46 protein-coding genes and 6 pseudogenes (2 of these 52 only partly in view) are annotated in these 57,671 nt (G+C 72.9%); 21 read left to right on the top strand and 31 right to left on the bottom strand.

Going from position 1 to position 57,671, the window contains the following annotated elements; translation table 11 throughout:
• On the bottom strand, positions 1–1,163 hold the 5' portion of the coding sequence (locus OTB16_RS12615) for a class I adenylate-forming enzyme family protein (RefSeq protein WP_267720209.1). 421 nt of this gene lie to the left of the window's left edge; only the first 1,163 of its 1,584 coding nucleotides appear in the window; its start codon is at positions 1,161–1,163; its stop codon lies off the left edge, out of view.
• 269 nt (positions 1,164–1,432) lie between these two features.
• Here OTB16_RS12615 and OTB16_RS12610 point away from each other — a divergent pair, with 269 nt between their 5' ends.
• The gene (locus OTB16_RS12610; RefSeq protein WP_267720208.1) at positions 1,433–1,678 is read left to right on the top strand and encodes a hypothetical protein; all 246 of its coding nucleotides are present in this window, start codon (positions 1,433–1,435) and stop codon (positions 1,676–1,678) included.
• Between the two features lie 340 nt (positions 1,679–2,018).
• Here OTB16_RS12610 and OTB16_RS12605 read toward each other — a convergent pair whose 3' ends face one another.
• The 4 genes and pseudogenes from OTB16_RS12605 to OTB16_RS12590 form a co-directional block, all read right to left on the bottom strand.
• On the bottom strand, positions 2,019–2,711 hold the full coding sequence (locus OTB16_RS12605; RefSeq protein WP_267720207.1) for a 4'-phosphopantetheinyl transferase family protein: 693 nt from the start codon (positions 2,709–2,711) through the stop codon (positions 2,019–2,021).
• On the bottom strand, positions 2,708–3,340 hold the full coding sequence (locus OTB16_RS12600; RefSeq protein WP_267720206.1) for a metallophosphoesterase family protein: 633 nt from the start codon (positions 3,338–3,340) through the stop codon (positions 2,708–2,710). Before OTB16_RS12600 ends, OTB16_RS12605 begins: the two co-directional genes overlap by 4 nt.
• 3 nt (positions 3,341–3,343) lie before the next feature.
• Positions 3,344–4,126: a thioesterase II family protein gene (locus OTB16_RS12595; protein WP_267720258.1), complete on the bottom strand. Its 783-nt coding sequence runs from the start codon at positions 4,124–4,126 to the stop codon at positions 3,344–3,346.
• A gap of 201 nt (positions 4,127–4,327) precedes the next feature.
• Positions 4,328–4,501: pseudogene (locus OTB16_RS12590) on the bottom strand (methylmalonyl-CoA carboxyltransferase); the annotation flags it as partial.
• Between the two features lie 209 nt (positions 4,502–4,710).
• Between OTB16_RS12590 and OTB16_RS12585 the strand changes: the two are divergent.
• The 3 genes from OTB16_RS12585 to OTB16_RS12575 all read left to right on the top strand — a co-directional run bounded on the left by OTB16_RS12585 (position 4,711) and on the right by OTB16_RS12575 (position 5,435).
• On the top strand, positions 4,711–4,842 hold the full coding sequence (locus tag OTB16_RS12585; RefSeq protein WP_267720205.1) for a hypothetical protein: 132 nt from the start codon (positions 4,711–4,713) through the stop codon (positions 4,840–4,842).
• Between the two features lie 155 nt (positions 4,843–4,997).
• The gene (locus tag OTB16_RS12580; RefSeq protein ID WP_267720204.1) at positions 4,998–5,147 is read left to right on the top strand and encodes a hypothetical protein; all 150 of its coding nucleotides are present in this window, start codon (positions 4,998–5,000) and stop codon (positions 5,145–5,147) included.
• 48 nt (positions 5,148–5,195) lie between these two features.
• Positions 5,196–5,435 (top strand): hypothetical protein, encoded by a 240-nt coding sequence (locus OTB16_RS12575; RefSeq protein WP_267720203.1) that lies wholly within the window; start codon positions 5,196–5,198, stop codon positions 5,433–5,435.
• A 23-nt stretch (positions 5,436–5,458) separates the two neighbouring features.
• Here OTB16_RS12575 and OTB16_RS12570 read toward each other — a convergent pair whose 3' ends face one another.
• Both OTB16_RS12570 and OTB16_RS12565 read right to left on the bottom strand, forming a co-directional pair.
• Complete coding sequence (locus OTB16_RS12570) at positions 5,459–5,683, bottom strand: hypothetical protein (RefSeq protein WP_267720202.1); 225 nt, start codon at positions 5,681–5,683, stop codon at positions 5,459–5,461.
• 40 nt (positions 5,684–5,723) lie between these two features.
• Positions 5,724–6,002, bottom strand: a pseudogene (locus OTB16_RS12565) (integrase core domain-containing protein); the annotation flags it as partial.
• Positions 6,003–6,102: 100 nt separating this feature from the next.
• On the opposite strand from OTB16_RS12565, the gene OTB16_RS12560 reads away from it, so the two are divergent.
• Together OTB16_RS12560 and OTB16_RS12555 are read left to right on the top strand one after the other, a co-directional pair.
• Positions 6,103–6,444, top strand: a complete 342-nt coding sequence (locus tag OTB16_RS12560; protein WP_267720201.1) for a hypothetical protein — start codon at positions 6,103–6,105, stop codon at positions 6,442–6,444.
• 224 nt (positions 6,445–6,668) lie between these two features.
• Positions 6,669–6,855 (top strand): annotated as a pseudogene (locus tag OTB16_RS12555) (CorA family divalent cation transporter); the annotation flags it as partial.
• A 158-nt stretch (positions 6,856–7,013) separates the two neighbouring features.
• Here OTB16_RS12555 and OTB16_RS12550 read toward each other — a convergent pair.
• On the bottom strand, positions 7,014–7,370 hold the full coding sequence (locus OTB16_RS12550) for a VOC family protein (RefSeq protein WP_267720200.1): 357 nt from the start codon (positions 7,368–7,370) through the stop codon (positions 7,014–7,016).
• Positions 7,371–8,291: 921 nt separating this feature from the next.
• Between OTB16_RS12550 and OTB16_RS12545 the strand changes: the two genes are divergently transcribed.
• The 4 genes from OTB16_RS12545 to OTB16_RS12530 all read left to right on the top strand — a co-directional run bounded on the left by OTB16_RS12545 (position 8,292) and on the right by OTB16_RS12530 (position 11,516).
• Positions 8,292–8,804: an uS11 family ribosomal protein gene (locus OTB16_RS12545; RefSeq protein WP_267720199.1), complete on the top strand. Its 513-nt coding sequence runs from the start codon at positions 8,292–8,294 to the stop codon at positions 8,802–8,804.
• Positions 8,805–9,008: 204 nt separating this feature from the next.
• Positions 9,009–9,749 (top strand): hypothetical protein, encoded by a 741-nt coding sequence (locus OTB16_RS12540; protein WP_267720198.1) that lies wholly within the window; start codon positions 9,009–9,011, stop codon positions 9,747–9,749.
• The gene (locus OTB16_RS12535) at positions 9,709–10,923 is read left to right on the top strand and encodes an MAB_1171c family putative transporter (RefSeq protein WP_324290285.1); all 1,215 of its coding nucleotides are present in this window, start codon (positions 9,709–9,711) and stop codon (positions 10,921–10,923) included. The genes OTB16_RS12540 and OTB16_RS12535 overlap by 41 nt, the downstream gene beginning before the upstream one ends.
• Positions 10,920–11,516, top strand: coding sequence for a hypothetical protein (locus OTB16_RS12530; protein ID WP_267720196.1), 597 nt, complete (start codon positions 10,920–10,922; stop codon positions 11,514–11,516). The genes OTB16_RS12535 and OTB16_RS12530 overlap by 4 nt, the downstream gene beginning before the upstream one ends.
• A gap of 99 nt (positions 11,517–11,615) precedes the next feature.
• Here the strand turns inward: OTB16_RS12530 and OTB16_RS12525 are convergent, their stop codons facing one another.
• The 7 genes and pseudogenes from OTB16_RS12525 to OTB16_RS12500 all read right to left on the bottom strand — a co-directional run bounded on the left by OTB16_RS12525 (position 11,616) and on the right by OTB16_RS12500 (position 22,491).
• The gene (locus OTB16_RS12525) at positions 11,616–13,238 is read right to left on the bottom strand and encodes an ABC-F family ATP-binding cassette domain-containing protein (protein WP_267720195.1); all 1,623 of its coding nucleotides are present in this window, start codon (positions 13,236–13,238) and stop codon (positions 11,616–11,618) included.
• Between the two features lie 75 nt (positions 13,239–13,313).
• The gene (locus OTB16_RS12520) at positions 13,314–15,965 is read right to left on the bottom strand and encodes a SpoIIE family protein phosphatase (RefSeq protein ID WP_267720194.1); all 2,652 of its coding nucleotides are present in this window, start codon (positions 15,963–15,965) and stop codon (positions 13,314–13,316) included.
• Positions 15,966–16,280: 315 nt separating this feature from the next.
• Positions 16,281–18,182: a VanW family protein gene (locus OTB16_RS12515; RefSeq protein WP_267720193.1), complete on the bottom strand. Its 1,902-nt coding sequence runs from the start codon at positions 18,180–18,182 to the stop codon at positions 16,281–16,283.
• A gap of 239 nt (positions 18,183–18,421) precedes the next feature.
• Positions 18,422–19,435, bottom strand: coding sequence for a TolB family protein (locus OTB16_RS12510; RefSeq protein ID WP_267720192.1), 1,014 nt, complete (start codon positions 19,433–19,435; stop codon positions 18,422–18,424).
• A gap of 260 nt (positions 19,436–19,695) precedes the next feature.
• Positions 19,696–20,322: pseudogene (locus OTB16_RS39530) on the bottom strand (MFS transporter); the annotation flags it as partial.
• A 399-nt stretch (positions 20,323–20,721) separates the two neighbouring features.
• Positions 20,722–21,369 (bottom strand): annotated as a pseudogene (locus tag OTB16_RS39525) (MFS transporter); the annotation flags it as partial.
• Positions 21,370–21,555: 186 nt separating this feature from the next.
• Positions 21,556–22,491 (bottom strand): glycosyltransferase family 2 protein, encoded by a 936-nt coding sequence (locus tag OTB16_RS12500; RefSeq protein ID WP_267720188.1) that lies wholly within the window; start codon positions 22,489–22,491, stop codon positions 21,556–21,558.
• 405 nt (positions 22,492–22,896) lie between these two features.
• On the opposite strand from OTB16_RS12500, the gene OTB16_RS12495 reads away from it, so the two are divergent.
• The 7 genes from OTB16_RS12495 to OTB16_RS12465 all read left to right on the top strand — a co-directional run bounded on the left by OTB16_RS12495 (position 22,897) and on the right by OTB16_RS12465 (position 32,599).
• On the top strand, positions 22,897–23,997 hold the full coding sequence (locus tag OTB16_RS12495) for a Gfo/Idh/MocA family protein (RefSeq protein ID WP_267720187.1): 1,101 nt from the start codon (positions 22,897–22,899) through the stop codon (positions 23,995–23,997).
• A gap of 150 nt (positions 23,998–24,147) precedes the next feature.
• On the top strand, positions 24,148–25,182 hold the full coding sequence (locus OTB16_RS12490; RefSeq protein ID WP_267720186.1) for an NAD-dependent epimerase/dehydratase family protein: 1,035 nt from the start codon (positions 24,148–24,150) through the stop codon (positions 25,180–25,182).
• Positions 25,179–26,354 carry a DegT/DnrJ/EryC1/StrS family aminotransferase gene (locus OTB16_RS12485; RefSeq protein WP_267720185.1) on the top strand — a complete coding sequence of 392 codons (1,176 nt, stop codon included), beginning with the start codon at positions 25,179–25,181 and terminating at the stop codon, positions 26,352–26,354. The genes OTB16_RS12490 and OTB16_RS12485 overlap by 4 nt, the downstream gene beginning before the upstream one ends.
• Positions 26,351–27,118, top strand: a complete 768-nt coding sequence (locus tag OTB16_RS12480; RefSeq protein ID WP_267720184.1) for a NeuD/PglB/VioB family sugar acetyltransferase — start codon at positions 26,351–26,353, stop codon at positions 27,116–27,118. Before OTB16_RS12485 ends, OTB16_RS12480 begins: the two co-directional genes overlap by 4 nt.
• Positions 27,115–28,230: a DegT/DnrJ/EryC1/StrS family aminotransferase gene (locus tag OTB16_RS12475; RefSeq protein WP_267720183.1), complete on the top strand. Its 1,116-nt coding sequence runs from the start codon at positions 27,115–27,117 to the stop codon at positions 28,228–28,230. Before OTB16_RS12480 ends, OTB16_RS12475 begins: the two co-directional genes overlap by 4 nt.
• A gap of 26 nt (positions 28,231–28,256) precedes the next feature.
• The gene (locus OTB16_RS12470; RefSeq protein ID WP_267720182.1) at positions 28,257–31,556 is read left to right on the top strand and encodes a DUF4082 domain-containing protein; all 3,300 of its coding nucleotides are present in this window, start codon (positions 28,257–28,259) and stop codon (positions 31,554–31,556) included.
• Positions 31,553–32,599, top strand: a complete 1,047-nt coding sequence (locus OTB16_RS12465) for a glycosyltransferase (RefSeq protein WP_267720181.1) — start codon at positions 31,553–31,555, stop codon at positions 32,597–32,599. Before OTB16_RS12470 ends, OTB16_RS12465 begins: the two co-directional genes overlap by 4 nt.
• A 59-nt stretch (positions 32,600–32,658) precedes the next feature.
• Here OTB16_RS12465 and OTB16_RS12460 read toward each other — a convergent pair whose 3' ends face one another.
• Positions 32,659–33,357, bottom strand: a complete 699-nt coding sequence (locus tag OTB16_RS12460) for a hypothetical protein (protein ID WP_267720180.1) — start codon at positions 33,355–33,357, stop codon at positions 32,659–32,661.
• A 65-nt stretch (positions 33,358–33,422) separates the two neighbouring features.
• On the opposite strand from OTB16_RS12460, the gene OTB16_RS12455 reads away from it, so the two are divergent.
• A complete protein-coding gene (locus OTB16_RS12455; protein WP_267720179.1) occupies positions 33,423–35,516 on the top strand; it encodes an O-antigen ligase family protein in 2,094 nt (697 codons plus the stop codon).
• Positions 35,429–36,433, top strand: coding sequence for a glycosyltransferase (locus OTB16_RS12450; RefSeq protein WP_267720178.1), 1,005 nt, complete (start codon positions 35,429–35,431; stop codon positions 36,431–36,433). Before OTB16_RS12455 ends, OTB16_RS12450 begins: the two co-directional genes overlap by 88 nt.
• A 30-nt stretch (positions 36,434–36,463) precedes the next feature.
• Here OTB16_RS12450 and OTB16_RS12445 read toward each other — a convergent pair whose 3' ends face one another.
• The 9 genes from OTB16_RS12445 to OTB16_RS12405 form a co-directional block, all read right to left on the bottom strand.
• Positions 36,464–37,270, bottom strand: a complete 807-nt coding sequence (locus OTB16_RS12445) for a glycosyltransferase family 2 protein (RefSeq protein WP_267720177.1) — start codon at positions 37,268–37,270, stop codon at positions 36,464–36,466.
• Positions 37,271–37,350: 80 nt separating this feature from the next.
• Positions 37,351–38,478: a hypothetical protein gene (locus tag OTB16_RS12440; RefSeq protein WP_267720176.1), complete on the bottom strand. Its 1,128-nt coding sequence runs from the start codon at positions 38,476–38,478 to the stop codon at positions 37,351–37,353.
• Positions 38,479–38,484: 6 nt separating this feature from the next.
• Positions 38,485–40,140, bottom strand: a complete 1,656-nt coding sequence (locus OTB16_RS12435; RefSeq protein WP_267720175.1) for an oligosaccharide flippase family protein — start codon at positions 40,138–40,140, stop codon at positions 38,485–38,487.
• Positions 40,137–40,877, bottom strand: coding sequence for a YveK family protein (locus OTB16_RS12430; RefSeq protein WP_267720174.1), 741 nt, complete (start codon positions 40,875–40,877; stop codon positions 40,137–40,139). Before OTB16_RS12430 ends, OTB16_RS12435 begins: the two co-directional genes overlap by 4 nt.
• An 82-nt stretch (positions 40,878–40,959) precedes the next feature.
• Positions 40,960–42,099 carry a non-hydrolyzing UDP-N-acetylglucosamine 2-epimerase gene (gene wecB, locus OTB16_RS12425; protein ID WP_267720173.1) on the bottom strand — a complete coding sequence of 380 codons (1,140 nt, stop codon included), beginning with the start codon at positions 42,097–42,099 and terminating at the stop codon, positions 40,960–40,962.
• 4 nt (positions 42,100–42,103) lie between these two features.
• Complete coding sequence (locus OTB16_RS12420; RefSeq protein WP_267720172.1) at positions 42,104–43,360, bottom strand: nucleotide sugar dehydrogenase; 1,257 nt, start codon at positions 43,358–43,360, stop codon at positions 42,104–42,106.
• Positions 43,360–44,130 (bottom strand): WecB/TagA/CpsF family glycosyltransferase, encoded by a 771-nt coding sequence (locus OTB16_RS12415; protein WP_267720171.1) that lies wholly within the window; start codon positions 44,128–44,130, stop codon positions 43,360–43,362. Before OTB16_RS12415 ends, OTB16_RS12420 begins: the two co-directional genes overlap by 1 nt.
• Positions 44,127–45,296, bottom strand: a complete 1,170-nt coding sequence (locus OTB16_RS12410) for a hypothetical protein (protein ID WP_267720170.1) — start codon at positions 45,294–45,296, stop codon at positions 44,127–44,129. Before OTB16_RS12410 ends, OTB16_RS12415 begins: the two co-directional genes overlap by 4 nt.
• A 431-nt stretch (positions 45,297–45,727) precedes the next feature.
• Entirely contained in the window at positions 45,728–46,327 is a 600-nt protein-coding gene (locus OTB16_RS12405; protein WP_267720168.1) for an acyltransferase, read from the bottom strand.
• A 315-nt stretch (positions 46,328–46,642) separates the two neighbouring features.
• On the opposite strand from OTB16_RS12405, the gene OTB16_RS12400 reads away from it, so the two are divergent.
• Both OTB16_RS12400 and OTB16_RS12395 read left to right on the top strand, forming a co-directional pair.
• Positions 46,643–47,545 carry an ion transporter gene (locus OTB16_RS12400; protein WP_267720167.1) on the top strand — a complete coding sequence of 301 codons (903 nt, stop codon included), beginning with the start codon at positions 46,643–46,645 and terminating at the stop codon, positions 47,543–47,545.
• A gap of 59 nt (positions 47,546–47,604) precedes the next feature.
• Positions 47,605–48,072 (top strand): hypothetical protein, encoded by a 468-nt coding sequence (locus OTB16_RS12395; RefSeq protein WP_267720166.1) that lies wholly within the window; start codon positions 47,605–47,607, stop codon positions 48,070–48,072.
• A gap of 27 nt (positions 48,073–48,099) precedes the next feature.
• On the opposite strand, the gene OTB16_RS12390 is transcribed toward OTB16_RS12395, so the two are convergent.
• The 6 genes and pseudogenes from OTB16_RS12390 to OTB16_RS12365 form a co-directional block, all read right to left on the bottom strand.
• A complete protein-coding gene (locus tag OTB16_RS12390; RefSeq protein ID WP_267720165.1) occupies positions 48,100–51,903 on the bottom strand; it encodes a pentapeptide repeat-containing protein in 3,804 nt (1,267 codons plus the stop codon).
• The gene (locus tag OTB16_RS12385; RefSeq protein ID WP_267720164.1) at positions 51,900–53,057 is read right to left on the bottom strand and encodes an AAA family ATPase; all 1,158 of its coding nucleotides are present in this window, start codon (positions 53,055–53,057) and stop codon (positions 51,900–51,902) included. The genes OTB16_RS12390 and OTB16_RS12385 overlap by 4 nt, the downstream gene beginning before the upstream one ends.
• A 30-nt stretch (positions 53,058–53,087) precedes the next feature.
• On the bottom strand, positions 53,088–55,256 hold the full coding sequence (locus OTB16_RS12380) for a VMAP-C domain-containing protein (protein ID WP_267720163.1): 2,169 nt from the start codon (positions 55,254–55,256) through the stop codon (positions 53,088–53,090).
• Positions 55,253–56,632 carry an alpha/beta fold hydrolase gene (locus OTB16_RS12375; protein ID WP_267720162.1) on the bottom strand — a complete coding sequence of 460 codons (1,380 nt, stop codon included), beginning with the start codon at positions 56,630–56,632 and terminating at the stop codon, positions 55,253–55,255. Before OTB16_RS12375 ends, OTB16_RS12380 begins: the two co-directional genes overlap by 4 nt.
• An 82-nt stretch (positions 56,633–56,714) precedes the next feature.
• Entirely contained in the window at positions 56,715–57,383 is a 669-nt protein-coding gene (locus tag OTB16_RS12370) for an O-methyltransferase (RefSeq protein ID WP_267720161.1), read from the bottom strand.
• A gap of 176 nt (positions 57,384–57,559) precedes the next feature.
• Positions 57,560–57,671, bottom strand: a pseudogene (locus OTB16_RS12365) (tRNA (adenosine(37)-N6)-threonylcarbamoyltransferase complex transferase subunit TsaD) (its annotated part continues 556 nt past the right edge of the window); the annotation flags it as partial.

Raw genomic sequence — 57,671 nt, 5'->3', positions numbered from 1 at the left:
TCCATCATCTGAGGCGAGCGGACACGAACCTCGCCGATTTCCCCCGCCGCCAACTGCGCGCCCGAATTCGAATTGCAGACGACGACCTCCACCTCAGGGAAGGGCCGACCGACAGTGCCCGCGAGTTCCGGGTTGCCGTGCTCCTGAGGCGTCAGGATCGTGATCCGACCGCTCTCGCTCGTGGCATACCCCTGCGCCAGAGCAGGGCCGAAAATCCGAAAAGCCTGCGCAATTCTAGCGGGCGCCGCGGGGCTGCCACCGTAGACAATCCGCTTCAGCGAGGACAGGCCCGCCGCTTCCAGAGCGTCTCTGTCGCGGATTCCTCGCTCGAGCAGATGGTCGATGACTTGGAACACGTGATTTGTCGCCATGAACGTCCACGAGACCTCCTTCTCCTCGGAGACGGTGTCCACGAATTTCTCGGCATCGAAGGTCTCATGGAGATAGAGCGCTCCGCCCAAGGCGAAGACTGCGTCTGCCATCGCGGCGACGCCATGACTCAGAGGGGTCGATACCAGGATCGACGCACAGTCGTATTCACGACCGACCTCCATCCATGCACGCACCGTTGCTTCCCACGCGCGGCCCGACAACCGGATTCCCTTGGGCCGTCCCGTGCTGCCACTCGTGAAGCCGATGAAGACTAGCGCATTCGGGTCCCACGAAACGGCGTCCGGGGTATCGGTAGCATCGGCCCGGCCGACCTCATTTCGTTCCCCATGCTGAAGTCGCGTTACCGGGATCCCACTGGCATCAGCAAGCTCTGCCGCGCGCTCCGAACCTTCGGCATCGGCATAGATGGCCACGGCTTCGGTTTCGCGCAGGATCTGAATCTGGTGATCCAGCGGAAGGACCGTTGCCCTGGTACCAGGATTAGTGGTTCGCAAATGGCACACGGCGCCGCCGAGCAGATGTGTCGCGTACCGCACGGTGAGCATCTCAGGGCTGTTGGGTGCGACCAGAATCGCTACCACATCTCCCTTACCCACTCCGCGGTTGCGCAGCGCAAGGAACGTTTCAGTCACGGACCGAATAAGGTCACGACCAGAGAAGGCTTCACCACGCCAATAAACGACATCGCGATCCGGCGCGGCTGCGAGCAGTGACAGTATCTCCGAGACGTAACTTTGACTTGCACTCCACCAATGCCGGGGCAGACTCATGGGACTTTCCTTTGATTACGCCAACAGCGATGTCATCCGATTGGGCGGTTCAATCTTCGTCAGGCAATTGAAGTAAGCGGTAGAGCGTTCGAGCAGCTATAACGGGGTCCCGGAAGGCGCCCCGATCGGGGTGGCCGTTCGGGGCACGCGCCGTACGGCCACCCAGGGTGTCGGCGTTCCGGATTGGGTGCGGCTTGTTCCGCGTGATGTTCCGACCCTGGGGAGATGTTGATCGGTGTGTGGGTGGAGGCCGTGATCCGGGAGAGACAGTGCGGGAGACGCCGCCGGCGGCGGAAGAGATGTCGCCGTTCGCGGGGGCGGAGCGGCGGGTCGTCGGAGTTCTGGCGGTGCCGAAGTGGCGGCCGGGCCTGGAGCCGGGTGTGCTGCCACGGGTCTACCAGGACATCCTGGAGGTCGCGGGGGACGCCCCGGGGCCCGTGCGGGCCAATCAGATCGTGCCGAGGATCGGCCTCGCGGCCGAGACCGCGAAGATCGAGGGGCACGCGCGAAGCTGAAGCGTCTGGTCGAACGGGGCTGGCTGGACGAGGACTCGCCCGACCTGTTCACTCCGCACCGCACCAGGACTACCGGTTCGCCCGACTCGCCCTGAACATGGACTGGTACGAGGAGATCTACGAGCGCCGGCGCAAGGCGCATTCCTCACGCCGTATCCGGGTCGAGCATGGCATCGCACACCTCAGGAACTGGCCGGCACTCGCCCGCCACCACGGCCGCCGCGACCACATGAGCGCTACGATCCGAGCCATCGCTGGGCTGCTTTCACACCAGCAGACCGCCACCCGCAGACCCGGTCAGCCACGGTGACCTCCGGCCTGACCGGCACCTTTCGACACGTCACCGCCAACCACGCACGAGCTCGTCAGGCACGACCACCGCCTTCGGTACGGCAATGGCGGAGACCAGAAGATTTTGCCGGGCCAGCCAACGGCCCTTCAGAAGGCCCTCCTCTCCCCTGTTCTGGGGCCGGGAAGGGATGATGCGTGCCGTGAAGAAGGCTGCCTCAACGTCCACTTCGATGTCGGCGTCCTCGAAATCGAGTCGGCGCCCCGTGGCCGGATACCAGGCCTTGTAGACCGCTTCCTTCATGCTGAACAGCAGGCGGTCCCAGCACACGCCGGGTTCGCTCGCCCGGAGTCTGCGCAGCCGCGCGATTTCACCGGGCAGGGCAATGCTCTCCAACACGCCTTCGGGCAGCGGCTGATCGGGTTCCGCGTCGATCCCCATCATGGCGACATCGGACGTACGGGCCAGGGCCGCGACGCGATAGCCGGTGCAGTGCGAAATGCTGCCCGTCACGGATTCCGGCCAGCGCGGCGCTCCGTGCAGGCCGGGCAGCAGGGGCCCGGGCGGCAGGCCGAGCTGGGCGAGGCAGCGTCGCGCGCACAGCCGTGCCGTGGCGAACTCACGCCGCCGACCGTCCACGGAATTCGCGACGACCCTGGCCTCCTCCGGATACAGCTCGGCCGGTGCGGAGTCGTCGTACGCCTCGGCCACCACGACGTACGGCGGGAGTATCTCTTCGATCACGGAGTTCTCGTCTCGGGCAGCACACGACGGGAGACGTTGCGCGGGTGGCCGGGGCGGCGCCACTCGCGCGGATAGCCAACGGACACCTCCTCGAAGCACACGCCGTCGTGCCAGGTCGTCCGGGGGATACGCAGATGGCCGTAGACCACCGACCGGGCGCGGAACCGGCGGTGCCAGTCGGCCGTCCGCGCGGTGCCGCACCACTGCGCGAACTCAGGGTGATACAGGATGCGGGTCGGATGGCGCACCAGCGGATAGTGGTTGACCAGCACCGTGGGCAGATCGGGGTCGCACGCGGCGAGGCGCCGTTCGCTCTCCCGCACCCGGGCGTCGCACCAGGCCTCACGGCTGGGACAGGGGTCCGGGTGGAGGAGGAACTCGTCCGTGCACACCACTCCCTTCTCGTACGCCTGCTCCAGCGCCGCCTCCTTGGTCACGGCGGTCGGCGTACGGGAGTGGTCGCGCAGCGTGCTCAGCGCCCACTCGATGTCCTCGGTCAGCTCCCCGACATCACCGGCGACCAGCAGCCAGTCGTCGTCCGCCGTCGGCCGCAGGTTCTCCACGATCTTCCGGTTCTCCGGATGGCCGACGTGCAGATCGCTGATGCCGAGCAGGTTCGCGGGGGCCATCCGTCACCGGTCCGACGCAGGCGGGCCGGTCAGCGACGGCTCCGCAATGCCGGCCGAGATCGCCTCCATCACCGCCGTCGCATGGGAGTTGAGGTAGAAGTGGCCGCCCTCGTACACCTTGAGTTCGAAGCCGCCGACCGTGTGCTCGCTCCAGGCCTTCGCCTCGTCGAGCGTCACCTGGGGGTCGTCGTCGCCGGTGAGGGCGACGACGGGGCAGTCAAGCGGAGGGCCCGGAACGTGGCGGTGCGACTCCACCGCCTTGTAGTCGCTCCTGACGGCCGGGAGGATCATCCGCAGCACGTCCGGGTCGCCCAGGAGCTGGGAGTCGGTCCCGCTGAGCTTCTTGAGCTCGTCGATCAGGCCGTTGTCGTCGCGCTGGTGCACGTTCTCGTCCCGCGTACGCGACGGGGCGCGCCGGCCGGAGACGAAGAGGCGCAGGGGCTTGATCTCCTTGCGCTCCAGGCGCCTGGCGACCTCGTACGCCACGATGGCGCCCATGCTGTGGCCGAAGAGGGCCAGCGGCTTGGTGTCCAGGGACAGCAGCTCCTCGACCACGCGGTCGGCCAGCTCGCCGATGTCACTGACACACGGTTCGCTGTGCCGGTCCTGCCGGCCCGGGTACTGGACCGGCAGGACCTCGATCGACCGTGACAGCGTGCGGGAGACAGGAAAGTAGAAGGTGGCCGAGCCTCCCGCGTGCGGGAAGCAGACCAGCCGGACACCGGCATCCGGCGCCGGGTGGAATCGGCGCAGCCACGCTTCGGCGTGCCTGGTGTTACCTGTCATGGTTCCTGGACGTCCCCTCTGTCTTGCGGTCTTGCCGTCTCTGTCCTGCGGGTTCTGTGGATTTGCCGGGTCACATCGGCGGGTTGCCGTGTCTGCGCGAGGGCAGCCGGGCGTCCTTCGTGCGCAGTCCCTAAAGTGCCGGATCAGTAAGGGCCTTGTGTCGGCGGGGTCGATCACGTCGTCCACGAGCCCGCGTTCGGCGGCGTAGTAGGGATGTATCAGCTCCTGCCGGTACTCCTTGAGCCGCTGGGCCCGCACGGCCCCGGGGTCGTCCGCCGCCGCGATCTCCTGGCGGAACACCACGCCGCGCCTTCCACCCCGATGGAACGCGACCATGACGATGCAGGAACCGCCGTACGCTTTGCGGAGAATCACCTGGATCCGGAGGATTTTAGCATGGCAGTAGAGTCCATGATCGGCAATGAGAACGGGACCACCCCTGTCGGGTGGCTTCTGACCGGGTCGGTATGCGTGCGGGGGTGTCCGCACCGATGGCAGGCCAGGGGTCGGGCAGTTTCGGTGGTCCCGGGCCCTCTTGGTCCGCGTCCCTGACAGGCGCGGCTCAGTAGCGCCCGGCTCCGTCAGTGATCGTTGTCGCCGGTTTCGGGTGGCGGCGCGAGAGCGAGCAGGGCCTCGACGAGGGCGGTGCGGTCGGGGGCTGCCTCGAAGTGGTCGTGGTCGATGGCCTCGACGTGTTCGATGGCCCGTCGGGCTAGTACTCCAGTGTGACTTCGCGATCTACGCGCTGGAGGGGGCGGAGAGCCACTGCCGGTCATGGTTGCGACGCGCCGAGGCTTGGTGGCTTCTGCGCCAGTTCGACCAGCGCAGGAGTGCGTTCGGGGCTGTGATCGGCGGGCTGAACAGTGCGCCGATGCCTCTGGTCACCGAGCTGGCCGGCGGAGAGATCCTCCGCGTCTCGGCGTACCTCTACAACGACGTCTCGGAGATTGAGAGGTTCTACCAGGCACTGGACGAACTACTGGCGTGGATCGGCCCGGTCGCGGTCGGCGCGCGTCGCTGACGCCATGCCCACCATCAATGGTTCCGACTCGATCTGCAGAGGTGTGACATGCCGAGCCCGACACGCTTGACCCTGGTGTGCTTCCCGCACGCCGGAGGCGGGCTGGGGCGCTACCGAGGATGGCGGGACGCCCTGCCGGACGGTGTTGAACTGGTGCTGCCCGACCTGCCCGGCAGAGAAGCCCGGCTCTTCGATGACCCCCTCCCGGACGTCGCGTCGATGAGCTGCCGTGCGATCGAAGACCTGGCTACGGTGATCGCGCGCAGTGACCGGCTGGCGATCGCTTGACTCAGCTACGGGGCGCTCGTGGCCTACGACATGGCCGCGAGGCTGGAAGCGTCCGGGAAGCGGGTAGAGGCCGTGTTCGCGGCGAGCCAGAGGTCGCCGCGACGCCACTGCCCACCATCAACTGGCGCTCGCTGAGCGGCGATCAGCTGATCACCGAACTGACCGAGATCGGCGGGCTGAGTCCCGAACTGGGGGACGACCCGGAGTTCCTGGAGCTGTTCCTGCCCGTCATCCGCGCGGAGCTCCATGTCAAGCCCCGGGTTTTGTGGACAGTGGGATGGCTGGGTTTCAGGGGATCAGTGAGTCGCCGCTCGTTGCGTAGAGGGCTTCGAATTCGGCGGGCGGGACGTGGCCGAGTTCTCCGTGGAGCCTTCGCTGGTTGAACCAGTCGATGTACTCGGCGACGGCGATCTCGACGTTGTTGATGCCGGTCCAGGGGCCGCGGTTGCGGATCAGCTCGGCTTTGAACAAGCTGTTGAAGGCTTCCGCGAGCGCGTTATCGTACGAATCGCCCCGAGATCCGACCGAGGCCACCGCGTCGGCTTCTTCGAGGCGCTCGGTTCCTCGCGGCCTGCCGGGAGGCGACGAACTGACCTATGAACGGGTGCGAGAGGCCGGGGCGCGACCGCGTGGCGCCTCCCCGCACGCGGTGAGGAGAGGCAAGACGGTGCCCGACGACATCGCCCGATGGCTGAACGAGCACGCCAATCCCTTGAGCACCCTGACCCCCGGCGCGCCGGTGGAGGACCTGAAACCCCTGGGCGAGGCACTGCGGGGGACACGGATCGTCGGTCTGGGGGAATCCACCCACGGCACGGGCGAGTTCTTCCGGCTGACCGGTTCCCTTTCCGGCCAGAGGCGGGCCGGTGGGCAGGGGTGGCGCCACGGCCTGGGCGTCGGGGAGCGCAGCGGTTGTTCCCCTGTGAACGAGCAGCCGTACCCAGCCACGAGCTACCGCCAAGCGATTGACGGCCACCTACTCCTGCCTCGCTGCCGCTACGTCGCGTAGCCGGTCACGCCAGGCGGATCGCGGTCCCGACCAGAGGCGATCCGTCTTCAGAGTCAGCCGGGGCTGGGGAGAATCTGGGGAGAATGAAGCCGCGTTGGCGAGCGGCTGGGGAGGATCGGCCGTACAAACGGGCAGCACCGTGAAAGGGACGGAAAGGCTGATCGCCGCAGATCAGAGGGCCTCTCCGGGCGCTTTCCGCAGGTCAGCGGTGTGAGGGTGACGACTTCAAGAAGATCTCCTCCTGGGCCGCCATCCTCTCCGCCCCCACCCTGGGTCGGCACGAGCTACGGCACGAGCTTCGAAACGATGCCGGAACTCCAGTGGGCGGCCGGCTACCCCTTCGCAATCCTGCTGATGGCGGTGGTCTGCGTCAGCCTGTACGTCATCTTCAAGAAGCGCGACTGGCTGTAGACGGCGAGCGAGATGGGTCCGAGCTGCCCTCCGGTGCCTGGCGAAGGCCATCTTCACGTAAACGCGCTGCGCCTGGCTGGAGGGAGACGGAGAACGAGGCCGGGAGTGGAGAGTTCCGTTCCGGTGATGGGCCAGTGGCGCATGGGCGGGCTCCGGTGTCAGGGTCCGTCAAGCCCGAAGATCATGCCGAACGGGTCGACGAGCTGGCAGATACGTCGGCCGGGTTCCACGTCGAGCGGACCTCGGTGGTGGATGCAGCCGGCGTCCAGGAGGCGTTCGCGTTCGGCTTCGAGGTCTTCGACGGGCCAGTACGGAACGGTGCTTCCACCGTGGGGGTTTGCCTTGGGGGACGCCTGGTGGAAACCGAACTCGATTCCGTCGAGGTCCAGCCAGGCGTAGACGGCGGTGCCGTTGATGTCCAGCTTGACCTCGGATCCGAAGATCTCTCCCCACCAACGGGCCGCGGCTTCGGGGGCGTCGACGAAGACCATGACGGTCCGGATACCGCGCAGCACTTGGGGTTCTCCTCTACGTAGGGAAGTCGGCACGGTACCGCTGCGTCGGTCACTCCGGGGCGGCGAGTTCGTTGATGTGGCGCAGGAAGGCGTGGCGCACCCAGCGGGGCGCTGGTGTAGGCGGTCCTGGAATTGGATCTCGACGCCGAAGGGGTAGACGGCCATGGCCTGTTCGCGACTGGCCGTCTCCACCTTGTCCTACATGGGTCCGGTGGCGTTCCACGCGTAGGTGTCGACCTCACCAGGGCGACCGGGCGGGACGCTCCGCTTCACCCGAGATGCCGTGGGCCGTCTGGCAATGCTGCCAACCCGGACGTCGGGATCCACCAGACGTACGACATCCTCGGGCAGCGCGTCAGCGAGTGGGCCGGCGGGAGCCATCAGCGGAACGGGAACCCTTCCTGCCCTGGAGGGCGGACAAGGCCGAGGGTCCGGCGCGCATCGCGGCAGGGGCAGGTGCGCGTTCCCGGTTGCCCGACTCCGGTGGCATCTGCTGGTTCAGCGTGCCGTGACGCGCCGTCCAGGCCGCGTGCGGCGTCAGCGGGCGAGCGGGCGGGTGCCGCGGGCTGAGCACCCCCGTGCCCCAGCCCGCGGCCGAGGCCGCCCAGCTCGCGTGTTCTTCATCTTCCAGCAGCACCGGGGCTCAGCGAACTAGACATGGGCCGTCCAGAAGTTGGGCTCCCGCGCGTCTAGCGCACTAGATGACGACACGAACATACGTCGTCCTACATACGCCCTGTCAAGCGGCCGCGGGCTGATCATCCGGCGACGTGGCGTGGGTCACTTTCGCCGAGGTCCGCTAGCCGGGTAGATGCACTTCGTTGCACTGTGTGATGAAAGCCGTCTAGGCCGTTAGACGACGCAGGTGGTGGTCCGGCGGTCGACGGCGAGACCCAGCAGCAGACAGGAGCAGTGACGGTGATGGGTGAGGAGACCCCCACCAGCCGGCGAGACACCATGGGCGACCGCCTCGGCTTCTTGATCGAGACGATCCACCCGGCGAGCCGCGGGCCGTACACGTACCTGGAGATCGCCGAGGGCACCAGGCAGCTGCCCGGCCCCTCCGTCTCGCACGGCACGGTCCAGACCATCCGCCTGAACAACAATCCGAACCCCGGTATCGACTCCATCCGCGCGATCGCCAACTTCTTCGGCGTCACCGTCGGATACCTCGCCGACGGCGAGAACGCCGAAGCGATCGAGCAGCGGATCGAGGAGCGGATCGCTCGGCTTCGCGAGGAGATGGGCAAGGCCGCGGCCGCCGACGAGTTCGCGCAGGTCCTGGAGGACGAACAGGTCAAAGCGGCGGCCTTCCGCCTCAGCGGGCTGTCCGCCGGGTCGATGAGGTCCGTCACCGGCCTGATCAAGCAGCTCCGGAAGGCCGAGGGGCTTCCGGACGTGAAGCCGCGCCGTCGCCGTCGCACGGACTCGTGAAGCGGGAGCCGCGTGAGTGAGCTGGGGACCGTGCTCGTGAGGCGGGAACCGGTCACGCTACCCACGTGAACCGTAAGGTTTCGGCCTGTCGGGACGACTCTTCGGCTGCCCGTGGTACTTACGGCTACCCTCGACGCGATCAGGCGTACGAAACGGGCGTACCCCACGGGCGTACCCCACGGACGAACGGGCGGACGGCACGGAGTGGTCGAGCTTCACGCCGGGAAGAGCCGAAGGGCGGCGAAGGCGACCATGCGGTGGTGGAAGCGCACTGATGCGGAGTGCGCCGCCGTCGCAGACCGACTCGTCATCCCCCAGCCGTTCGACCTCGAGGCCTTCTGCGAGGGCATAGCCGGGCAACGTGGCCGGCCGCTGATCCTGCTGCCTCTCGACGGTCCTCCCGACCCGGCCCTGCCGTGCGGGATCTGGCTCGGTCTGGAGGTCGCCGACCTCGTGTTCTACGACGCCGCCGCTGCCGAGATCCTCAAGGTGCAGATCGTCCTCCACGAGATCTCCCACATGCTGCTCGGGCACGTCGCCCCCGAGTTGGAGACATCGGAGCGGTCGTCGGAGCAGGAGATCGCCCGCGCCTCCGAGCACTTCCAGCGCCTGCTGACGCGTACGCAGACGGCCGTCTCCGGCCTTGACCGCCCCGAGCTGCCCGTGGCGTCGATCATCCGCGCCGAGGCGGCCCGGATCAGGAGCGTGGCCCGCACGACCGAATCGCTCGACGAGGAGCTCGGTCTCGACATCGACCGCCTCGCGCACCTCATGGGGCGGAGCAAGTTCGCGAGCCCGCAGGAACGACAGGCGGAAACCCTGGCCACCCTCATCCACGAGCGGGCCGGCCGCTACACGACGCAGTCGGTCTCCAGCGAGGCCGAGGACCGTCTCGCACGCCTGCATGACGCCCTCGGGCACCCTGTTCGAAACACATGGTCGTGAAGTGAAACACGTTGAGATCGCAGTATTGATCATGCTCTGGGCGGTGACGGTATGGCGGGGCCCCTCGGCCGTCCGAACCGTCAAACAGCGTGCCCTGTGGACCGCGTTCGCCGCCTTGACCCTCTCCATGACGCTCCGTCTCCCCGGGGTGATGCACGCCCTGGACGAATGGGCGGGCGTCAACAACCTGTCCACCCTCGTCAAGCACTGCCTCGGCGTGATCGCGGCCGGTGCGGTCGTCGACTTCGTCGTCGCCATCGCCCGACCGGAGACGGGCCGTCGGCTGCGAGCCCGCCACTACGTCGCCCTCACGGCCATGGCCGTCATGGCGGTGCTCTTCGTCTTCTTCGTCCCGCGGCCCCACGAAGTGACCGACTTCTCCAAGGAGAACGCGGGCAACGGCTGGGCCACCGCCTACTACCTCGTCTTCGTCGTCTACCTCGGCATCGCCATGGCCATCGCCACCCGGCTCTTCTGGGGCAGCGCGCGGCACGCCAGCGCCCGGTGGCTCCGGACGGGCGTACGCCTCATGGGCATCGGAACCGCCGTCGGCGTCCTCTACACGCTGGTGCGCTTCGGGTACATGACCACGCGCCTCACGGGCCTCACGGACGGCACCAGCGACATCGCCGTCGACGACACCACCGACGCCCTGAAGTACCTGGCGATCGGCTTCATCCTCGTCGGAAGCAGCATCCCGGCGTTCGGCGTGGCCTGGCGCACCGTCCAGGACGGCCGGCGCCACCGGCAGCTCCAGCCGCTCTGGCAGGACCTGACCGCCGTCACCCCCGACATCGTCCTCAGGACCGGACTTCTTCGCAGCCCGCGCCTGCGGCTGTACCGGAGGGTGATCGAGATCCGCGACGCCTCCCTCGCCCTCGACGCCTACGCCGGCGACGACATCCGCGTACGCGCGCGGAGCGCCGCGCTGCGGGCGGGCTTCGACCCGGCGACGAGCCCGGCGGCCGAAGCCCTCTGGACGCGGGCGGCGCGCGAGGGCAAGGCCCGCGGCGCCCTGCCCGTCGCGGGCACGCAGGAGCAGCCGGCCGCCGAAGGCATGGACGGCCTCGACTTCACCACCGAAGTCGACAAGCTCGTCCAGTTCGCCCGGATCTACCACTCCCCCGTGGCCGACGAGTTCCTCACCTCAACCAGCCAGGAGGCCACGGCGTGACGACCACGCTCACCCGACCCGACGAGTCCCGGGCCGCACGCCTGATCACCGACGGGCTCGATCCCAAGACCTGGATCATCGCGGACACCGTCCTCATAGGCTGGCACGCCGGACGCTTCTCCGGCATCGGATGGGGCCTCCTCGGCTGCCTGTTCGCCGCGGTCGTTCCACTGGCCTTCATCAAGTACGGGATCCGCCAAGGACGTTGGGCCGACCGGCACGTCGGCCAGAGGCAGCAGCGCATCGTCGTGATGATCTTCATCATCTTCTCGGTCGCCACCGGCATCCTGCTGTTGTGGGCCTTCGGCGCCCCGCAGAGCATGATCGCGCTGATCGCGGCCATGCTGGCCACCCTCGCCGCCCTCCTCGCCGTGACCCCTGCCTGGAAGATCAGCGTGCACGCGGCCGTGTCCTCCGGAAGCATCGCCATGCTCGCCCTGGCCTACGGGCCGTGGGTGCTCCTCGCCTATCCGCTGGTCGCCGTCGTCGCCTGGTCCCGGGTGGCGCTGAGGGACCACACGCCCGCCCAGGTCCTCGTCGGCGCCGCCGTCGGCGGAGCCGTCGCCGCCGGTACCTTCGCCCTGGTCAGGTAGCTCCGAAAGGCGCGACGGCTCCGGCCGGCCCGCCCGGTGCGCGGTGCGCCGTGCGCGGTGCGCCGTGCGCCGTGCGCGGTCGAGGGCCGGCGGGACCGGTCAGCGGGTGCGGGCCACCCTCCGTTCGTCCCAGACCGGCTCGGACGTCTCCCGGACGACCCCGTCCGAGCCGAAGACCAGGTACCGGTCGAAGGACTGGGCGAACCAGCGGTCGTGCGTGACGGCCAGCACCGTGCCCTCGTACGCCTCCAACCCCTCCTGCAGGGCCTGCGCCGACTCCAGGTCGAGGTTGTCCGTCGGCTCGTCCAGCACCAGCATCGTGGTGCCGGCCAGCTCCAGCAGGAGGATCTGGAAGCGGGCCTGCTGGCCGCCCGAGAGCTTGCCGAACGGCTGGTCGCCCTGGCGTTCCAGCTCGTACCGCCGCAGGACCGACATCGCCCCGCCCCGGTCCTCGGCGTGTTCCGTCCACAGGATGTCGACGAGCGTGCGGCCCAGCAGCTCCGGGTGGGTGTGCGTCTGCGCGAAGTGGCCCGGTACGACCCGCGCGCCCAGTTTCCAGGCGCCCGTGTGCGCGACCGACGGGTCCCCCGCGAGAAGCCGCAGGAAGTGCGACTTCCCGGAGCCGTTCGAGCCGAGGACCGCGACCCGCTCCCCGTAGAACACCTCCAGGTCGAACGGCCGCATCAGGCCGGTCAGTTCGAGGCCCTCGACGGTCGCGGCCCGCACACCGGTACGGCCGCCGCGCAGCCGCATCCGGATCTCCTGCTCGCGCGGCGGCCGCGGTGGCCGGCCCGCTTCCTCGAACTTCCGCAGCCGGGTCTGCGCCGCCTGGTAGCGCGAGGCCATGACGTCGCTGCGGGCGGCGTACTGCTGCATGTCCTGGACGAGCCGCTTCAACTGCGCGTGCTTCTCGTCCCAGCGCCGCATGAGCTCCTCGAACCGCGCGAACCGCTCCCGGCGCGCCTCGTGGAAGGTGGCGAAGCCGCCGCCGTGCACCCACACCTCGGATCCGTCCGGGCTCGGCTCGACGGCCACGATCTTCTCCGCGGTACGGGCGAGCAGTTCGCGGTCGTGCGAGATGAACAGCACGGTCTTGCGGGTCTCGGCCAGCTGCGCCTCCAGCCACCGTTTGCCCGGAACGTCCAGGTAGTTGTCCGGCTCGTCGAGCAGCAGGACCTCGTCGGGGCCGCGCAGCAGCGCCTCGAGCACCAGCCGCTTCTGCTCGCCGCCGCTGAGCGTCCGCAGGCCGCGCCACTGGGCCTGCTCGTACGGGATTCCGAGCGCGGCGGTGGTGCACATGTCCCAGACCGTCTCGGCCTCGTACCCGCGCGCCTCGGCCCAGTCGCTCAGCGCCTGCGCGTACGCCATCTGCGCGGCCTCGTCGTCGGCCGTCATGATCAGGCGCTCCGCCGCGTCGACCGCCCCGGCGGCTTCCCGGATCCGCGGCTGTGCGACGGAGACCAGCAGGTCCCGTACGGTCCGCTCGTCCCGCACGGACCCGATGAACTGCGGCATCACGCCCACACCGCCGCCGGTCGTCACGGTGCCGGCGTGCGCCTTGAGTTCGCCGGAGATCAGGCGCAACAGCGTTGTCTTCCCAGCCCCGTTCGCGCCGACTAGGGCGACGACCGCGCCCTCGCCCACCCGGAATGACGCGTCCCCGAGCAGGACCCTGCCGTCCGGTAGGCAGTACTCCAGATGTGCGGCTTCCACGTGTCCCATGCGGCGCCATCCTGCTTCCCGGCGCCGCGATCGGCAACGCAATTAGGGGTGTCGCCGGACCGGCCTCCTGAACGGTCAGATGGGGTCCACGTCCAGGAAGGCGGCGAGGGCCGGTCCCGTGGCGCCCGGGGAGCCCGGGGAGCCGGGGAGGGCCTGTTCCGCCCAGATGACCTTGCCCTCGGGGGTGTACCGGGTGCCCCAGTGCTCGCTGAGCTGGGCCACGAGGAACAGTCCGCGCCCTCCCTCGTCGGTGGTGGCGGCGTACCGCAGGTGCGGGGCGGTGCTGCTGCCGTCCCACACCTCGCAGGTCAGCCCCCGGTCGTGCAGCAGCCGTACCCGCACCGGGGCCCTGCCGTGGCGCAGGGCATTGGTGACGAGCTCGCTGAGGATCAGTTCCGTGGCGAAGGCGAGTTCCGTCAGGCCCCACTCGTCGAGCTTCTTCGCGGCGGCGTTCCGCGTGGCGCCGACCGCGCTCGGTTCGAACGGAACGTCCCACTGCGCGACGCGGTCCGGGCCGAGGGTCCGCGTGCGGGCGATGAGCAGGGCCACGTCGTCGCTCGGCCGCTCGGGCAGCAGGATCTCGAGGACCGCCCGGCAGCTCTCCTGCGGGTCGCGCTCGGGGTGGCTCAGCGCGGTGCGCAGCAGTTCCAGGCCCTCGCCGATGTCGCGGGTCCGCTCCTCGACCAGGCCGTCCGTGTACAGGACGAGCTGGCTGCCTTCCGCCAGGTACAGCTCCGCCGTCTCGAACGGCATGCCTCCGAGCCCCAGCGGGGGCCCGGCGGGCAGGTCCACGATCTCGGCGGTGCCGTCGGGGGCGACCACGAGGGGCGGCAGGTGGCCCGCCCGCGCCATGGTGCAGCGTTGCGACACCGGGTCGTAGACGGCGTACAGGCAGGTGGCGCCGAGGACGCCGCCGCCGGTGTCGTCACCGTCCCCGTCGTGGTCGATGCGCTGTACGAGATCGTCCAGGCGGGCGAGGATCTCGTCGGGGGGCAGGTCGAGGGAGGCGAAGTTGTGCACCGCCGTGCGCAGCCGGCCCATGGTGGCCGCGGCGTGCAGGCCGTGCCCGACGACGTCCCCGACGACCAGCGCGACCCGGCTGCCGGCCAGCGGGATCACGTCGAACCAGTCCCCGCCGACCCCGGACTGGGCGGGCAGGTAGAAGTGCGCCACGTCCACGGCGCTCTGCTCGGGCAGGGCGCGCGGCAGCAGGCTGCGCTGGAGCGTTTCGGCGAGGGCGTGCTCGCGGGTGTAGCGGCGGGCGTTGTCCATGCTGATCGCCGCGCGGGCGACGAGTTCCTCGGCCAGCGACAGCTCGTCCTCGTCGAAGGGCTCGGGCTTCTCCGACCGCCAGAAGTTGACCACCCCGAGGACGACGCCCCGGGCCGTGAGCGGGGCCGCGATCAGCGAGTGGATGCCGTAGTCGACGATGGCCCGGGCCCGGGGCGGGTCCTGGGCCTGCCAGCCCGGCGCGTCCACGAGGTAGGGAACCAGCTCCGCCTGGCCGGTGCCGAAACCGCGCGCCTGGGGGGTGGACGGCAGGAAGTCGATCAGCCGGCCGCGGGGGTACAGGGGGTGGTCGTCGCGGATGCCGCTGACCGCCGTACGCCGCATGTCGGCGCCCGGGGCGGGCTCGTCCCCGTCGAGCACCTGGTCGGCGAGGTCGACCGTGACGAAGTCCGCGAACCGGGGTACGGCCACGGCGGCGAGCTCCTCGGCCGTGCGGACCACGTCGAGGCTGGTGCCGATGTCGCCGCCGGCGTCGTACAGGAGCTTGAGCCGCTTGCGGGCCGTCTCGGCCCGGCTGGTCAGGACCTGCATCTCGGTGGAGTCGCGGATGGTGACGGCGGTGCCCTCCGGGCGGCCGCGGGGGTGGGTGAGCCGCTGGTTGACGACGAGCAGCCGGTCCCCGGTCTCCAGGACCTCGTCGGTGGCGACCCGGCCGGACAGCAGCAGGTCGGCCATCCGGCGGTCGAGGCCCGGCACGTTCCCGATGTAGCGGCCCTCGGCGTCCTCCGGCAGGCCGAGGAGCCGTTTGGCCTCGTCGTTCGCCAGCAGCAGCCGTCCGTCACCGTCGGTGATCAGCACCCCTTCGCGGACGGCGTGGAGCACCGCGTCGTGGTGCTCGTACATGCGGGTCATCTCCTGCGTGCCGAGCCCGTGGGTCTGGCGGCGCAGGCGTCGGCTGATGAGCGCGGTGCCGCCGGTGGCCAGGGCGAGGCCGGTCGCGATGGCCAGGAGGATGACGGGGAGCTGGCGGTCGACGACCCCGGTCACGTTCTTCACGGTCAGTCCGGCCGATACCAGTCCGATGACGCGGCCGGCGGAGTCGGTGACCGGCACGACCGCCTGGATCTCCTTGCCGAGGGGGCCCTGCACGCTTTCGGTGTGGACCTGTCCCGCGAGGGAGGGCTCGATGGTGCCGACGAACCGTTTCCCGATGCGGTCCGGCTGGGGATGGGTGTAGCGGATGCCGTTGGTGTCCATCACCACGATGAAGTCGACCCCGGCGGCCTTGCGCGTTTCCTCGGTCACGGGCTGCAGGATGGCGGAGGGGTCGGACGTCTTCAGTGTGGCCGGCAGGCCGATGGAGTGGGCGAAGGTTTCCGCGACGGAGACCGACCGGTTGCGGGCCTCGCGGTCGATGTCGTGTCGCGACTGCAGCACCAGGGCCAGGAGGGCACCGGCGGCGAGCAACACCACGATCGCCACCTGGAGGACGAACACCTGGCCGGCGACGCTTCTGAACCTGATGCCTAGGGGTGACCGCACCGACGTGCCCGGCACGGGAGGCGAGGAAGGGTCACGATCCCAGTTGTAGCACTTCCGGGCGCCCGCGGCCCCCGGCACGCACAATTCACCCCCTGGCGGTTACCCGCCGTCCCCCTGCCGGCCGCCGCCACGCCGCACGAAGGCCGTGGTCATGCGGTACGGGGCTGTGGTCGTCCGGTACGGGGCCTATGAGGTGCGGTACGACGGCCGGGTCAGGCGGTACGGGGCCTGTGCGGTACGGAAGCCGGGTCAGGCGGTACGGGCCTGCCGTCACGCGGTACCGGGGCCACCGGCCGCCAGCGCGGTGCCGGGCTGCGCCTGCGGGGACTCCGGGGCCGTGGGGGCCTGCGGAGCCTGCTGGGGGGCCTGGGGGCTCTGCGGGGCTGCGGGCGTCTGCGGGGTTGCGGGCGTCTGCGGGGCCTGGGGGGCTGCGGGGGCCTGCGGGGTCTCCGTGGCCGGCGGGGTGCAGGTGACCTCGTCGCGCGGCGTGTAGTGGGTCTTGAACTCCTCGCGCCCGACCTCCTTGCCGCCCTGTACGAACACGCGGCCGACGGACACGTCGAAGCCTTCGAGGGGGGTCTGCACCTCGCACGTCGGGCCGCTGCCCGTCCGCTTGCCGGGCGGCGTGACCTTGGTGCGCGGCCCCTTGGTCGCCCGTACCTCGTCGTACTTCTTCGTGCCCAGCATGCTGATGGTCAGGGACGTGTCGGTGGATTCGGCCTGGATGTAGAGGGGGTGGCCGGTGTCGTTGATCCAGCGCAGGTCGAGGGTGCCCCAGGCGACCGTGGCCTCCCGGCCCTCGGGGTAGCGCTCGATGTAGAAGGAGTGGGCGCCGTGCTCGACGGGCTTGACGCCCGCGAAGAACATGGCGTTGTACATGGTGGTCGCGACCGCCGAGACGCCGCCGCCGGGCGACTTCACGTACTGGCCGTCGTTGATCATGATGCCGTCGACGAAGCCGTTCTCCGGGGTGCGCTCCCCTACCGTCCGGTTGAAGCTCCACTCCTTGCCCGGCATGACCACGGAACCGTTGATGAGTTCCACGGCGCGGCCGATGTTGGTGGTGCGGTACGGGGCGGCCGGGAAGGACACGGTGAAGGAGGAGACCTTCTCCTTGATGCCGAGGCGCTTCGCGTCGGCGGCCGTGAGGTCCGGTTCGACCGCCACGGTGGCGACCTCGGCGCTGCGGGCGGCTCCCGCGCGGGTCAGCAGCGGCATGACGGCCTGGCCGAGCGCCGCGTCCGTGACCTTGCGGCCCGTACGGCCCTGGTCCTCGACGATCACGCGGCCGTCGGCGTCAAGGCCGAGGTCCGCGTCGCGCGGGACCCCGGTGGCCTCCTTGACGGGGCGGGCGACGGCGGCGTCGGCGAGGAGTCCCTTGGCGTCGAGGTCGGCCACGAGGCGCCCCTGGCCGTCGGCCTTCATCGCGAGGTGCTCGCCCAGGACGGCGGGGGTTATGGACACGCGCTTGCCCGCGACGCCGAGGGTGACCGGTCCCGACATGGCCGGCTGCGCGAACTGCCGCATGGCCCGGCCCGTCTCCTCGGCTCCTATGCGCGGCCGGGTGCTCTCGACCGGCAGCACGACGGGGCCGCTGCCCGGCTTCAGGTACGCCTCGCGGAGGGTGTCGTAGGCGCGGTCCTCGATCAGGCTGACTCCCTGCTGCGGGGTGACGGCCTTCGCCGCGCCCTTCTCGAACGCGATCACCCCGTCCCGGACCTGCTGCCTGGTGGTGTCGGCGAGGCGGTCGACGGCGGCCCGGCCGGTCCGCTCGTCCGCGCGGATCACGGGCTCGACGTCCCGGTCGCCGGAGGCGAAGAGGCTGCCGATGACGGTGACGGGGCCGTGTCCACCCGGAGCGGCCCGGCCGACGGTCGCGTCGACGTCGAAGGACAGCCCGTACGCCGCCGGATCGGCCTCCTCGGTGCGGTCGCCTATCGTCATCGCGACAGGCGCGGCGGCGGCCGGCCCGAGCTCCCGCTCCAGGGCCCGCCGGGCTTCCGCCCGGTCCATGCCGCCGATGTCCACGCCCAGGACCCGCGTGCCCGGGTCGACGTCGCCGCCGGCCACGAGGCCGGTGACGTAGAGGCCGCCCAGTCCGAGTACGACGGCTCCGCCTGCCACCGGCAGGGCGATCCGCCAGTTACCGGTCCAGCTGCCCGCGCGTCCCATGTCACTCCCTGTGGCGCCGGCCGGTCGACGGCCGGTCGACGGATGGCGCAGGCCTTAGAAACGGCCCATATACGACAATTCCGAAAGTAATTGTCCCCTCCAGGGAATAGCTTTGGGAATGAATGTGCGGATTGTCACGAAGCGGGCGTGCCGGATTGCGGAGCCGCCGCTCCTCGGCGGGCGCCGTCCCTCGGCGGGCGCCGCCGCCCTCCTCCGGTGCCGCCGGAGGCGGACCCGGGTCAGCGCAGGCGCGCCGGGGAGGCGGCGCCGGGGGCCAGGAGGCGCGGGGCGCCACTGCCGTCGGCCGGGACGGTCCACAGGTCCGTGCTGTCGACGGCGCCGTCGGAGGGCAGGGCGTAGGCGAGGGTGCGGTCGTCGAGCCAGACGGCCTGGTCGTCCACACTGCGCTTCTCCGCGAGCGGCACCTCGCGCAGGGTGCTCAGGTCCAGGACGTGCTCGCGCCACAGCGAGGCGCCGCGCGTCACGCGCTTCTTGTACGCGACGCGGGTCTCGTCCGGGGACAGCGAGGGGCATTCGACGTTCTGCGCGAGCGTGGTGACCGCGCGCCGGGACACCGAGCCCCGGACCAGGTGGGTCTGGCCGGCGGTGCCGAGGGTCGCGTAAAAGGTGTCGTCGTCCTTGGCGAAGGTCACGCCCCAGAAGTTGACGTCGGCGGCGCTGTAGGGCCGGCCGTCCAGGGAGATGGCGAACTTCTCCAGGTCGGGTTCGAGGACCCAGGTACGGGTGTCCACGATCGAGGTACGGGTGGAGAAGAACGCGGCGCCGTACGACTCGCCGGAGACGAACACCGTCCAGGCCGCGAACCGGCCGCTCGGGGACACGCGGGCCCGGCTGGGGGTGCCGGCGAGGGGGAAGTCGCGCAGCGTGCGCAGCTCGGCGTCGACGATGACGGCCCGGTTCTCCTGGGCGAGCGCGCCCGGGGTGGAGCTGAGGCAGACCCCGGTGCCCGCGGCGGCGTGGAAGCGTTGGCAGGTGAGCCCGGAGGCGGTACGAGCGGCCTGCGGGGCGTCGGCCGGAACCGACGCGAGGGCTCCGCGGTGCGGGCCCTGGGCGGTGTTGAGGAAGGCCAGCCGGTCCCGCTGGGTCAGCGTGACCTCACCCGCGGCGATCGTGGGGCCGCCCTCCCGGGGCTGATCGGCGCGGGCGGCGGCGCGCAGCACCAGCGCGACGGCGACACCGCCGAGGAGCAGTACCGCCAGGGCGAGCATGAGCAGGCGGCGGGAGAGGGTCATCGGGTTCCTCGCGGGCGTCGGGTCGGGTCCGCGGGGGCGCGGTCGTGGCGGGTCCGGTCGCCGGGGTCCCGGTCGTCCGGGACGGGCACGGGTTCGGGTTCGGGTACGGGTACGGGTACGGGTACGGGTGCCCGGGCGGGCCCCGGAGGCGCGGCGCCCGCACCGGGAGGCGTACCGTCCCGGGCACCGGCCGCGGGCGGGCCGCCGGGGCCCGGGGCCGCGCCGTCCGGGGCGGTGCCGTCCGGAGCCGTGCCACCCGGGGCGCCGGGGCGCAGTACGCAGGCGGCGACGGCCCCGCAGCAGAGCAGGCCGGCCGCGGCTGCGGCCAGCGCCGGGCCGGGCCCCCACAGGGTCCACGCGCCGCCGAAGGCCAGCGAGCAGCCGAACCGGGCCAGCGCCTGGCCGGTGCCGACCAGGGCCATGCCGGTGGCTCGCAGGCGCGCGGGGACGGTGGCGCCGACGGCGGCCGGCAGCACGCCGTCGGTGGCGGCGTAGAACATGCCGTGCAGCGCCAGCACCAGGTACGGAAGGGCCGGCCAGTCGGGCGCCCACAGCAGCAGTCCGTACCCGGCCAGCAGGAGGGCGTGTCCGGTGAGGAACACGGTGCGCCGCCCGATCCGGTCGGCGAGGGCGCCGGCGGGTACGGCGAGCAGCAGGAACACGGCGGCGGTGCCCAGCGGCAGCAGCGGGAACCACTGCTCGCCGATGCCGACGCGGTCCTGGAGCAGCAGGTAGACGAAGGCGTCGCTGACGGTGGTCAGGCCGAGCAGGGCGGCGCAGAGCGCCAGGGCACGCAGCCGGGGCAGCCGCAGCAGGGCCAGCGCCTCGCGCACGTTCGCGGCGGGCGGCCGCCCCCCGGGCACACCCGCGTCCGGAACCGCGGCCGGTACGGTGCCTGCGGCCGGCATGCCCGCAGGCGACCCGAAGCCTCCACTCGCCGGTCCCACGGCCGGGCCCCCGCCCGGCCGACCCGGAGCCAGTACGGGGCCTGCGGCCGGTGGGCCGTCAGCCGGTACGAGGCCCCCGGCGGCAGCGGGGCAGTCGGCCGGTACGGGGCTCCCCGCCTCGGCGGGGCCTCCGGCCGGCAGGACCGAAGCGGGAACGGGACCTGCGGCCGGTGCGGGGCCTCCGGCCGGTGCGGGGGCCTCGATCGGGGGGGTCCCGGGCTGTGCGTCCGCCGCGGGCGGTTTCGGGGTCGGCGGTCGCGCGGCGACGGCCCGTCCGGCGGGGGCGCCGCGCGGGGGCGGCGGGGCCGCGCCGGCACTGGCCGCGCCGGCCGCGCCCACGGCGGCGCTGCCGCCGGACGGTACGAACAGCACGAGCACCACCACGCCCAGTACGGCCACGCAGGCGCTCACCCCGAACACGGCGTCGTAGCCGCCGACCGCCGCGTTCAGGATGAAGAACGCGGCGAGGGGCCCCAGCAGCGCCCCGGTGGTGTCCATGGCCCGGTGGACGCCGAAGGCGCGGCCCTGTAACTCCGCCGGCGTGGACAGGGATATCAGCGCGTCGCGCGGCGCGGTGCGCAAACCCTTGCCGGTGCGCTCCAGCGCGAGGACCACGGCCACCGGCCCCAGGCTGTGCGCGAGCAGCAGCAGCGGCTTGCAGAGGGCGGACAGGCCGTACCCGATCCCGGCGATCAGCTTGTGGTTGCGGACCCGGTCCGCGAGGTGCCCTCCGGTCAGCTGCACCAAGGCGCTGACCCCGTTGTAGACGCCGTCGAGCGCGCCGAATCCGAGGGGGCTCAGTCCCAGTCCCGCGATCAGGTACAGGGGCAGGACCGCCGTGACCATCTCGGAGGAGATGTCGGTGATCAGACTGACCGTGCCCAGCGCGAGGACGGCCGGGGCCACGGCCCGGGCGCGGACGGGTCCCCGTCCCGGCGCGGGCTTCGCGCCGACGGGCACGGGCGCGGAGCGGTCCGCGAGGTACATGCTCTGGAGCTCCCGATGGCGACGGTCTCGGACACGCGCACTCGAACGTGCGAGTGGAACCATAGTGGTTGTACAGGGCAACAGAGGGGCGTACGAGGCCATTCGGCCGGACACCGGCCGGAGACCGTCCGAGCGGTGGCCGAGCGGTGGCCGGCCTCCGCGGCCCGGCCGTACGGCGCGGCCCCCTCAGCCCTGGCGGCTGCTCTCGTCCCGCAGCCAGGTGGAGAAGTCTCGGTTCCGGATGGCCTTGCGCGATCCCCTGCGGGCGGCGAGTGCCGCCACGACGAACACCACGACTCCGGGCAGCAGCCGCGGTTGGGTCCTCAGCAGGGCACGCAGGTCGGCCGTGCTGGTGCGCGCGGACGGCACGGACAGCGACTCCGGCCCACCCGGCCCATCCGGGACACCCGGGGCACCCGGCCCGCCGGCCGGCCGCGACGCCTGGTAGTGCTCCACCTCGGCGGACGAAGTCGCCGCGCGGATACGGCGCTTGACGAGGTCGGACCACGTGCGCGGCGGATGGACGACGACCCGGGCCGACTCCACCACCCGCCGCTCCCCCGGCCCGAAGGCGAGGGACGCGGCCAAGTCGTCGGCCATCAGCGGGGGCAGCGCCGCGATCCGTGCGTGCCCCGGCTCGGACACCGCGATGACCCCCCGCCCGAACAGTCCCTCGCGGACCGCCGGGAGCCGCTGCCACACCCGGTAGTACGCGCGCACCGGCCAGGCGCAGCCGGTCAGCGGTACCTCCCGGCCGGGGGCGGCGGCGAGCAGGTCCGGGCTTCCGGCGAGGGCGGCGGCCAACTCCCGTACATCGGCGGCCCCGACGACGACGTCGGCGTCCACATAGAGCCGGGGGAACCCCCGGGCGTGCTCGTCGCCGACCCGAAGTGCCGTGTGTTTGGAAGGGGTCGGGATCTCCACGACCCGTACGCGGGGTCCGCGCGCGCCCGCCACCCGGGCGGTGTCGTCCGTACAGCCGTTGCAGACGACGACTATGTCGGTTTCCTCTGCCGCGGAGGCCCGCGCCGACGGGTCCGCGGGGGCTTCCGTCAGGAGGGCGTCGAGGAGCCGGCCGATGACCCGGCCCTCGTTGTGGGCCGGGATCACGATGCTGGTCACCCGGGAAGTATGCACGCCCGAACACCCGCACCGAGCGTTTCCCTCAACTCCTCCCGGGCGTAGGCCTGGTGGTCTAGATTGAGCGAAGCCGACCGGATTCGGCGTGCTTCGGCGACGCCGGGAGCAATCCGGAACGGACGGACATGCAGGACGGTACGGGCGCGTCGCTTGGGGGGACAGGCGGCACGGCCGACGGGCGGATCGGCACGGGGTGCCGGACGGCCGGGGGGCGCGAGTACGCGGAACACACAGGGCATCGGTTGTGGGGGGCCATCACCGTTGAACGGGCACGCACGGTCGCGCACGCGTCCGGCCTGCCGTCGACGGCACCTCCTTCCTTCGCACGCGTCCCGGCCATGAGTGGGCGACACGCCGGTCGGCGTGCGCGGAGGGAAGGGGAACGCTGTGAAGGACACCGCCAAGGACGCGGGGCAGGACGCCGGCGCCGCCGGCCGGGAGCCCGCCGGGCCGTTAGGCGTCGCCGTGGTCGGCGCCGGGTACTGGGGGCCCAACCTCGTCCGCAACTTCCAGTCGAGTCCGGAGTTCCGGCTCCGCTGGCTCTGCGACCTCGACGAGGACCGGGCCCGGAAGGTGCTCGGCGGGTACTCCACCGTGCAGGCGACCTCGGACTACGCGGCGGTCCTCGCCGACCCGGCCGTCGACGCCGTCGCCGTGGCCACCCCGGCCGGCACCCACCTGGACGTGGCACTGGCAGCCCTGCGCGCCGGCAAGCACGTCCTCGTGGAGAAGCCCCTCGCCGCCACGTACGAGGACGGGCTGCGGCTGGTGAACGAGGCCGAGGAACGCGGCCTCACCCTGATGTGCGACCACACGTACTGCTACACCCCCGCGGTGGGGCGGATCCGCGAGATGGTCCGCTCCGGCGAACTCGGCGACATCCAGTTCTTCGACTCGGTCCGGATCAACCTGGGGCTGGTCCAGAAGGACGTCGACGTCCTGTGGGACCTGGCCCCCCACGACCTCTCGGTCCTCGACTTCATCCTCCCGGACCACGTCCGGCCGGTCGCGGTCGCCGCGCACGGAGCCGATCCCATCGGGGCCGGACAGTCCTGCGTGGCCTATCTGACGCTCCAGCTCAACAATGGGGCCATCGCCCACGTGCACGTCAACTGGCTGTCCCCGACGAAGGTGCGCACCACCATGGTCGGCGGTTCCAAGCGCACCCTGGTGTGGGACGACCTCAACCCCACGCAGCGGGTGGCGGTGTTCGACCGGGGCGTGGATCTGACCGCCCCGCAGGAGATCGGGGCGGACGAGCGCCGCGACATGCTCGTCTCCTACCGGTCCGGCGACATGGTGGCGCCGGCCCTCGGCGAGAAGGAGGCCCTGCGCAGCATGGTCGAGGAGTTCTCCGGCGCGATCAGGAACGGCCGGCCGGCGCTGACCGACGGCCGGGCGGGCCTCCAGGTGCTGGACATCCTGGAAGCGGCCTCCCGGAGCCTGGAGTTCCGCGGCGCGGTCGTCGGACTGCGCACCGGACGCTGACCGTCCGTCCATCAGCACACCGGCCTTCACACCGACCTTGACACCGCCGCAGCCCCGGCCGTCACGCCGGCCTCGGCGGTGACCGTCGCGGCCACGGCGACGGCCGGGCACCACAGGGAACACCATGACCGACTCAGTAGGGGCAGGGCGTTGAGCAGCGTACGAGGCAAGAGGATTCTGGTCACCGGCGGAGCGGGCACCATCGGCTCGCACCTGGTGGACCTCCTGGTGGACAACGGGGCACGCGAGATCGTGGTGCTCGACAACTTCGTGCGGGGGCGGACCGCCAACCTGGCCCGCGCCCTGCCGAGCGGCGTGGTGGACGTCGTCGAGGGCGACATCCGCGACGTGGCCGCGGTGCGCAAGGCGACGGAGGGCGCCGACCTGGTGTTCCACCTCGCCGCGATCCGGATCACCCAGTGCGCCGAAGAGCCGCGGCTGGCGAACGAGGTCATGGTGGACGGCACGTTCAACGTGCTGGAGGCGGCCGCCGCGGCGGGCGTCGGCAAGGTGATCGCCTCGTCCTCGGCCTCGGTGTACGGCCTGGCCGAGACCTTCCCGACCGGCGAGCACCACCACCCGTACGGCAACGACACCTTCTACGGCGCGGCGAAGGCCTTCAATGAGGGGGTGCTGCGCAGCTTCCACTCGATGTACGGGCTGGACTACGTCGCGCTGCGCTACTTCAACGTGTACGGGCCGCGGATGGACATCCACGGGCTGTACACCGAGGTGCTCATCCGCTGGATGGAGCGGATCGCCGCGGGCGAGCCACCGCTGATCCTCGGCGACGGCACCCAGACCATGGACTTCGTACACGTCAGGGACATCGCGCGGGCCAACCTGCTGGCCGCGGAGTCGGACCTGACCGACGAGGTGTTCAACGTCGCGAGCGGGACCGAGACCAGCCTGCTCGACCTCGCGCTCGGCCTGCTGGAGGCGATGGACGCGGACGGTCTGGTGCCGGAGCACGGGCCCGCGCGCGCGGTGAACGGGGTGACCCGGCGGCTCGCCGACACCTCGCGGGCCACGGATCGCCTCGGCTTCACGGCGGAGATCGACCTGCGCGGCGGGCTGCGGGACCTGGTGGAGTGGTGGCGGGCCGAGCGTGCCGCCGACACGGCCGCCGACACCGCCGCCGGCACGGCCGCGGACTCCACCACCGCCGCCGGCGCGGACCGATGAGCGCCCCGGACGCGGCACCGGCCACCCCGGACGCCGCCCCGGCCCGTATCCCGGTGATGGTGCCGTGGCTGGGCGAGGAGGAGGCGAGGGCCGCCGCCGACGCGGTGCTCTCCGGCTGGGTCGCCCAGGGCCCCCGGGTCGCCGCCTTCGAGCGGGCCTTCGCGGAGCGGGTGGGCGCCGAGCACGGCATCGCGGTGAGTTCGTGCACCAGCGCCCTGCACCTGGCACTGATCGCCCTGGACCTCGGTCCGGGCGACGAGGTGGTCGTCCCGTCGCTGTCGTTCATCGCCACCGCCAACGCCGTCCGCTACGTGGGGGCCGAGCCGGTCTTCGCGGACGTCGAGGAGGCCACCGGCAACCTGACGCCCGCCACCGTCGACGCGGTTCGCACCCCCAGGACCCGGGCGGTGCTCGCCGTCCACCAGGGCGGTGTGCCCGCCGACGTGCACGCGCTGCGCGCGGCGTGCGCCGACTGGGGGGTTCCCCTGGTGGAGGACGCCGCCTGCGGCATCGGCGCGACCGTCGGCGGCAAGTCCGTCGGCCACGGCGCGCTGCTCGCGGCCTGGTCCTTCCACCCCCGCAAGGTGATCACCACCGGCGAGGGCGGCATGGTGACCACGGACGACGCCCGGTGGGCGGAGCGGCTGCGCAGGCTGCGCGAGCACGGCATGAACGTGTCCGCCGCGCAGCGGCACGCGAGCGGCAAGCCGATCGCCGAGAGCTACCTGGAAGTCGGCTACAACTACCGGATGACCGACATCCAGGCCGCGGTCGGCCTGGTCCAGCTCGGAAGGCTCGACGCGATCGTGGCCCGGCGGCGGGAGCTGGCCGCCCGGTACGCGGAGCTGCTGCGGGACGTACCGGGCCTGCGTCCGGTCCGGGACCCGGCGCACGGGGAGGGCAACTTCCAGTCGTACTGGGTGCTGCTGGCACAGGACTTCCCGGTCGGCCGGGACGAGCTGCTGGCCGTGCTGTCCGAGGCGGGGATCTCGGCCCGGCGCGGGATCATGGCCTCGCACCTGGAGCCGGCGTACTCCGGGCACGGCGCGGCGCCGCTGCCGGTGACCGAGCGGATCAGCCTCGGCTCGCTGATCCTGCCGCTGTTCCACACGATGACGCGGGCCCAGCAGGACCGGGTGGTGGCGGTGCTCCGCGAGCAGGCGGCCCGGTGAGCGGGCACCAGGTCACCGAGGACCTGCTGATCGTCGGCGCGGGCGGGTTCGCGCGGGAGACCGCGCAGGCCGTACGGGACGTGGCCGCCGCCGACCTGGCGTACGGGTCCGCCCCGCGCTGGCGGCTCCTCGGGCACCTCGACGACGATCCGGCGCTCGAGGGCGCGGAGGTGGACGGGGTGCCGGTGCTCGGCGGCTGCGACCGGGTGCACGAGCTGTGGTCGGCCCGGGTGGTGGTCTGCGTCGGCAGTCCGCGCGACTACGCGGTGCGGGCGCGCCTGGTGCGCCGGCTGGGGCTGCCCGTGAACCGGTACGCGACGGTGGTCCACCCCACGGCGGTCGTGTCGCGGTCCTCGATGCTCGGGGTGGGCTCGGTGCTGCTCGCGCACAGCGTGCTGACCGCCGGCGTACGGGTCGGGTCGCACGTGGCGGTGATGCCGCAGGTGGTCCTCACCCACGACGACGCGGTCGGGGACTTCGCCACGCTGGCCTCGGGGGTCCGCCTCGGCGGCGGGGTGCGGGTGGGGCGCGGGGCGTACGTGGGAGCGGGCGCGCTGGTCCGCGAGTACACGACGGTCGGCGCCTGGTCGCTGACCGGGATGGGAAGCACGGTCCTGGCCGACGTGCCGCCCGGCGAGGTGTGGGCCGGGAGCCCCGCCCGCCGGCTGCGCGGGGCGGGTGGTCCGGCGCTCGACGAGCTGCGGGCCGACGGGGAGGAGACCGGCCGGCGGCCGGAGACACGGATGGGGAGTCCAGTCACATGAACCAGATACCGCTCGTCGACCTGAAGGCGGCGCACGCCGAGGTCGCCGAGGACGTACGGGCCGGCTTCGACCGCGTGCTGGCCGGAACCGCCTTCATCGGGGGTGAGGAGGTCCGGGCGTTCGAGCGCGAGTACGCCGAGTTCGCCGGGGTCGGGCACTGCGTGGGTGTCGCCAACGGCACCGACGCCCTCGAACTGGCCCTGCGCGCCGTCGGCGTGGGCGTGGGCGACGAGGTGGTGCTGCCCGCGAACACCTTCATCGCGACGGCGGGCGCCGTCGCCCGCATCGGTGCCCGGCCGGTGCTGGCCGACTGCCTGCCCGACACCCTGCTGCTGGATCCCGCGGCCGCGCTCGACGCGGTCGGGCCGGCCACGCGCGCCGTGGTCCCCGTGCACCTGTACGGGCAGTGCGCCGACACCGCGGCACTCACGGCGGGGCTGCCGAAGCACGTCAGGGTCGTCGAGGACGCCGCGCAGAGCCAGGGCGCGACCCGCGACGGCCGCTCCGCCGGCAGCGGCACGATCGCGGCGACGAGCTTCTACCCGGGCAAGAACCTGGGCGCGTACGGCGACGCGGGCGCGGTGGTGACCGACGACGCGGAGGCTGCGAACCTGGTGCGGGCGCTGGCCAACCACGGCGGGGTCGCCAAGTACCGCCACGACGTACCCGGTTTCAACAGCCGGCTCGACGGCCTCCAGGCCGTGGTCCTGCGGGCGAAGCTGGCCCGCCTCGCCGACGGCAACGCGGCCCGCCGGGCCGCCGCCGCCCGGTACGACGCGCTGCTGGGCGGCTTGGCGGCCGCCGGGCGGGTGACCCTGCCGGTCACGGCGGACGGCAACGTCCACGTGTGGCACCTGTACGTCGTACGGGTCGGCGGCGCGGACCGCGACGCCGTCGTCGGCAAGCTCAACGCGGAGGGGATCGGCGCCGGCGTGCACTATCCGGCGCCCGTCCACCTCACCCCGGCCTTCCGGCACCTCGGCCACGTCCGGGGCGACTTCCCGCACGCCGAGCGGGCCGCGGACCGGATGCTCTCCCTGCCGCTCTTCCCGCAGATCACCGCCGCTCAACAGCAGCGGGTCGTGGACGCGCTCACCAACGCCCTGCGCTGACGCAACCAAAAGGTACAGAGGTACAGATGAACAGACGGACAAGGCTGCTCCGGTACGGCTTCTTCACCGTGGTCGCGACCCTGATGGCCACGGTCTTACCTCCGTCCGCGGTGGCCGGCGCGGCCGACCCCTGCGGTCCGGGCTCGAACGCGATCGTGTGCGAGAACTCCAAACCGGGCACGCCGATGTCCGACTGGTTCGCGCCCAGCGCCTACGGCGACATCAAGGGCTTCAGCGCCCAGATGAGCGTCCAGGCGGGCGAAACCGTTCAGTTCAAGGTCCAGTCGCCGACCGCGTACAAGGTCTCGGTCTACCGGCTGGGCCACTACGGGGGCGACGGGGCGCGCATGCTGTCGACCCCGGCGCAGGCGGCCCAGACGTACCCGGCGAACTTCGCGCCGGGCGGCAGCCCGCGCAGCTGCACCACCAAGCCGTCGACGGGCCTGGTCGACTGCGGCAACTGGCCGGTGACCGCGACGTGGAGCGTGCCGGCCGACGCCGTGTCCGGTCTGTACGTGGCCAACCTCGACCAGGCGGACGGCAACGGGGTGATGCCCTATCCGTTCGTGGTCCGCGACGACGCGAGCCACTCCGACATCCTGGTGCAGACCGCCGACCAGACCTGGCAGGCGTACAACAACTACGGCGGCCAGGACCTGTACGACGGCGGCGGGCCCGCCCCGGACGGGCGGGCGTACGAGGTCAGTTACAACCGGCCGATGGACATCGGCGGGGAGAACGGGATCTACGGGTCCGAGTTCCAGATGATCGCCTGGCTGGAGCGCAACGGCTACGACGTCAGCTACATGTCCGGCATCGACATGTCGACCCGCGGCGCGGCGCAGCTGGGCAACCACAAGGTGTTCATGTCCTCCGGGCACGACGAGTACTGGACGCAGGACCAGTTCACGAACGCGCTGAACGCGCGCCGTGCCGGGCAGCACCAGACGTACTTCGCCGGGAACGAGGTGTTCTGGAAGACCCGCCTGGCGCCGAGCATCGACGGCGCCAACGCCGCCAACCGGACGCTGGTCTGCTACAAGGAGACCAAGCTGTCCTTCCCCCAGCCGAACGGCATCCCCGACCCGAGCGGCATCTGGACGGGTACGTTCATGGACCCGGCCAGTGCCACCAACGGGCGGCCGTTCCAGCCGCAGAACCAGCTGACGGGCTCGCTGTTCAGCGTGAACGGCTACCGCAGTGACGCGATCACCGTGCCGGGCACCTTCGCGAAGATGCGGCTGTGGCGGGGCACGACCGTCGCGAACCTCACCCCCACCCAGACCGCCACGTTCCCGGCCGGCACGCTCGGCTACGAGTGGGACAGCGACGTGGAGGACGGGCACCGGCCGCCGGGCCAGATCCAGATGTCGTCGACCACGGTGGACATCAACGACGGCAAGCTCCTGCTGGACTACGGCAACACGTACGGCAACGGCACCGCGACGCACAGCCTGGTCGCCTTCCGCGACCCGGCCTCCCGCGCGCTGGTGTTCGGGTCGGGCACGGTGCAGTGGTCCTGGGGCCTGACGAACATGCCGACCGGCAATCCGGACGACGCGGTGGTCACCGCCGACAAGCGCATGCAGCAGGCCACGGTGAACGTGTTCGCCGACATGGGCGTCCAGCCCAAGTCCCTGCAGAGCGACCTGGTCGCCGCGACCGCCTCCACCGACACCACGGGCCCGGTCATCACGGTGACGAGCCCGGCGGCGAACGCCACCGTGCCCGCGCTGCGGCCCGTGACCGTCACCGGCACCGCCGGCGACAGCGGCGGCGGCGTGGTGGCCCGCGTGGAGGTCTCCACCGACGGCGGCACCACCTGGAAGGCCACCACGGGCATCGGGTCCTGGAGCTACAAGTGGACCCCGACCGTGCCCGGACCCGCGCAGATCAAGGTGCGCGCGGTGGACGACAGCGTCAACACGGGCACCACGACCACCGTGCCGCTGACCGTGGGGCCCCAACAGTGCCCCTGCACCGTCTGGCCGGCCGCGGCCGTACCCGGCACGGTCAACGCGGGTGACGGCAGCGCGGTCGAGCTCGGAGTGAAGATCCGCTCGTCGGCGCCCGGCTCGATCACCGGGGTCCGCTTCTACAAGTCCCCGGCCAACACCGGCACCCACACGGGCAGCCTGTGGAGCAGGTCCGGCCAGCGCCTGGCCACCGGCACCTTCACCAACGAGACGGCGTCCGGCTGGCAGCAGCTGAACTTCTCCTCGCCGGTCCCGGTCAAGGCGAACACCACCTACATCGCGTCCTACTTCGCCCCGAACGGCGGCTACTCCTTCGACACCACCTTCGCGGCCGGCGACGCGGGGCTGGCCCCGCTGACCGCGCTGCGCTCCGGTACCGACGGCGGCAACGGCGTCTACCGCTACAGCGGCACGGGCGGGTTCCCGTCCACGGCATCGGCGGGCAGCAACTACTGGGTGGACGCGGTCCTGGACACGGCCACCGCGAGCACCACCCCGCCGACGGTGACCTCGACCACGCCGCAGTCCTCGGCGACCGGCACCCCGATCACGACGGCCGTGAAGGCCACCTTCAGCGAGGGCATCGACGCGGACACGCTGGTATTCACCCTGAAGGACGCGGGCGGCGCCACCGTCCCGGGCACCAAGGTGCTCAGCGCCGCGAACAGCGCGACCTTCACCCCGTCCGGCGAACTGGGCCTGAACTCGACCTACACGGCGTCCGTCAAGGCCTCCGACTTGTGGGGCAACGCCATGGCGGCGCCGCTGACGTGGAACTTCACCACCAGCGCGAGTCCGCCCGCGGTGACCTGCCCGTGCACCCTGTGGGGGCCCACCGCCGCGCCGAGCACGGCCAACGTGGGCGACGACACCAACTCGGTGGAGCTGGGGACCCGCTTCCAGTCCGCGGTGAGCGGCTACGTCACCGGCGTCACCTTCTACAAGGGTCCCGGCAACACCGGCGTCCACACCGGCAGCCTGTGGTCCGCCACCGGCACCCTCCTGGCCACCGGCACGTTCGGCAGCGAGACCCTGTCGGGCTGGCAGCAGCTCCACTTCACCACACCGGTCCCGACCACCGCGGGCACCACGTACGTGGCCTCCTACCACGCCCCGAACGGCAGGTACTCGGTGGACGGCGGCTACTTCGGCGCCGCGCACCGCTCCTACCCGCTGGTGGCACCGGCCGACGGGAGCGGCGGCGCCAACGGCCTCTACAAGTACGGGGCGGCCACGGCCTTCCCGACGAACACCTTCGGCTCGGTGAACTACTGGGTCGGCCCGGTGTTCACCACCACGCCGCCCGCCGGGGTCCAGTCGGACGGCTCGACGGAGGTGTCCGGCCAGTGAGCACCGTCAGCGTGGTGATCCCCTGCTACAAGTACGGCCACTTCCTGGCCGACTGCGTCAGGAGCGTCCTGGACGAACAGGAGGGCGTCGACGTCCGGGTGCTGATCATCGACGACGCGTCCCCCGACGGCTCCGCGGACGTCGCCCGCGCCCTGGCGGCCGCGGACCCGCGGATCGAGGTACGGGTCCACGAACAGAACCGGGGCCACATCGCGACGTACAACGAAGGGCTGCTGGAGTGGGCCGACGGGGACTACGTCGCCCTGCTCTCGGCGGACGACCGGCTCGTCCCCGGGGCCCTGGTCCGGGCCGCGGCCCTGCTCGACGCGCATCCGGAGGCCGGCTTCTGCTACGGCAGGCCGCTGCGGTTCCAGCACGGCGGCCCGCTGCCCGCGGCCCGCACCCGGAGCACCGGTTCGGTGGTCTACCCCGGCAAGTGGTGGCTGGAGCGGCGCTTCCGGGAGGGCACCGGGTGCATCACCTCGCCCGAGGTGGTCGTCCGGACCAGCCTCCAGCGCAAGGTCGGCGGCTACGATCCGGACCTCCCGCACGCCGGGGACATCGAGATGTGGATGCGGCTCGCGGCCCACGCCGACGTCGGCTACGTCCGGGGCGCCGACCAGGCGTTCTACCGCGTCCACGGCGACAACATGTCCACCACGGACTTCGGCGGCCAGCTCGACGACCTGCGCCAGCGCCTCGTCGCCTTCGACTCGGTGCTCGTCAAGTGCGCCGGGCTGCTCCCGGAGGCCGGCCGGCTCTCGCTCGCGGCCCGCACCCGGCTCGCCCGGTACGCGCTGCGCCGCGCCTACCGCGCGTACGACCGGGGCCGCACGGGTGTGGTGCCGGTCGAGGAGCTGGAGTCGTTCGCCGCCGAGTGCCTGCCCGGCTACGCCTCGCTCGCCGAGTACCGGGCGCTGCGCCGGCGGCGGCGCGTCGGGGCGCGCGTCATGCCGTACCTCCAGCCGCTGGTGCTCTCGGCCGTCGCCGACCGGGGGCGCGAGTGGCTGTGGTGGAAGTCCTGGAAGCGCCGAGGGATCTGATGGACCACCAGCACCACCGATTCACCCGTCCCGTCCGGACGGTCGGGCGTCCCGCCGCTTCAGCGGGACGCCGCGGCGGCCGGGACCCGGTCCTCGGCCGGCCGGTCCGGGCCGGCGTCGGCGCCGCGGCGCCGGCCGCGGCGCGTCAGGAGCTGGTCGGTCCACAGGGCCGCCACCACGCCGGCGACCGCGGCGAGCAGCGCCGTCCCGGCGAGCCCGCGGCTCTTCGTTCCGTTCTGGGCGACGGCCGTGGGCGGTACGAGGACGGTGACGCTCATCCGCGCCGAGTCCGGTATCCCCTGCTGGGTCTGCGCGTCCGTGAGGTGCTTCGTGTACACCTCGATGATGGCGCGCACGGTCTCGTCCGCCGCCATGGGATCGGCCTGCTCGGCCTGGACCTGGAGCGAGGGGATCAGGTAGCGGGGCGTGACGCTGGTGCCGCTGTTGCGCGGGATCAGCCGGTACGTGCCGTCGACCCCGGCGGCGCTCAACTCGGCTGTTCCGGCAGCCGATTCCAGCTGCTGTACGGCCGCGTAGGAGACGGCGGCGAGCGGCGGCTGGAGGTTGGCGAGCTGGTTCGGCTGGCTCCCGGTCACCGGTGGTTTGAGGACGACGATCGCCGAGCTCAGGTACGTCGGGGAGGGGCGGAGCACCTGCTGCGCTCCGACGGCGGCCAGCGCCACCGCCAGGACCAGGACGTACCAGCGCCGACGCAGCGCACGGACCAACTCACCAGGCGACAAGGGGATTCCTTCCATCGCGGTCGATCCTCGCAGTCCGGGGGGCACATCGCCATCAAATCCCTTATACCGAAAGGGCGTTCATGACCATCGGCGAGATAGGTGCGGTCCTGCGCCGTCGCTGGTACGTGATGGTGCCCCTGACGGTCCTGAGCCTCCTCGCGGGCCTGCACCTGTACCGGTCGGTGCCGGTGGCCTACCAGTCGCAGAGTTCCGTGGCGCTGCTGGACTCCACCGCGGTGGCCGAACTGGCCCCCGCCTTCGGCAACCCCATCTCGAACGCGGGCGGTTCGCTGGTGGTGACGGCGGACGTGCTGATCAGGACGCTGTCGGGGACGGACGCGGCCCGCGCCCTCCAGGGCCTCGGCGTCACGGACCCGTACACGGTCGGGTTCGCCGCGAACACCTCGGGGCCGATGCTGACGCTCACCGTCACCGGGTTCGACCGGGCGAAGGTGCTGGAGGAGACGAGCACGCTCACGGCCTTCGCCGGGGAGCAGCTCAACGCCCTCCAGGCGGCCGCGGAGGTCCAGCCCGCGTACTTCGTGCAGACCGCCCCCGTGGTGCTGCCGCAGACCCCGGTCCCGCAGCTCAAGAGCCGCTACCAGCAGGTGCTGGGCGTGGTCATCCTGGGCACCACCGCCGGGTTCGTGCTGTCCTTCGTCACGGAGAGCCTGCTGGCCGCCCGGCGCCGCAGGCGCGGAACCGCCCCGGACGCGACCGGGGCCGCCCAGGCCGCGCGCGGGACCGCCCAGGCCTCGGCGCCGGCGCGGCGGCCCCGCAGACGGCCGCGGGGCCGGCCGCTGGACGCCACCGCGCTGCTGACCGGCTACCTGGCGCTGGCCTTCTTCATCCCCTCGAACCTGACCCTGCCGGGCATGGGCGGTGTGGGGACCCCGGCCAACGTGTTCGCGCTCCTGTGCCTGTTCTGGTACCTGGCGACCTGGATCACCGGGCGGATCCGGCCGGCACCGGGCACCCGGCTGCCCCGGGTCGTGATGTGCCTGCTGGCGGTCGCGGTGCTGTCCTCGTACCTGGCGAACGCGTCCCGGGGCAGCTCGCACAAGGAGGTCCTCGCGGCCGACCGCGGCCTGATCGGACTGCTGGTCTGGGTCTCGCTGGTGGTGCTGGTCTCCGCCGGGATCCAGTCCCGGGAGCGGCTGGACGTGCTGCTGCGCCGGGCCGTGGTGATGGGGGCGGTGGTCGCCGCCATCGGCTACTACGACTTCTTCACGGCGACGAACATCGCCGACCGCATCAGCATCCCCGGACTCCAGTCGAGCGTCGCCCAGATCACCACACTGGACCGCGGCTCCTTCACCCGGCCGCGCTCCACGACGGCGCAGCCCCTGGAGTTCGGCGGGATGCTCGCCCTGCTGCTGCCGTTCGCCGTGCAGCAGGCCTTCGATCCGGTACGCCGCCACCTGAGCGGCCGGCGCCGCTGGGCGCCGGTGGTCCTGATGGGCGGCGCCCTGCCGCTGACGGTGTCGCGGACATCCATCATCGGGGTGCTCATCGTGGTCCTGGTGATGGTGGTGCGCTGGAAGCCGGAGCGGCGGTGGGCCGCGATCGGACTGCTGCTGGGCTCGGTGGCCTGCTTCAAGGTCATCGTCCCCGGTCTGATCGGCACCATCACCACGTTGTTCGGGTCCTTCCTGTCGAACTCCGACAGCAGCACCCAGGCCCGTACCGTCAAGTACGGCGCGATCGTCCCGTACCTCGGCGAACGCCCTCTGTTCGGCCAGGGCTTCGGCACCTTCCTGCCCGAGCTGTACTTCTTCACCGACAACCAGTACATGCTGACGCTGGCCGAGATGGGCTTCCTGGGGCTGGTCGCGCTCCTGGCGCTCTTCCTCACCGGCATCCACCAGGGCGGCGCCATCCGCCGGCTGGCCCGCGGCGAGTCGGACCGTGAGCTGGGGCAGGCGTTCTTCGCCTCGGCCCTCGTCTCCCTGGTCAGCGCCGCCACCTTCGACGCCCTCAGCTTCCCGATGTTCGCCGGGATGTTCTTCCTGACGATCGCCGCCGGAGGCAGCTACCTCGGCTTCATCCGGCGCGCGGCGCCGAAGCCCCGAACCGTGGAGTCCCCATGCCCTCCCGCCAGCCCGGCTCCCCTCGTCCCCGGTCCCCGCACCCCGGGTCCTCAGGCCCCCTCCCGGGTCGCGGCGGCCCCGTAGCTGTCCTCGTCGTCACCTGGAACAGCGCCGAGGTGCTGCCGGAGTTCCTCGCGTCCCTGCCGGAGGGCATGGCCGGGGTGGACTGGCGCCTCGTCGTCGCCGACAACGACTCGGCCGACGGCACGGTGGAGCTGGTCCGCTCCCTGGCCCCGGACACGACGATCGTCCAGACCGGCCGGAACGCCGGCTACGCGGCCGGGGTGAACGCCGCCCTCGGGGCGGCCGCCGCGTGGGAGGGCGGCTTCGGGGCCGCCCTGGTGTGCAATCCCGACATCCGGATGCGGCAGGGCTGCGCCAAGCTGCTCGTGGACGCCCTCGACGTCCCGCTGGACGGCGGCGGCCGGGTCGGAATCAGCGTCCCGCTGCTGTACGAGGAGGGCGGCCGCGCACCCGTGTACTCGCTGCGGCGCGAGTCGCGCGTCACGCGGGCGCTCGGCGAGGCGGTGCTGGGCAACCGCCGGGCCGGGCGCTTCCCGCTCTGGAGCGAGCTGGTCACCGACCCGTCCGCGTACGAGCGGGCGACGGTCGCGGACTGGGCGACGGGCGCGCTGATGGCGCTCTCCCGGGACTGCCTGGACGCCTGCGGGGTCTGGGACGAGTCCTTCTTCCTCTACTCGGAGGAGACCGAGTTCTGCCTGCGGGCCGGCGACCGCGGCTTCGCCACCCGGCTGGAGCCCGCGGCCTCCGCGACCCACCTCGGCGGGGACTCCCAGGTCTCGCCGCGCCTGTGGACCCTGCTGACCCTGAACCGCGTACGGCTGTACGGGCGCAGGCACGGGGCCGTGGCGACCGCCGCGTTCCGCGCGGCCGTACTGCTGCGGGAGACCTCGCGGGCGCTGCTCGGCCGGCCCGCGAGCCTGGCGGCCGCCCGGGCACTGGCCGGCCGGTCCGCGCTGCGGGCCACCCCCGGGCCCTGACGGGCGGGGCGGCCGGCCGCCGGGGACGGGTCACCCGGCGGGCGGCGGGCCGTCCCAGGCCGTGTAGAAGCTCTCCGGGTTGACGAGGTAGCGCACGGTGGGGCGGGGCAGGTGGCGCACCTCGTACCGGCGGCTGTAGCGGCGGATCAGCTCCCAGTCCTCGCGGGGCAGCACCTCGGGGGTGCGCCGCAGCCGGCTGAAGTACAGGGACCGGTTGCGGCGCGCCACGAAGGCATTGGTGTCGAGGAAGGCCTCGTGGGCGGCCCGGCGACGGTCGAACGGCACGGACAGGACATCCCGTTCGGAGCCGTCGGGCAGCACCCTGCGCAGCGCGGTGTACACGGCGTCGGGGCCGCCGGACGGTTCCAGGACGGCGAGCGCCTGTTCAAGGTGGTCGGGCTCCCACAGGTTGTCGTCGTCCAGGAACGCCACGTACCGCGATCCGGTCAGCCGGATCCCCACGTTGCGCACGACTCCGGCCGTGGCCGTGTTGCGGGCCAGGGACACCGCGAACAGCCTTGGATCGTCCGGGAGTCCGGCCAGTCCGGCGCCGTCGTCGACGACGATGACCACCTGGTCGGCCACCGTCTGGGCGAGCGCCGAGCGGACGGCCGCGCGCAGGGCCTCGGGGCGCCGGTGCGTGGCGATCACGGTGGCGACCAAGGCGGTCGGGGGCCGGCCCAGGGAGGCGGCGAGCCGGGTGGTCTCGGCGTCCTCGAAGCGGCGCAGCCGCAGGGCGGAGGGCGCGAGCAGGACCTTGTTCCGGGCCTCGAAGAGCACCAGCCAGCCGAAGGCCCGCTTGAGCGGTTCCCAGGCGGCGCGGGCGATGCGGCGCATCGTGACCTCTCGGTTCGGGGGCGGGCCGGGGCGGGTCGGGCCGGGGACCCGGGGGCGGGCTGGGATGCCCGGGGGCGGGCTCAGGGGGCGGGCTCGGGGACGACGGGTCTGCCGTCGGACATGCGGTTGCCCCGCCACAGGTTCCCGGCGCCGCCCGCGTTCCAGGCGGTCACCGCCCCGTACGCGCCGGCGGCCGGGTGGTACTGGGTGGAGAAGACGTTGTCCGTGACCTGGATGCCGGTCGCGCCGGGGCCGCCGCCGTAGAGGGCGTACGCTCCCCCGGCCAGCCAGTTGCGGTCGACGACGACGGAGGAGACGACCCCGGTGTCGGCGAACAGGCCGACGGCCGCGGTGGCGCCCCGGTCGACGGGGACGGGGTTCAGCAGGGTGTTGTGGCGGACGGTCAGCCGGCCCTTGTTGCCGCCGCCGCTGATCACGGCGTCGGTGTGCTGCCACTCGCCGCCCAGGTTGCGGAACGCGACGATGTCGTGGACGTAGTTGTCGTGCAGGTCGCCCTGCCCCATGGACAGGGCGTTGCCGAACACGGAGATGTCGCACCAGCCGACCTCGACGGAGCTGACGCCCATGTTCGAGACCGCGTAGTTCACCCCTCCGTTGTCGGGGCCCTTGCCCGGTACCGCGGTGATGGTGGTGTGCAGCACCTTCAGTCCGCTGAAGCCGGGGCGCAGGTTGATCCCCCACCAGTTGGCGGAGGTGATCCGGCTGTCGATGACGGTGACGTCGTTCGCGTAGACGTCGAGCGAACCGCGGATGTCCCAGCCCCTGATGACCGTGCCGTCGGTCTTGACGGACATGTTGCCCGTGTCGTGCCGCTCCAGCGGGATACGGGGTCCGGTGGTCCGCGCGTCGGGGAATCCGCAGGCGCCGGGCGAGGAGCAGGCGGTGGTCGCGGGGGGTGTTCCCCCCGGCCCCTTCGAGGGCGTGGCGGAGGGGGCGCCGGGCGTGGGTGCCGGGCTCGCCGTGCCGGAAGCGGAGGGGCTCGCGGACGCGTCGGCGGAGGGGCTCGCGGGGGGCCGGGGCGTTCCGGCGGTTCCTCCGGGGCAGTCCAGGGCGCTGTCCGGGCACGGCACGGCCGCGGGTTCCCCGGAACCGGTGTGGTCGGCGCGGAACAGGGCCAGGCCCGCGGCCAGCAGCACCGCGGCGAGCAGCCACGCCCCCAGCACCGTACGGCGGTGTCTCACGGCCACGGCCGCCTACCCGCGCGCCGCGGCGGCGGCGCCGGCGGCATCCGACCCGGCGGCTCCGGAATCCGGGGTGCCCGGCGGCGGTGCGCCCGGCTCCGGGGTGCCCGGCTCCGGGGTGCCCGGCTCCGGGGTGCCCGACGCCGGGCCCCGGCCGCGCAGGAAGGCGTGGCTGGGCAGCACGCACAGGGCGTAGCAGAGGGTTCCGGCGGCCCCGGTCGCGAGGAGCGCGAGCACGCCGTCACCGAGGTACCGCTCCAGGCCGAGGACCACCGCGGCCATCACCGCGCCGCCGAGGAAGGGCCAGGCGCAGGCCCGCGCGACGGTGCCCACGCCGATGCCGCCGCGGTGGAGCGCGACCAGGAACACGGGCACCACCACGGCGCCGGCGACCAGGACGTGGCCCTGGGCCACCCCCACGATCCCGGCGGCCCCGGCGCCGACCACCAGGGCGGGGATCAGGAGCAGGAGCCACAACCCCTGGACGGCGATGAGGGAGCGGCGCCGCCCGATGGCCACCAGGCAGTCGTAGGCGAGTTCGCAGACGATGCGGACCAGGCCGAGCCCCATCAGCCAGGGCAGCGCCGCGGCGGCGGGCAGCCAGCGCGCCCCGTAGACGAGTTCGACGATCGGCGCGGCGAGCGCGGCGAGCAGCACGCAGAGCGGGACGGTGCCCGTCACCACCACCCCGAGGGCCCGGCCGAACCCGGCGGCCAGCGCCCCCGGTGTATCGGCGAGCCGGGAGAATCCCGCGAACGAGACCCGGCGGGCCGCCTCAGAGATGATCCGCACGGGCCAGCCGGAGATGTTGAACGCGAGGACGTAGAAGCCCAGGGCCAGTTGGTCCAGGGTGGAGCCCACCACCATGGTGTCCACGTTGACGACGCCGAGCGCGAGCATGCTGGCCCCGGCGAGCGGGAGCCCGAACCGGAGCAGCGCCCGCGCCTGTTCCCGGTCCCAGCCGAACTTCAGGGTGCCCGGGGCCGCCAGGCAGCAGCCGGCGAGCGCGGCCACGTTCCCGGCCACGGAACCCCAGGCGAAGCTCATGGCGCCCCAGCCCTGCACCGCGAGCAGCAGGGTCACCGCGGTGCTGAGGACGAAGTTGAGACCGTCGATGGCCATCCGCCGGCCCTGGGCGAACTCCCGGGTGAGGAAGCCCGCGGGGACCTGGGAGAGCCCGTCGAGGACGACGCACACGCACATCACGCGCAGTACGCCGGAGGCCTCCGGCGAGCCGAGGACCCGGGCCACGGCGGGCGCGGCCGCGAACAGGGCCGCGTACAGCAGGCAGCTGGAGACGGCGCTGAGGGTGAGGACGGTGGGGGCGAAGCGGCGGGGATCGCCCTCCCAGCGCACGATGGCGAGGGACACGCCGAGCTCGTTGGCGGAGAGCAGGACCAGCAGCACGGTCTGGGCGATCCCGTAGACGCCCCACGCCTCGGGCCCGAGGAAGAACCGGGCGAGGATGATGCCGGTGACGAAGTTGCCGAGGCGCATGACGACGGTGTTGACCAGGCTCCACCGTGCGGCCGTGCCGACCGTCCGCCCCAGTGGGGGGGCCTTCGGGGCGCCGGCCTCCGTACCGGTGCCGGTGCCGGTGTCGGTGTCGGCTCCGGCTCCGGCACCGGTTCGGGTATCGGCTTCCTTGCCGGTTCCCGGGCCGGTCACGGCGACCCGGCGGCATCGGCCGTCACGGGTGCGGCCGCGCCGGACGGTACGGGCCGGGCCGCCTTGGCCGGTACGGGCGCGGCCCCCTCGGGCGCGGCCCCCTCGGGCGCGGTGGGCCTGTGCCGGCCGGGCCCTGTCGTCCCGCGCCGCCGGGCCTCGACGAAGAAGGTGGCCACCAGGCTCAGGACGAAGCCCAGCGCCCCCGCCATGATCAGGTACTGGAGCCGGGTCTTGGTCTGCGGCTCCGCTTTCTGCGGCGGCACGATCGTCGTCATGCGGATCATGGCCTCGGGGGTCACCGACTGCTGGGTCTGGAACTCCTGCAGCCGCTTCTCGGCGTAGGCGGTGAACAGCTCGTCCGACTTCAGGACGGCGGCCGGATCGGTTCCGGTGACGCTCAGCCACAGGAACGGCCCCTGCGCGTTGTCGGCGATCTTCGCCTCGTGCAGTCCGGTGACGCCGAGCGCCTTGAGGTCGGCGGCGGCGTCGTCGGAGTTCAGGTTGCGGGCCAGGCCGTCGGCCATGCCGGTGAGCGACGCCTGGGTGCTGAGGAAGGGGTTGCCGTCGAAGGCCACCGTGGCCTTCTTCGAGTTCAGCAGGGTCACCGTGCTCTGTGACACGTACTCCACCGGGACCAGCAGGTACACGCCGGCGGTCAGCGCCGCCGAGAGCAGCAGTCCGGGCAGCAGGACGTACCAGCGCCTGCGCATGACCCGCCAGATCTCCGCGAGATCCATGGTCTTCCCCCTCGCGGCCGCGTCGTCGTCCCCGACGCGCGGCCGCTCTTTCATCGCGGTGGTGACACGGCTGTCGCCGTGGTTACGGTCGGTGCTCCCCGGGGCCCGCGGCGGGCGGGACGAGGTCGGTGGGCCGGAGCCGGGTGTGCGCGGGCGGCCCGTCCAGCAGGACCCGCGCGATGCGGTCGCTCGCGCGGCCGTCCCAGAGCTCGGGGCAGCGGGGTGCGGGCGGGTCGTCCAGTACCCGGTTCGCGGTGGCGGTGATGCGCTCCGGGTCCGTGCCCGCGAGCACGTTGGTCCCCTCGGAGACGGTGATGGGGCGTTCGGTGTTCTCCCGCAGGGTCACACAGGGCACGCCCAGGGCGGTGGTCTCCTCCTGGATGCCCCCGGAGTCGGTGAGCACGAGGCGGGCCGAGTCCTGAAGGGCGATGAAGTCGAGGTATCCGGCGGGCGGTACGAGCCGGATGCCGCCGGGCACGCCCAGTTCGGCCAGCCGTTCGGCGGCCCGCGGGTGTACGGGCAGCAGCAGGGGGCAGCGTCCGGCGATCTCACCGAGGGCCTTGAGCAGGCCGCGCAGGGCCTGCGGATCGTCCACGTTGGCGGGCCGGTGCAGGGTGACCAGTCCGTATCCGCCCCGGGTCAGCCCGTACCGGTCCAGTACGTCCGACTCCCTGGCCCGGTCCAGATTGGCGAGCAGGGTGTCGATCATGACGTTGCCCACGACGTGGATCTGGTCCTCGCGGTAGCCCTCCGCCCGCAGGTTCGCGGCCGCGTCGGGCGAGGGGGCGAGCAGGCAGTCGCTGACCCGGTCGGTGGCGACCCGGTTGACCTCCTCCGGCATGCTCCAGTCGCGGCTGCGCAGCCCGGCCTCGACGTGGGCGAGCAGGGGGCCCGCCTTCGCGGTCACCAGGGCGCAGGCGAGGGTGGAGTTGATGTCGCCGACGACCACGACCGCGTCCGGTGCCAGCTCGTCGAGCAGCGGCTCGAAGGCCGCCATCACCCGCCCGGTCTGCTGGGCGTGGCTTCCGGACCCGGCGCCCAGGTACCGGTCGGGGGTGCGGATGCCGAGGTCGCGGAAGAAGACGTCGTTCATGGACTCGTCGTAGTGCTGGCCGGTGTGGACGAGGACCACTTCGGCGCCGCGGCGCTCCAGTGCGTCCATCACCGGTTTGATCTTCATGTAGTTGGGTCGCGCTCCGGCGACGCAGACGATCCTCGTCACGGCTTCAGAGCACCTCCACGGTCGGTCCGGAGACCCGGTTGCGGCAGTCGAGGACGAACGAGGCGTGCTCGGTGACCATCTGGTAGTCGAAGGAGTCGTGGTCGGTGAGCAGGACCACGACGTCGGCGGCGGCGAGTTCCTTGCGGGTCGGCTCGACCCGGACGAGGCGCGCGTCGACCTTGATGCTCTCCACGACGTGCGGGTCGGCCGCGCGAACCTTGGCGCCCATGTCGAGGAGCAGTTGGGAGATGCGGACGGCCGGCGACTCCCGCGCGTCGCCGGTGTTCTTCTTGTACGCCAGCCCGAGCAGCAGGATCCGGGAGCCGTTGACCGAGCGGCGCTTGGCGTTGAGGGCGTCGATGACGCGGCGCGTCACGTACTCGGGCATGTGGCTGTTGATGTCGTTGGCGAGCTCGACGAAGCGGAAGTTCTGGCCGAGTTCGCGCTGCACCCGCCAGGACAGGTACGAGGGGTCGATGGGCAGGCAGTGGCCGCCGACCCCCGGGCCGGGGGTGAACTTCATGAAGCCGAAGGGCTTGCTGGAGGCCGCTTCGATGGCCTGCCACACGTCGATGTCGAGGTGGCGGGCGAACATCGCGATCTCGTTGACCAGGGCGATGTTCACGTGCCGGAAGGTGTTCTCCAGCAGTTTGGCGAGCTCGGCCTCCTTGGGCGAGCGCACCGGCACGGTGGTGTCGACGAGGTCGGCGTAGAAGGCCTCCACGGCCTTCAGCGAGGCGGCGTCGACGCCGGAGACGACCTTCGGCGTCTGCTGGAAGCCCCACACGGTGTTGCCGGGGTCGATGCGCTCGGGGCTGTAGCCGAGGTGGAAGTCGACTCCGGCGGTGAGCCCGGAGCCGTCCTCCAGGATCGGCGCGAACAGTTCCTCGGTGGTCCCGGGGTAGGTGGTGGACTCCAGCACGACGGTGGCGCCGGGGCGCAGGAAGCGGGCCAGGGTGCGGGCCGACTCCTCGATGTAGCGAAGGTCGGGTGCGCCTTCCTGTAACGGGGTGGGGACGGTGACGACGGCGACGTCGAAGCCGCCGCAGTCCCGGGCGAGTTCGCTCGCCCGGTAGCTGCCGCGCTCCAGTGCCCGGCTCAGCCGTTCGGAGGAGACGTCCTCCACGTACGACTCGCCGGCGGCGAGGCTCTTGACCCGCCGCGCGTCCACGTCGTAGCCGATCACCTGGTGTCCGACTTCGGCGGCCCGGATGGCCAGCGGCAGTCCGACGTATCCCTGTCCCACGACGACGACGCGCATCAGTGACTCCTGTTCGCGGAAGGGGCAGACGGTGTGCGGTGGATGAGTTCCCGGACCGTCATGAGGAGGAAGGCAGCGTTGGTGGTGAGGTAGCGCTTGCCGAGGCGGCGCGGTTCCTGGAGGGTGCGGTAGAACCATTCGAGCCCCATCCGCTGCCAGACCAGGGGGGCCCGCTTGGTGATGCCGGCGAGGATGTCGAAGGAGCCGCCGACGCCGTGCACCACGTGGGCGCCGGTGCGCTTGCCGTGGGCGGCGGTGAAGATCTCCTTCTTCGGCGAGGTCATGCCGAGGAACAGCAGGCGGGCGCCGCTGGCGGCGATGGCGTCGGCGATGACCTCCTGGTCGGAGTCCTCGAAGTAGCCGTTGCGGCTGCCCGCCACCCGCAGTTCGGGGAAGCGGTCGGAGATCTGCCGGAGCATCATCTCCAGGACGTCCTGCCGGGCGCCGAGCAGGTAGACGGGTATGTCCGCCGTTTCGGCCGCGGCGAGCAGGCGCATGAACAGGTCGATGCCCGCGACCCGTTCGGGCAGCCGGACGCCGAGGACGCGGCCGGCCCAGACCACCGCCTGGCCGTCGGCCAGGACGAGGTCGCAGCCGCCGACCGCCGCGGCGAGACGGGGGTCGCGGCGCATGTTGACGAGCTTGGCGGCGTTGACCATGCCGATCTCGATCTGTTCGCCGCGCCGCACCGCGTCCAGGCAGCGCCGCACGGTCTCGTCCATGGTCAGGGCGTCGAGCGTCACCCCGAAGAGGGAGTGTCGTGAGTTCATCTCCGTGGTCCTCCGAGCCAGGCGAAGAGGAGCCAGCCGAACTCGTACGGGCGGCACTCGCGGTCCACCGCGTCGGGGCGGAAGATCCGGTCGAGCGGTGCGAGGCGCGCCCGCGGCACGACCCGGGTGGTGAGTCCGCGGGCGGCCCGTACGGCCTTCAGCGGATCGCCGCGGTAGACCTTGCGCCAGGTGACGCCGAGGTTGTCGCGGATCATCGGCTCCCGCCGGGTGCCGTCGGGCCCGGTCGTCTCGGGTACGTCGGTCATCCACCGCAGCCCGCGGCGGATCGCGGCGCCGAAGTCGGTGCCGCCGGCCTCGGCCAGGTCGAACAGGGCGGTCGGGGCCATCGCGTGCTGGTGCACGCTGTAGACGGGGTAGCCCTCGACCACGCCGCCGGTGCGGGCGTCGTAGTGCCACCACCACTGTCCGCCGTCCCCCTGGAGGTCACAGATCCGGGTGGCGCAGGCGTCGGCCGCCCCGAGGGCCTCCAGGTCGTCGCCGCTCGCGTGCAGCCGGGCCAGCGCCTGGAGCGGATAGGTCTGGTCGGCGAAGCAGGCCACGTGGGCGCGGTACCCGGGGACCAGCCCCGGCCCGGTGGCGTGCGGGAACAGCGGGCCGCCGGCGGTCCGGGACGCCAGCAGGCGGTCCCGGGCGGCCGCGAGGCGGTCCTCCACGTCGACCGCGTCGCGGGCGGCGGCGAGGGCGGAGAGCACCCAGGCCGCCTCGACCGTGTACCGCGGCTGTCCGGGGACGTCGAGGGTGGCGACCCGGGCGAGGGCGTCGGACAGTTTGGCGTGGCCGGTTTCGGCGGCCGCCCAGGCGATGAGCGCCGCGTCGCCGAGGTTCTCCACCCCCGGGAGCCGCTCCACCAGCAGTCCCGCGAACTCCTCGGCACTGCGTCCGCCGAACAGCGCGCGCTGGCGTTCCTCGGGCAGGAACCGGGCACCCAGCGCGGTGATGGCCGCGTACCGGGTGCTGGTCCCCCGCCGCTCCAGGCGGCGGGTTCCGTCGGGCGCGACCGCGGCCGCCCGGGTGAACACGAAGGTCTCGGCTCCAGGCAGGTACATCTCCGGCAGCCCCGCCTCGGCCAGCGCGAGCAGCCGCTCGGCGAGCGCGTGCAGCGGCAGGTCCTCGCGGGCCAGTGCTTCTAATCGTGCGGTGGTCACCGGTTCCCCACCCCGGCTCCCCGCGTACTGCGCGCTCCCCGTATGTCCGAGCCGTTGCGCTCCAACACACCTACCCCCTCTGATCGCTCCTCGGACGGACCTGGCGGTCGTCGTTCCGCGGAGGGGATTGCGCGTGACGGCGCCCGTGCCGGGCGGTGGTGTCCCACCGATGGCACGAGCCGTCCGACGGCTGCCGTCTGGATCCCCCCAGCGATGCCCGCGGACTGGGGCAGGCGCGACCGGCGGCGTCGGCAGGCACGGAGATCCGCGCCGGCACGCCGCTGCTCGCGATGCCCTCGTCGTGTACAACCCCCCACCGAGCAGCGGCTGTTGCCTGCTCAGGTCCCGTGTACAGGGACAAGGTATGCCCAAGGATGTTCGTTGATTGTGGTTTTGAGGAAATGCCGATGGCCTAAATCATCGACGTTCCGTCAGGCCCGTTCAGCGAGCTCGCCGCCCTTCTCGTCGTGCAGGGCGCCGGTGCGCGGACAGACCCATACGCCCGGCTCGTCCGCCTGTTCCACTAGGCGGACGCCGGCCCTCCCCACCCAGCCGATCCGCCGCGCCGGCACCCCCGCGACGAGCGCGAAGTCCGGTACGTCCCGGGACACCACCGCGCCGGCCGCGACCAGCGCCCAGCGCCCGACGCGCACCCCCGCCACACACACCGAACGGGCGCCGAGCGAGGCTCCGTCGGCGACCACGACCCCGGCGGACTCCCAGTCGTCGCCGCGCTTGAGACGGCCGTCGGGCTCGACCGCGCGCGGGTAGAAGTCGTTGGTGAGCACCGCCGCGGGGCCGATGAAGACCCCGTCGCCGAGCACGGCGGGCTCGTACACGAGCGCGTAGTTCTGGAGCTTCACGTGGTCGCCGATCCGCACGCCCGGCCCCACGTACGCCCCGCGTCCCACGATGCACCCGCGTCCGAGCCGGGCCTCCTCCCGTATCTGCGCCAGATCCCAGACGGTGGTGCCCTCGCCCAGCTCGGCCGTCTCGTCGACCTGGGAGGAGGGCTGGATACGGACGCTCACAGGGCGGTCCCCTTACGGTTCGCGAGGAGTTCGGGCGCACGGGAGTGCGGACGTACCGCCACACAGGCGTACGACCACACATGCATACGGACGGAGCATAGGTGCCACCGGACTGGCCCACCCGGCGCATCAACCGACTGTTCACGCAGCGGACTTGGCGAGTACCCCACCCCTCGCCCCGGGCGCGCGGGCGCGTGCGACGGCGCTCCGGAGCGCGCTCCGGAGTGAAACCCGATCGGGTGTGGAGCGTTAGACCGTCGGACCGCGCGGCCCGCAGGGCGCCGACCAGCGGTGACGACGAGCACGAGGAGCGAGATGGCAGACCCGAAGCCGGCCGGACGCGGCCGGATGAAGCTGGCGGCCCGGTGCCGCGTGGCCACGGAGGCACCGGCCTTCGGGCTCGTCGTCTTCTGCGTGATCCTGCTGAACGCGGCCCTGATGGGCGCGGAGACCTACAGCGGGCTCGCCGGGGAGTACCGGCAGCTGCTGCGCTCGGCCGAGGACGCCTGCCTGACCGTGTTCACCCTGGAGATGCTGCTGCGCCTGGGCGCGCACGCGGACCGGCCGAAAGCATTCTTCCGCGACCCCTGGAACCTCTTCGACCTGGTGGTCGTGGGCTGCGCCTTCGTCCCGCTCGTCCGCGAGAACACCACCCTGCTGCGGCTGCTGCGCCTCGCCCGCGTCCTGCGCTCCGCCCGCTTCCTGCCCCACCTGCGGATCCTGCTGGTCGCCGTCGGCCGCAGCCTGCCCGGCACCGCCAGCTTCCTGTTCGTCGGGGCGCTGGTGCTGTACCTGTACGCGATGGTCGGCTGGGTCTGCTTCGCCCGCGCGGACCCCGGGCACTTCGGCTCCGTCGGCCGCGCCGCCCTCACGCTGTTCCTGCTCACCACGCTCGACGGCCTCACCGACGCGGTCCGCGCGGGCCTGCAGATCTCCCGGTTCAGCATCATCTACTACGCCTCCTACGCCCTGCTCGCCTCCTTCGTCCTGGTGAACGTCCTGATCGGTGTGGTCCTCAACTCCCTCGACGAGGCCCGGGAGATGGAGGCGGAGGCCCACCGCGCCGCGCCGCCGGAAGGCACCGCCGCGGCGGACGCGGGTGTCCGGGAGCGCATCGCGACGGCCCGCCGCGCCCTGGACGCCCTGGAAGCCGACCTCGCGGCGGCGGCCCCCCACCCGGCACCGCGCCCCCTGGAGCCCTCGCGCTCGGGCGCGTAGGTGGGGACGGAACTTCCCTTCGGCGACGACGGGTTGTACCGCGAGGCGAGAAAGAGACCATGCCGGTAAGACGGCTACTACGGGCAGGCATCACGGCGGGCGCGGTCGCGGCCTGCCTCCTCGGGACGATCCCGGCGGCCGGGGCGGCCCCGCGCAGCTTCGCCGCCGCGTCCGTCCACGGCAACGGGGCGGGCGCCGTCGGGGCCGAGGCGACCGGTGGGATCACCTGGCACAACCGGTCGGTCACGCTGACGTCGGTCCGGCTCTACGTCGCCGCCCGCGAGTGCGGCAGGTGCAACATCGTGGCCTGGCAGGGCGACAGAGTGGTCGACTCCGTCGCCTCCACGCAGCAGTGCGCCGGGGCGACGGGCAGGTGGATCCCGTACGGCGACCTCCCGCTCGACGGCAGCTGGATCGCCGGCGGCAGCACCGAGGTGGCGATCGACGTCTACGACGACACCCACACGGGCAACGGGTGGGCCGACTCCACCCGTTCGGGCTCGTCCTGCTACACGTGGCCGCGCTGACGCCCGGTTCACCGGGCGCCCCGGCGCTCACTGCCGCTCCGGTTCCGGGGTCTCGGCCTCCGCGTCCGTCTCCGTCTCCGTCTCCACTTCCGTCTCCGTCTCCGCTTCCGTCAGGTGGAGGTCCCAGGTGCCGTCCGGGTGGCGGGCCGACGTCCAGGTGCCCGGGAGGGCGGTGACGTCGCGGGCCGCGTCCGTGCCCGGCGGGAACCGTACGCCGTCGAGGCGGACCCGGCCGCGGAACACCGCGTGGTCGAAGGCCGCCGGCTGCCCGAACACCGTCCCGGCAGAGGCGAGTCCGCGCTCCCACACCGCGTACGAGAACACGGCCGGGCCGGTGAAGACGGCCCCGCCGAGGCCGGCCGGGCCGCGGAAGACCGTACGGAAGAAGTCGGCCCGGCCGGCCACCCGCAGGCCGTTCAGGTCCGCCGAGGCCTCCAGCACCGCCCGCGCGAAGGAGGCCTCGTCCAGGAACGCGGCGTCCGCGAAGCCGGCCGGGCCGCCGAAGACCGTACGGCGGAACGCGGCGCGCCGCGCGAACCGGCTCCGGTCGAAGGTGGCGCCGGCGCGGAACACGGCGCCGTCGAAGACGGCCGGACCGTCGAAGACGGCGTCCTCGAACCGCGCGCCACCCGCGAACACGGCGCGCGCGAAGGAGACGCGGCCCGCGAAACGGGCCCCCGCCGTGCTCCAGTCGTCCTCGAAGTGCGCGTGATCGAAGGAGCAGGGTCCCGGCGTGACGCGTCCCGTCCCCGGGTCCCGCAGCGCGTCCAGCACCCGCCGCAGCAGGCCGCCCTCGAAGGGCGTGCCCCGCAGGTCCACGGGCGCGCCGGGCCGCAGCCCCCGGAGGTAGGACTCCCGTACGGGCGCCGCAGCGTGGGCCAGGCAGCCCGGGCCCCCGGGCAGCCGGATGCCGGCGCACGCGCGCCGGCCGCCGTCCGGGCGGTCCCCGTCCGGGCCGTCCCCGTCCGGGATGCGGAATCCGCACACGGGCCAGTCCGCGCCGCCGCTGCCGCGGATCTCGTCGGCCTCGGTCATCGCCTGCCCGAGCTCGGCGCAGTCGCCCGTCCACAGCCAGCCCTCCGGCCCGTCTCCCGGCCCCGGGAGCCGGGGCGGCACGGTGGGCCCGAGGAGCCGGTCGAGCTCCTCGTGGAGGGGCGGGGACACGGCCAGGAAGGGTCCGTACCCCGGTGGCCGGGAGCCGCGCATCCGCCGGGCGGCCGCCGCCACGGCCGTCCCGCTGAACCCCGCCTCCTCGAAGCCGGCCTCGCCGCCGCTCACGGCCACGGCGAGCAGCGTCCTCCACGAACGGTGGGCCTCGTCAACCTCGCGCACCATCGACGGCAGCTCCCCCAGCACCCGGCCCGCCTTGCCCAGCGCGCCCGGCGCGTCCACGACGACCAGCAGGTCCGTGGCGGAGGTCTCGATCACCTGCCCGGCGGTCCCGGTGCGCCGCAGGACCTCCCGCAGTGCCGCGGCGACCGGCGGGCCCGCCGCGCGGCCCGCCGTGTCCCCCTCGACATCGACGCTCACCGCCAGGTGCAGCGCGGTCCCCGGTTCCCCGGCGGGCGCGGGCGTCCGGCAGTGCGCGTCGAGGACGGCGCGGAAGTCCGGGTCCTCCAGCAGCGCGTGGCCGGACAGGTAGACCATGCGGTCCGGCCAGACCCCGTGGACCACGCCGAGCAGGCGCCCGGCGTGCGAGACCGGGCCCCCGCGGTAGTGCGTCCAGCTCTCCGGCTCGGCGGAGAGCCGTACGAGCTCCCCGTTCCGGGCGCCGTCCGGCAAGGCCGCCTCGCCGGTCAGCGCGACCGGGTCCCCCTGGTCGGTGGAGCCGTCGACGCGGACCCGGCCCCCGGGCCCGCCGGCCCCCGCCGACCGGTCCGGCGGAGCCTCCCAGGTCGGCGGCCCCGGCCAGGTCCCGGCGTCGGACAGGTCCCGGTCGGCGGCCAGCAGGTCCCGGTCGGCCAACAGCAGGAAGACCCGGGGTGAGCCCTCGTCGCACCACACGGCGTGACAGAGCGCCTCCCGGTCCCCGGCGCGTACCCAGCCGACGGCGCCCGGCCCGAGCCGGGCGTCCCCGACCGTCAGGACCAGCCGGGGCGTCAGCAGCGTGCCGACCTCCTGGGCCTCACCCCGCAGCGGCTCGAACCGGACCCGTACGAGCCGCTCGCCGAGCCCGGCTTCCGGTGCCGGTCCGGGCGGCTGCTCCCGTGTTCCCGCCCCCGGCAGCGTCGCCTGCGGTGGCTGCGGTGGCTGCGGTGGTTGTGGTGGCTGCGGTGGTTGCGCCGCGAAGGGCAGCGCTCCCTCCGCCACCCCGCGGCGGCCCTCGCGCCCCGTGGTGACCCGGGTGGCGGAGAAGTCCGGGCCGGTCCCCCGGTTGCGGGACATGAACTCCCAGACCCGGCGGCGCACCAGCTCCCGTACGGCGGCCACGTCCCCACGCAGCTGCGCGCCGAGCAGGGCCTCCCGTACGCCGGGCAGGAACTCGAACTCCACCTCGGCGGCGTCCTGTTCGTTCCCCCAGGGAGCGAACAGCCCGCCGAGGGCGACCTCCGCCAGGTGCCCGTGCTGCGCCTCGCGCAGCAAGGAGCGCCGTACGAGGGTCATCACGGGCAGGGTCAGCGGTACGGCGGCCAGGTGGGCGGCGAGGCGCTGCGCGGTCGGGGAGGCGCTCGCCCGGAAGTTCTCCACCGCCTCCAGGCCGGTGGGCGGGTCTCCGGGCGGCGGCTGTGCCCCGGTGGTTCCCGGCGGCGCGTCCAGGCGCAGGCAGGCCACGCGCCGCCAGCGCCCGTCCCCGGAGACCACCCGCACCAGCCGGCCCAGGCTCCCCGGGGCCAGGCCGACCACCGGGACCACGGGGACCGCGGCCGCGCCCCCGCCGCGCCGCCCGGCGCGGGCGCGGCGCACGGCGGGCACCCGCTGCCAGGAGCGGGTGGCGGCCGCGGGCCGGTCGGCGCGGACGGCGAACGGGACGGGCTGGACGGCGCCGCGCGTCCAGAGCCGTTCGGGCAGGACGTTCAGCACGGCCACGGCGTTGTGGGCGCTCCAGTGCCGGAGCACGCCCTGCAGCGGGGCCTGCCGCCAGCCGGCCGCGACGGTGTCGGAGAGGACGAGGATCAGCCGGCGGCCTGCCGGGTCGGAGAGTTCGAGGGGGTTGCGGGGCGGCCCGCCCCGGACGCGGGCGACCATCGGGGTGGCGCCGGAGCCGGTGCCCGTCAGGTGCCAGGTGCGTACGTCGCGGAAGACCCCGCTGCGGGTGAGCACCCGGCGGAGCTCGTCCACGAGGTCGGCCCAGAGCAGCATCGAGTGGTGCGTGTCGACGATCAGCGCCAGGTCCAGCCAGCGGCTCTCGGCGGGCCGCAGCACCGGGCTGGGCACCATCCGCTCGATGCTGCGCTCGACGGTGAGCTGTTCGTCGAGTTCCTCGCCGGGTCCCCCGATGGAGCGCCGGCCGACGGGGCGCAGGGACCGCATCAGGGCGAGCGGGTCGTCGAGGGATGCGGTGCGGGGCAGCCGCAGGGGCGATCCGCGCCGTCCGCCGCCGGAGCCGGCCGGTTTCCCCCGGTCGGCTCGGGCGACGGCGGGGTACAGCCGGACGGCCGGCTCGCCGGGCGCGGGCCCGCCGGATTCCGGGCCGGTCCCGGACAACGGCGGCTGTCCGAAGGGGGGTTGTTCGCGCCGCGTGCCGCCGGCGGGAGCGGCGGGCGGCGGGCCGCCGCCGTCGATCCGGGCCGCGAGCCAGAGGATGTCGGCGATCTCCTCGGCCCCGGCGCCGGGGTTCGGGCCGTTGTCCCCGGCGCCGTCGGCGAAGGCGGCGAGGAGCCTCTCGATCACGCCGGGGGCCCGGTCAGGTGCTGCATCACGGTGGCGAGGAAGCGGTCGCGGTCGCCGGGGGCCGACCAGGCGCCACAGAGCCGGAGCTGGATGGCGTTCAGGAGCTGGTCGGTGGCGAGGTCCCCGTCCTCGCCGCGCTCGATGAAGCTGTGCACCAGTTCCCGGTACTCCTCGTTCGCCTCGATGTCGACGCCGAGCCGGCGGCGCACGATGCGGGCGAGTTTCTCGGGTCCCGGCGGTTCCAGGTGGAGGCGGACGCAGCGGCGCAGGAAGGCGGGCGGGAAGTCGCGTTCGCCGTTGCTGGTGAGGACGACGATGGGGAAGTACCGGCACTGGACGCGGCCTTGGGTGATCCGTACGGCGGCGTCGGGGTCGTCGTCGGTGCCGATGGCGACGGTGGGGTCCTCCTGGGCGAGGCGGGCGAGTTCGGGGATGGTGAAGCCGCCGTCCTCGAAGACGGTGAGGAGGTCGCCGGGCAGGTCGATGTCGCTCTTGTCGATCTCGTCGACGAGCAGGACCCGCGGGCGGTCCTGCGGCAGCAGGGCGGTGCCGAGCGGCCCGAGGCGTAGGTAGCGGGAGATCGAGGGGGCGCCGGCGGGGGTCCCCGCCGGCCGACCGGTCGGCTCCGGGAGGCCCGCCGCGGCTGCTCCGGCCGCGGCTCCCGCCGGCGCTGCCGCCGCTGCCGCCGCTCCGGCCGGTGCTCCGGCCGCCGCTCCGGGGGTGCGGAGCTGCTCCAGGCCGGCTTCCTGGAGGCGTCCGATGGCGTCGTACAGGTACAGCCCGTCGCGCAGCACGGTGCGGCTGGTGATGGGCCAGTGGAGTACGGGCCCCAGGTCGAGGTCCGAGGCGATGCTGTAGGCGAGGGTGGACTTGCCCACTCCGGGCTTCCCGGTGATCAGCAGCGGCCTGCGCAGGTGCAGGGCCGTGTTGACCACGTCCTTCTCCGGTTCGTCGGGTACGTACCCCTCCCCGCGCCGTCGGGTCCGTTCCCAGGCCGGTCCCCCGCAGCCGGGGGGCGCGTACCCCGGGTCGGGGATCCCGGTGAAGTCCCGCCAGGGCGGCGGGGATCCGGCCTCCAGGCGGTTGCGCCGGTCGGCGCCCGCTCCGGTCCCGTGGTACAGCCACCAGTCCTTCACCACTGCCTCTGCCTCCATCGTCGGTACCGCCGTCGGTCGGTCGTCGGTTCAGGCCAGGGAACGGAGGCCCGGCATGTCGTCGGGATCGTCCCACAAGAGCACCAACCGGTCTCCCCCCGCGTCGGGTTGGGGGGAGCGCGGGGAGCCCGCGGCCGCGCCGGCGGCTGCCCGGCGCACCTCCCGCACCCGTGCGGGCAGCGCGAGGACGTCGAGTGCGCCGGGGTCCGGGCGGCCGTCCGGGCCGGCCGGTGCGAGCAGGTCCAGCAGCGGGGGCGCGGGGAGGCCGCCGCCGCGCCGCCACACGGCGACCGGGACGCCGCCCTCGAGGACGGCTTCGAGCAGCCCGGCGTCCGGGGCGGCCGCGGTGTGCGCGAGGACGCAGGCGGGTGCCGGGCCCGCCCCGAGGTCCATCCCGAGCGCGTCGGTGACGTCGGTGTCCTCCACCACGCGTACGGCGTCGGGGTGGCGGCCCCCACGGCCGTACAGCCAGCGCCACTTGGCGTGCCACTCGGCGCGGGTGTCGGTGCGCTCCTGCGGGCAGCGCACCACAACCTGGTAGAGCACGCCGAGCGCGCGGCGCCGGCCGGCCGGGCCGCGCGGGACCGGCCACTGGTCGAAGTCGGCGTCCAGCAGCTCGTACGGGACGTGGAACTCGATCCGGTCCAGGGCGCCGGGAGGCGGCGCAGCGGCCTCGCCGCCGCCTCCCGGCGGACCGTCGGCGCGCGCCCCGTCCGTACGTGCCCCGTCGGCGCGTGCCCCGCCGATCAGGACGAGGCGGCGTACGAGTTCCTCCCGTACGGCGTCCAGCCCGACCGGGGCGTCCTCCGACTCCCAGATGTGCTCGGTCCGTTCGCCCCGCAGCCACATCCGGGCCAGGTACCCGTCCCCGCCGCCCGGCGGGGCCTCCAGCCGGACGTGCAGGGCGGATCTGCGCGGCGGGGGCGGCGGCGGGGCCAGCGCGGGGAGGGCGAGCCGCTCCCGGGTGGCGCGCACCCACTCCCGCAGCCGGACCGCCCACGCCGGGTCGCCGGCGCCGGCCCGGTCGGCGAGGAAGCGTACGAAGGGCACGGCCAGGGGCATCCCGGTGCGGCCGCCCTGGCGTTCGTCGAGGTCCTGGACCACCTCCAGCAGGCTCTCCGCCGGCAAACCGGCGTGCACGGGGGGCGCGCAGCCGGCCGCCGTGAACGCCCAGGCGTACGCGTCGTGGGCGCTGCGCGGCAGGTCGCGGCCCTCGAAGAGTTCACCGAGCCCGTCCCAGGCCTGCTGGTCGAGGCGGGGCGCCCGGGACGCGGCGGACGGGGCGGACGCTCCGGTTTCCCCCAAGCCGGAGAAGCCGGGGGAACCGGAGAAGTCGGGGAAGTCGAGGAAGGAGCAGGCCTCCCAGTCCCGGTCGACGATGAACTGCGGCAGCTGCCAGCCCTCGCCGCGCTCGCGCAGGTCCTGGAAGGTGCGGTGGATCGAGCGGGCGGCGCCGGCCAGCCCGGTGACGCCCTCCTGGACGGTGCGCTGTCCGAGCTCGCCCAGGAGGGCCTCGGTGAAGCGGCCGGCGCCGCGCTCGGCGTCGTTCTGGGCGGCCTCGCCCTCGCGGGAGGCGTACAGCCGGAACTGCCTGCGGCCGGGGACGGAGTTGCCGCCGCCGTAGTCGGTGGTGCCGAAGTTCCACCGGGTGTCGCGGGGCGCGTCGACCCGGCAGGAGTCGACGAGCGCGGCCTGGAGCGGGAAACGCCGGTGCTTGACCATATCGGTGTGCCACCAGCGCAGCGCCGAGTCGAGGTTGAGGTGGCGGATCTGGCCGGGGCGGGCGTCGGCGCAGGGCAGGATCAGCTCGTGACGCGGTCCGAGGTAGCCGTGGCCGGCCCAGAAGATCCAGAGCAAGTCGCCGTCGCACTGCGGGAGTTCGTCCAGGAGCGCCGACTTCGCGTTGTCCTCGGTCGCCGGGCGGTGGGCGGCCTTCAGCGCGGCCATGGCCGGGGAGTCCGACCAGTCCAGGTCGTCCGGGTCGTCGAGCGAGGACAGCAGCAGCCGGACGTTGCCGGGCGGCACCTGGCCGGGGCCTGTGAGCCAGCGGGCGAACCGCAGGGCGTCGCGGGCCGGGCCGCGCAGGTTCCACCGGTGGCTGATCTCGTAGCGCTCGACGCCCGCGACGAGCGCGAAGGTGCGCTGCGGGCCGAGGGCCGGGGGGAACCGGGCGGGCCGCACGGGTTCGGACCGGCTCACCCGATCTCCGCCTCGGCCACCGCCTGTTCGATGCGCTCGTAGAGGGAGTTCTGCTTCCAGTAGGCGCTGTGGCAGGCGGGGAAGGGCTGCCGGCTGGTGATCTCGTGGTCGGTGACGCGGGTGTCGCCGGGGAAGACGGGTCCGGCCAGGTAGGAGAGGACGTCCTGGCGGTCGTAGACGTTGAGCCAGCGGGGGAAGCCGTACGGGAGCTTCGCGCCGGGGGCCAGCGCGGTCAGTGCGCCGAGTTCGTGCAGGAACGGGGCCTGCGAGCCGACGGTGACGAGCAGTTCGGCACCGGGGACGGGTTCGCCGCGGGCGGCGGCGAGGGCGAGGAGGTCGACGAGGGCGATCCCGCCCAGGCTGTGCCCGATGAGGACGACCGGTCCGGGCACGGCGGCGATCTCGGCGTGCAGGAACGCGCGCAGGTCGCGGCCGCGGGCCTGGTAGCGCAGGACGTCGCCGAGCGCCGGGGTGGCGCCGACGGTGAGGGAGCCGCGCCAGGCGTTGAGCAGCGGCTGAGTGGTGACGCGCAGCGCGAGCCGGCCGAGGACGGCGGCGGCGCGGGCGCCGGGCACCCGGGCGTCGCCGCCGAGGCGGTTGGTGAGCAGCTCGACCACGCGGTCGCGTTCGGCGCCGGTGCAGTAGGCCTCGGCTCCGGCGGCGGCGAGGGCCGCGGCGGTGACGGCGCGGGCGAGGGCGGTGGCCAGTTCGCGGGCCTGCGGTTCCTCCGCGGCCCGTTCCCCGGCCCGGCGGGCCTCGGCGGAGCGGGCGGTGGTCTCCAGGGCGGCGGGGTAGCCGTCGGTCAGTCCGGTGTCGCGGAGCAGGAGCCCGAGCTCGTCCCCGTCGCCCGGGCGGGCCGGTAACCCGTCCAGCAGGGCGAGCACCCGGGCACCGGCGGCCTGTACGCCGGGCATCGCGAAGCCGTCGTCCCCGTCGCCCGGCTCGGTGTCCCAGCCGAGCCCGGTCTCCCAGCCCGTCTCGGCGAGGACGCGCAGCTCACACAGCGGGTCCGCGACGAGCAGCGCCCACTCGGCGGTCTCGGCGTCCACCGGGTCGGTCAGGAGGTCGGGGTGGAGGATCCCGGGGTGCGGGAGGTCGGGGTGCGGGAGGTCGGCGCCCTGAGCACCGGGGCCCGGAGCACCCGGGTACGGGGCGTCGGGGACGGCCAGGACGTCCGGGCCGGTTCCGGGGCGCGGGCGCAGTCCGGGTACGGAGCGGCCTCCGGCGCCGAGGGTGGCGCCGAACCGGTCGCCCCAGTAGCAGGAGTCGACGGCCGCGCCGGGAAAGCGGGCCGTCAGCCGCTCCCGTACCAGCGTGAACAGCGTGTCGTGCCGTTCGCGCCGCACGCCCGTGCCGTGGACAAAGAGAAAACGCATCGCCGTCCGCCCCCCTCGTACGATCGTCCCCCGCCCGGCACCTTAGCGCCGCGCGGGGAACGGGGGACCGGGAACGGCGGGTTCAGCGCTTGCGGGCCATGGTCAGGCCGTCGGCGATCGGCAGCAGTACGGACTCCACCCGGTCGTCGGCGCGCACATGGGCGTTGAACTCCCGGATGGCCAGGGCGTTGCCCTCGGCGTCGGCGCGGGCGGCCTCCCCGCCGTACAGGACGTTGTCGGCGAGGAGCAGCCCGCCGGGGCGCACGCGAGGGACGAGCTGCTCCCAGTAGGCCCGGTAGCCTGGCTTGTCGGCGTCCAGGAAGACCAGGTCGATGACGGGTTCGGCGGGGAGCGCGGCGAGGGTCTCCAGGGCGGGGGCGATCCGCAGGTCGATACGGTCCTCGACCCCGGCGGCCTTCCAGGCCTCGCGGGCGATCGCCGTCCACTCCTCGGAGACGTCGCAGGCGATGACGGTGCCGCCGGGTGACAGGCCCGCGGCGAGCGCGAGCGTCGAGTAGCCCGTGAACGTGCCGACCTCCACGATCCGCCGGGCCCCGGTGAGCCGGGCCAGCAGCGTGAGGAGCACGGCCTGTTCGTGGGAGACCTGCATCCGCGCCGGGCCGCCGAGGGCGCGGGTGCGCTCCACCAGCTCCCGCTGGACGGGCGTCGGCGGTTCGGCCTGGGCGACCAGGTAGTCGTAGACCTCCCTGGTGAGCGGCACGGTCTTGACTCCGTCTTCGGTCCTGCTCATACGGGCCTCCTTGCATCGAGGGGCGGGCGGGCGGGAACCCGTAGCCGCAGTCGCGGTCGCAGTCGCAGTCGCGGCCACGGGCACGGGCACGGGCACCGTAGCCGGGGCCGGGGCCGGGGGATCACACCCGGCTGGTCAACGAAGGCGGCAGCGACCGGAAACGGACCGTGCGCCGCTCAGCGGCCCCCCGGGCGGGCCGGCCTGCCGGGCGGGCTCGCGACCGGGGTCAGCGCGGCGTACTCCAAGGGGGCGGAGGGATCGTTGGTCATCTCCAGCGGTCCGGGTTCG

Origin of the sequence: Streptomyces antarcticus (assembly GCF_026627255.1) — a bacterium.
Lineage (GTDB): Bacteria > Actinomycetota > Actinomycetes > Streptomycetales > Streptomycetaceae > Streptomyces > Streptomyces antarcticus.
Note: the sequence above shows the minus strand (reverse complement) of the source record. Positions and strands in the feature narration are given on the sequence as shown.

Coding starts and splice junctions, on each gene's coding strand:
- OTB16_RS12600 (WP_267720206.1), bottom strand. CDS start 3,340: ATGGCCCCCGCGAACCTGCTCGGCATCAGCGATCTGCACGTCGGCCAT.
- OTB16_RS12595 (WP_267720258.1), bottom strand. CDS start 4,126: ATGACAGGTAACACCAGGCACGCCGAAGCGTGGCTGCGCCGATTCCAC.
- OTB16_RS12580 (WP_267720204.1), top strand. CDS start 4,998: ATGCCTCTGGTCACCGAGCTGGCCGGCGGAGAGATCCTCCGCGTCTCG.
- OTB16_RS12575 (WP_267720203.1), top strand. CDS start 5,196: ATGCCGAGCCCGACACGCTTGACCCTGGTGTGCTTCCCGCACGCCGGA.
- OTB16_RS12570 (WP_267720202.1), bottom strand. CDS start 5,683: ATGGAGCTCCGCGCGGATGACGGGCAGGAACAGCTCCAGGAACTCCGG.
- OTB16_RS12545 (WP_267720199.1), top strand. CDS start 8,292: ATGGGTGAGGAGACCCCCACCAGCCGGCGAGACACCATGGGCGACCGC.
- OTB16_RS12535 (WP_324290285.1), top strand. CDS start 9,709: ATGACGCCCTCGGGCACCCTGTTCGAAACACATGGTCGTGAAGTGAAA.
- OTB16_RS12525 (WP_267720195.1), bottom strand. CDS start 13,238: ATGGGACACGTGGAAGCCGCACATCTGGAGTACTGCCTACCGGACGGC.
- OTB16_RS12515 (WP_267720193.1), bottom strand. CDS start 18,182: ATGGGACGCGCGGGCAGCTGGACCGGTAACTGGCGGATCGCCCTGCCG.
- OTB16_RS12510 (WP_267720192.1), bottom strand. CDS start 19,435: ATGACCCTCTCCCGCCGCCTGCTCATGCTCGCCCTGGCGGTACTGCTC.
- OTB16_RS12485 (WP_267720185.1), top strand. CDS start 25,179: ATGAGCGCCCCGGACGCGGCACCGGCCACCCCGGACGCCGCCCCGGCC.
- OTB16_RS12475 (WP_267720183.1), top strand. CDS start 27,115: ATGAACCAGATACCGCTCGTCGACCTGAAGGCGGCGCACGCCGAGGTC.
- OTB16_RS12470 (WP_267720182.1), top strand. CDS start 28,257: ATGAACAGACGGACAAGGCTGCTCCGGTACGGCTTCTTCACCGTGGTC.
- OTB16_RS12460 (WP_267720180.1), bottom strand. CDS start 33,357: ATGGAAGGAATCCCCTTGTCGCCTGGTGAGTTGGTCCGTGCGCTGCGT.
- OTB16_RS12455 (WP_267720179.1), top strand. CDS start 33,423: ATGACCATCGGCGAGATAGGTGCGGTCCTGCGCCGTCGCTGGTACGTG.
- OTB16_RS12450 (WP_267720178.1), top strand. CDS start 35,429: ATGCCCTCCCGCCAGCCCGGCTCCCCTCGTCCCCGGTCCCCGCACCCC.
- OTB16_RS12445 (WP_267720177.1), bottom strand. CDS start 37,270: ATGCGCCGCATCGCCCGCGCCGCCTGGGAACCGCTCAAGCGGGCCTTC.
- OTB16_RS12430 (WP_267720174.1), bottom strand. CDS start 40,877: ATGGATCTCGCGGAGATCTGGCGGGTCATGCGCAGGCGCTGGTACGTC.
- OTB16_RS12420 (WP_267720172.1), bottom strand. CDS start 43,360: ATGCGCGTCGTCGTCGTGGGACAGGGATACGTCGGACTGCCGCTGGCC.
- OTB16_RS12415 (WP_267720171.1), bottom strand. CDS start 44,130: ATGAACTCACGACACTCCCTCTTCGGGGTGACGCTCGACGCCCTGACC.
- OTB16_RS12400 (WP_267720167.1), top strand. CDS start 46,643: ATGGCAGACCCGAAGCCGGCCGGACGCGGCCGGATGAAGCTGGCGGCC.
- OTB16_RS12395 (WP_267720166.1), top strand. CDS start 47,605: ATGCCGGTAAGACGGCTACTACGGGCAGGCATCACGGCGGGCGCGGTC.
- OTB16_RS12385 (WP_267720164.1), bottom strand. CDS start 53,057: ATGGAGGCAGAGGCAGTGGTGAAGGACTGGTGGCTGTACCACGGGACC.
- OTB16_RS12375 (WP_267720162.1), bottom strand. CDS start 56,632: ATGCGTTTTCTCTTTGTCCACGGCACGGGCGTGCGGCGCGAACGGCAC.
- OTB16_RS12370 (WP_267720161.1), bottom strand. CDS start 57,383: ATGAGCAGGACCGAAGACGGAGTCAAGACCGTGCCGCTCACCAGGGAG.